The sequence below is a fragment of the Hymenobacter sp. DG01 genome (assembly GCF_006352025.1).
GTDB lineage: Bacteria > Bacteroidota > Bacteroidia > Cytophagales > Hymenobacteraceae > Hymenobacter.
Genome location: NZ_CP040937.1, coordinates 57,672 through 115,342, shown reverse-complemented (window position 1 = coordinate 115,342; position 57,671 = coordinate 57,672). Strand labels below are relative to the sequence as shown.

Annotated in this window: 47 protein-coding genes and 1 pseudogene (2 of these 48 cut by a window edge); 31 read left to right on the top strand and 17 right to left on the bottom strand. The window is 60.2% G+C overall.

What is annotated here, in order from left to right:
- From FGZ14_RS20715 to FGZ14_RS20685, 7 genes and pseudogenes are all read left to right on the top strand, one after another.
- Nucleotides 1-65: the final stretch of a hypothetical protein gene (locus FGZ14_RS20715; protein WP_044019282.1), read on the top strand. 358 nt of this gene lie to the left of the window's left edge; only the last 65 of its 423 coding nucleotides appear in the window; its start codon lies beyond the left edge, outside the window; it ends in the stop codon at nucleotides 63-65.
- A 121-nt stretch (nucleotides 66-186) separates the two neighbouring features.
- A pseudogene (locus FGZ14_RS20710) lies at nucleotides 187-909 on the top strand (VIT1/CCC1 transporter family protein).
- A 124-nt stretch (nucleotides 910-1,033) separates the two neighbouring features.
- Complete coding sequence (locus FGZ14_RS20705; protein ID WP_044019281.1) at nucleotides 1,034-1,711, top strand: response regulator transcription factor; 678 nt, start codon at nucleotides 1,034-1,036, stop codon at nucleotides 1,709-1,711.
- Nucleotides 1,708-3,006, top strand: a complete 1,299-nt coding sequence (locus tag FGZ14_RS20700) for a HAMP domain-containing sensor histidine kinase (protein ID WP_139926223.1) — start codon at nucleotides 1,708-1,710, stop codon at nucleotides 3,004-3,006. The genes FGZ14_RS20705 and FGZ14_RS20700 overlap by 4 nt, the downstream gene beginning before the upstream one ends.
- Nucleotides 3,007-3,102: 96 nt before the next feature.
- Nucleotides 3,103-3,588, top strand: coding sequence for a hypothetical protein (locus tag FGZ14_RS20695; RefSeq protein WP_044019279.1), 486 nt, complete (start codon nucleotides 3,103-3,105; stop codon nucleotides 3,586-3,588).
- Between the two features lie 39 nt (nucleotides 3,589-3,627).
- A complete protein-coding gene (locus FGZ14_RS20690) occupies nucleotides 3,628-4,419 on the top strand; it encodes a phosphatase PAP2 family protein (RefSeq protein WP_180754657.1) in 792 nt (263 codons plus the stop codon).
- A gap of 80 nt (nucleotides 4,420-4,499) precedes the next feature.
- Nucleotides 4,500-4,937 carry a PepSY-like domain-containing protein gene (locus tag FGZ14_RS20685; protein WP_044019278.1) on the top strand — a complete coding sequence of 146 codons (438 nt, stop codon included), beginning with the start codon at nucleotides 4,500-4,502 and terminating at the stop codon, nucleotides 4,935-4,937.
- 1,069 nt (nucleotides 4,938-6,006) lie between these two features.
- On the opposite strand, the gene FGZ14_RS22375 is transcribed toward FGZ14_RS20685, so the two are convergent.
- Nucleotides 6,007-6,339 (bottom strand): DUF4158 domain-containing protein, encoded by a 333-nt coding sequence (locus tag FGZ14_RS22375; RefSeq protein WP_044019274.1) that lies wholly within the window; start codon nucleotides 6,337-6,339, stop codon nucleotides 6,007-6,009.
- 307 nt (nucleotides 6,340-6,646) lie between these two features.
- On the opposite strand from FGZ14_RS22375, the gene FGZ14_RS20675 reads away from it, so the two are divergent.
- From FGZ14_RS20675 to FGZ14_RS20590, 18 genes are all read left to right on the top strand, one after another.
- On the top strand, nucleotides 6,647-7,417 hold the full coding sequence (locus FGZ14_RS20675) for a transporter (RefSeq protein WP_167855720.1): 771 nt from the start codon (nucleotides 6,647-6,649) through the stop codon (nucleotides 7,415-7,417).
- Nucleotides 7,418-7,772: 355 nt separating this feature from the next.
- Nucleotides 7,773-8,093: a DUF6660 family protein gene (locus FGZ14_RS20670; RefSeq protein ID WP_139926221.1), complete on the top strand. Its 321-nt coding sequence runs from the start codon at nucleotides 7,773-7,775 to the stop codon at nucleotides 8,091-8,093.
- Nucleotides 8,094-8,257: 164 nt separating this feature from the next.
- Nucleotides 8,258-12,736, top strand: a complete 4,479-nt coding sequence (locus FGZ14_RS20665; protein ID WP_044019272.1) for a CusA/CzcA family heavy metal efflux RND transporter — start codon at nucleotides 8,258-8,260, stop codon at nucleotides 12,734-12,736.
- A 31-nt stretch (nucleotides 12,737-12,767) separates the two neighbouring features.
- The gene (locus FGZ14_RS20660) at nucleotides 12,768-13,958 is read left to right on the top strand and encodes an efflux RND transporter periplasmic adaptor subunit (protein ID WP_044019271.1); all 1,191 of its coding nucleotides are present in this window, start codon (nucleotides 12,768-12,770) and stop codon (nucleotides 13,956-13,958) included.
- Nucleotides 13,959-14,015: 57 nt separating this feature from the next.
- Entirely contained in the window at nucleotides 14,016-14,621 is a 606-nt protein-coding gene (locus FGZ14_RS20655; RefSeq protein WP_044019269.1) for a hypothetical protein, read from the top strand.
- A 47-nt stretch (nucleotides 14,622-14,668) separates the two neighbouring features.
- A complete protein-coding gene (locus FGZ14_RS20650; protein ID WP_081910975.1) occupies nucleotides 14,669-16,933 on the top strand; it encodes a heavy metal translocating P-type ATPase in 2,265 nt (754 codons plus the stop codon).
- On the top strand, nucleotides 16,930-17,826 hold the full coding sequence (locus FGZ14_RS20645) for a cation diffusion facilitator family transporter (protein WP_044019267.1): 897 nt from the start codon (nucleotides 16,930-16,932) through the stop codon (nucleotides 17,824-17,826). Before FGZ14_RS20650 ends, FGZ14_RS20645 begins: the two co-directional genes overlap by 4 nt.
- A gap of 25 nt (nucleotides 17,827-17,851) precedes the next feature.
- Nucleotides 17,852-19,264 (top strand): dihydrolipoyl dehydrogenase, encoded by a 1,413-nt coding sequence (gene lpdA / locus FGZ14_RS20640; protein WP_044019265.1) that lies wholly within the window; start codon nucleotides 17,852-17,854, stop codon nucleotides 19,262-19,264.
- A gap of 96 nt (nucleotides 19,265-19,360) precedes the next feature.
- Nucleotides 19,361-20,101, top strand: a complete 741-nt coding sequence (locus FGZ14_RS20635) for a ZIP family metal transporter (RefSeq protein ID WP_135533000.1) — start codon at nucleotides 19,361-19,363, stop codon at nucleotides 20,099-20,101.
- Between the two features lie 23 nt (nucleotides 20,102-20,124).
- A complete protein-coding gene (locus FGZ14_RS20630; protein WP_044019263.1) occupies nucleotides 20,125-20,397 on the top strand; it encodes a hypothetical protein in 273 nt (90 codons plus the stop codon).
- 32 nt (nucleotides 20,398-20,429) lie between these two features.
- Nucleotides 20,430-21,158, top strand: a complete 729-nt coding sequence (locus FGZ14_RS20625; protein WP_044019261.1) for an SDR family NAD(P)-dependent oxidoreductase — start codon at nucleotides 20,430-20,432, stop codon at nucleotides 21,156-21,158.
- Nucleotides 21,159-21,210: 52 nt separating this feature from the next.
- The gene (locus tag FGZ14_RS20620) at nucleotides 21,211-22,410 is read left to right on the top strand and encodes a family 1 glycosylhydrolase (RefSeq protein ID WP_044019260.1); all 1,200 of its coding nucleotides are present in this window, start codon (nucleotides 21,211-21,213) and stop codon (nucleotides 22,408-22,410) included.
- Nucleotides 22,411-22,422: 12 nt separating this feature from the next.
- Complete coding sequence (locus FGZ14_RS20615; RefSeq protein ID WP_135436990.1) at nucleotides 22,423-23,100, top strand: hypothetical protein; 678 nt, start codon at nucleotides 22,423-22,425, stop codon at nucleotides 23,098-23,100.
- Nucleotides 23,101-23,131: 31 nt separating this feature from the next.
- A complete protein-coding gene (locus FGZ14_RS20610; RefSeq protein WP_052381929.1) occupies nucleotides 23,132-23,833 on the top strand; it encodes a DUF1345 domain-containing protein in 702 nt (233 codons plus the stop codon).
- A gap of 81 nt (nucleotides 23,834-23,914) precedes the next feature.
- Nucleotides 23,915-24,850, top strand: a complete 936-nt coding sequence (locus FGZ14_RS20605) for a bestrophin family protein (protein WP_044019258.1) — start codon at nucleotides 23,915-23,917, stop codon at nucleotides 24,848-24,850.
- A 115-nt stretch (nucleotides 24,851-24,965) separates the two neighbouring features.
- Nucleotides 24,966-25,820 carry a DUF2279 domain-containing protein gene (locus tag FGZ14_RS20600; protein WP_044019319.1) on the top strand — a complete coding sequence of 285 codons (855 nt, stop codon included), beginning with the start codon at nucleotides 24,966-24,968 and terminating at the stop codon, nucleotides 25,818-25,820.
- Nucleotides 25,821-25,921: 101 nt separating this feature from the next.
- Entirely contained in the window at nucleotides 25,922-26,305 is a 384-nt protein-coding gene (locus tag FGZ14_RS20595) for a hypothetical protein (protein WP_044019257.1), read from the top strand.
- A gap of 545 nt (nucleotides 26,306-26,850) precedes the next feature.
- Nucleotides 26,851-27,639, top strand: a complete 789-nt coding sequence (locus FGZ14_RS20590) for a phosphatase PAP2 family protein (RefSeq protein WP_139926219.1) — start codon at nucleotides 26,851-26,853, stop codon at nucleotides 27,637-27,639.
- A 105-nt stretch (nucleotides 27,640-27,744) separates the two neighbouring features.
- On the opposite strand, the gene FGZ14_RS20585 is transcribed toward FGZ14_RS20590, so the two are convergent.
- The 3 genes from FGZ14_RS20585 to FGZ14_RS20575 form a co-directional block, all read right to left on the bottom strand.
- On the bottom strand, nucleotides 27,745-28,758 hold the full coding sequence (locus FGZ14_RS20585; protein ID WP_052381927.1) for a ComEC/Rec2 family competence protein: 1,014 nt from the start codon (nucleotides 28,756-28,758) through the stop codon (nucleotides 27,745-27,747).
- Between the two features lie 107 nt (nucleotides 28,759-28,865).
- Nucleotides 28,866-30,371: a hypothetical protein gene (locus FGZ14_RS20580; RefSeq protein ID WP_044019256.1), complete on the bottom strand. Its 1,506-nt coding sequence runs from the start codon at nucleotides 30,369-30,371 to the stop codon at nucleotides 28,866-28,868.
- Nucleotides 30,372-30,421: 50 nt separating this feature from the next.
- A complete protein-coding gene (locus FGZ14_RS20575) occupies nucleotides 30,422-32,293 on the bottom strand; it encodes a hypothetical protein (protein ID WP_125433358.1) in 1,872 nt (623 codons plus the stop codon).
- 399 nt (nucleotides 32,294-32,692) lie between these two features.
- On the opposite strand from FGZ14_RS20575, the gene FGZ14_RS20570 reads away from it, so the two are divergent.
- Nucleotides 32,693-33,736 (top strand): DUF2235 domain-containing protein, encoded by a 1,044-nt coding sequence (locus tag FGZ14_RS20570; protein WP_044019255.1) that lies wholly within the window; start codon nucleotides 32,693-32,695, stop codon nucleotides 33,734-33,736.
- Between the two features lie 89 nt (nucleotides 33,737-33,825).
- Nucleotides 33,826-34,359, top strand: coding sequence for a hypothetical protein (locus FGZ14_RS20565; RefSeq protein WP_044019254.1), 534 nt, complete (start codon nucleotides 33,826-33,828; stop codon nucleotides 34,357-34,359).
- 61 nt (nucleotides 34,360-34,420) lie between these two features.
- Here the strand turns inward: FGZ14_RS20565 and FGZ14_RS20560 are convergent, their stop codons facing one another.
- The 4 genes from FGZ14_RS20560 to FGZ14_RS20545 all read right to left on the bottom strand — a co-directional run bounded on the left by FGZ14_RS20560 (nucleotide 34,421) and on the right by FGZ14_RS20545 (nucleotide 41,479).
- Nucleotides 34,421-36,733 carry a ThiF family adenylyltransferase gene (locus FGZ14_RS20560; protein ID WP_044019253.1) on the bottom strand — a complete coding sequence of 771 codons (2,313 nt, stop codon included), beginning with the start codon at nucleotides 36,731-36,733 and terminating at the stop codon, nucleotides 34,421-34,423.
- Entirely contained in the window at nucleotides 36,714-37,898 is a 1,185-nt protein-coding gene (locus FGZ14_RS20555) for a hypothetical protein (protein ID WP_052381925.1), read from the bottom strand. The genes FGZ14_RS20560 and FGZ14_RS20555 overlap by 20 nt, the downstream gene beginning before the upstream one ends.
- A gap of 96 nt (nucleotides 37,899-37,994) precedes the next feature.
- Nucleotides 37,995-40,379 (bottom strand): S8 family peptidase, encoded by a 2,385-nt coding sequence (locus FGZ14_RS20550; protein WP_044019252.1) that lies wholly within the window; start codon nucleotides 40,377-40,379, stop codon nucleotides 37,995-37,997.
- A gap of 2 nt (nucleotides 40,380-40,381) precedes the next feature.
- Complete coding sequence (locus FGZ14_RS20545; protein ID WP_044019251.1) at nucleotides 40,382-41,479, bottom strand: AAA family ATPase; 1,098 nt, start codon at nucleotides 41,477-41,479, stop codon at nucleotides 40,382-40,384.
- 725 nt (nucleotides 41,480-42,204) lie between these two features.
- On the opposite strand from FGZ14_RS20545, the gene FGZ14_RS22280 reads away from it, so the two are divergent.
- From FGZ14_RS22280 to FGZ14_RS20525, 4 genes are all read left to right on the top strand, one after another.
- Nucleotides 42,205-42,933 (top strand): DUF6122 family protein, encoded by a 729-nt coding sequence (locus FGZ14_RS22280; protein ID WP_219601202.1) that lies wholly within the window; start codon nucleotides 42,205-42,207, stop codon nucleotides 42,931-42,933.
- A 472-nt stretch (nucleotides 42,934-43,405) separates the two neighbouring features.
- Nucleotides 43,406-45,655 carry a TonB-dependent receptor domain-containing protein gene (locus FGZ14_RS20535; protein ID WP_180754656.1) on the top strand — a complete coding sequence of 750 codons (2,250 nt, stop codon included), beginning with the start codon at nucleotides 43,406-43,408 and terminating at the stop codon, nucleotides 45,653-45,655.
- 172 nt (nucleotides 45,656-45,827) lie between these two features.
- The gene (locus tag FGZ14_RS20530) at nucleotides 45,828-47,441 is read left to right on the top strand and encodes a PAS domain-containing protein (RefSeq protein WP_139926213.1); all 1,614 of its coding nucleotides are present in this window, start codon (nucleotides 45,828-45,830) and stop codon (nucleotides 47,439-47,441) included.
- A gap of 239 nt (nucleotides 47,442-47,680) precedes the next feature.
- Nucleotides 47,681-48,607: a toxin-antitoxin system YwqK family antitoxin gene (locus FGZ14_RS20525; RefSeq protein ID WP_139926211.1), complete on the top strand. Its 927-nt coding sequence runs from the start codon at nucleotides 47,681-47,683 to the stop codon at nucleotides 48,605-48,607.
- Nucleotides 48,608-49,220: 613 nt separating this feature from the next.
- On the opposite strand, the gene FGZ14_RS20520 is transcribed toward FGZ14_RS20525, so the two are convergent.
- From FGZ14_RS20520 to FGZ14_RS20485, 9 genes are all read right to left on the bottom strand, one after another.
- Nucleotides 49,221-49,856 (bottom strand): bestrophin family protein, encoded by a 636-nt coding sequence (locus FGZ14_RS20520; protein ID WP_257883440.1) that lies wholly within the window; start codon nucleotides 49,854-49,856, stop codon nucleotides 49,221-49,223.
- The gene (locus FGZ14_RS22175; RefSeq protein WP_257883439.1) at nucleotides 49,853-50,149 is read right to left on the bottom strand and encodes a bestrophin family protein; all 297 of its coding nucleotides are present in this window, start codon (nucleotides 50,147-50,149) and stop codon (nucleotides 49,853-49,855) included. Before FGZ14_RS22175 ends, FGZ14_RS20520 begins: the two co-directional genes overlap by 4 nt.
- 89 nt (nucleotides 50,150-50,238) lie before the next feature.
- Complete coding sequence (locus FGZ14_RS20515) at nucleotides 50,239-52,698, bottom strand: multicopper oxidase domain-containing protein (protein WP_139926208.1); 2,460 nt, start codon at nucleotides 52,696-52,698, stop codon at nucleotides 50,239-50,241.
- A gap of 7 nt (nucleotides 52,699-52,705) precedes the next feature.
- A complete protein-coding gene (locus FGZ14_RS20510; protein ID WP_139926207.1) occupies nucleotides 52,706-53,848 on the bottom strand; it encodes a DUF2231 domain-containing protein in 1,143 nt (380 codons plus the stop codon).
- A 320-nt stretch (nucleotides 53,849-54,168) separates the two neighbouring features.
- Nucleotides 54,169-54,378, bottom strand: a complete 210-nt coding sequence (locus FGZ14_RS20505; protein WP_044019248.1) for a heavy-metal-associated domain-containing protein — start codon at nucleotides 54,376-54,378, stop codon at nucleotides 54,169-54,171.
- A 372-nt stretch (nucleotides 54,379-54,750) separates the two neighbouring features.
- The gene (locus FGZ14_RS20500; protein WP_139926205.1) at nucleotides 54,751-55,092 is read right to left on the bottom strand and encodes a four-helix bundle copper-binding protein; all 342 of its coding nucleotides are present in this window, start codon (nucleotides 55,090-55,092) and stop codon (nucleotides 54,751-54,753) included.
- Between the two features lie 187 nt (nucleotides 55,093-55,279).
- Nucleotides 55,280-56,263, bottom strand: a complete 984-nt coding sequence (locus FGZ14_RS20495) for a hypothetical protein (RefSeq protein ID WP_139926203.1) — start codon at nucleotides 56,261-56,263, stop codon at nucleotides 55,280-55,282.
- Between the two features lie 96 nt (nucleotides 56,264-56,359).
- Nucleotides 56,360-56,944, bottom strand: coding sequence for a helix-turn-helix domain-containing protein (locus FGZ14_RS20490; RefSeq protein ID WP_180754655.1), 585 nt, complete (start codon nucleotides 56,942-56,944; stop codon nucleotides 56,360-56,362).
- A gap of 10 nt (nucleotides 56,945-56,954) precedes the next feature.
- Nucleotides 56,955-57,671 carry the end of an efflux RND transporter permease subunit gene (locus FGZ14_RS20485; protein WP_139926200.1) on the bottom strand. Its footprint extends 2,505 nt past the window's final position, so only the last 717 of its 3,222 coding nucleotides appear in the window; its start codon lies beyond the right edge, outside the window; it ends in the stop codon at nucleotides 56,955-56,957.

Below are 57,671 nucleotides of genomic sequence, written 5' to 3'. Positions count from 1 at the left end.
CAAAGAACAATTCTGCCGAATACACCGGAGTTAAAGTGTTTGTAAAAGACGCCGGGAGCCGGTAATGCGGCAGCAGCATACTAGGGGGAAATAGCCGACTACTTCGGGGACAGCGCAATTGATTTGGCAAACGCCTGGGGTAGCGGCACTTTATTTCATAGTCTTTAACTGACTATTTCTTTGCTCATGCAGCCCGACTCCCGCGCCTTTCTTGAAATACGTGCCCACACCGAAACGCACCTGACCAGCTCGGCCATGCTGCAGGACATCGTCATCGGTCTGTCGGATGGCCTGACGGTGCCCTTCGCCCTGGCGGCGGGCCTAAGCGGGGCCGTGGCCTCGTCCAGCCTCGTCATCACGGCGGGCCTGGCCGAAGTGGTGGCCGGCTCCATTGCCATGGGCCTGGGCGGCTACCTGGCCGGCCGCACCGAGGTGGAGCACTAAGCCGCCGAACTGCGGCGCGAGCACCAGGAAGTACGGGAAGTGCCCGAGGTGGAGCGCTGCGAAGTTAAGGAGCTGCTGGCTGAAATGGGCCTGAGCCCCTCCACCCAGGAAGTGGCCATGCAGGAGTTGACAGCTGACCCTGAACAGTGGGTGAAGTTCATGATGAAGTACGAACTGGGCTTGGAAGCGCCCAATCCCCGCCAGGCTCCCAAAAGCGCCGTGACCATCGCCGGGGCCTACGCCGTGGGCGGCCTCATTCCGCTCAGTGCCTATTTCCTCACCAGCACGCCCTGGCAGGGCCTGCTTTGGTCGGCCCTTATTACGCTGGTTTGCCTGCTCATCTTCGGCTACTTCAAGAGCCGCATCACCGGCCAGCCGCCGGTGTGGGGGGCCCTCAAGATGGCCAGCACCGGGGCCGCCGCGGCCGGGGCCGCATTTTACGTTGCCCGTCTCTTTGGGAGGTAAGGCGATCCAATACTACCCCCGCCTGAACGCGCCGGCAGCCCGGCGCTTCAGCTTTCCTTCAGATTTACGGACTTATTTCGCCTTCACTATCCCATCAGGGAAGACCTGCTTTTGCCCATTTACCATGAAACTGCTGCTGATTGAAGACGAGGTCTACCTGCGCAATACGCTCGTAGACTACCTGCGGCAGGCGGGATACGTCTGCGAGGTCGCCGGGGACTACCAGCAGGCGCTGGAGAAAATCAAGCTATATCAGTACGATTGTGTGGTGCTAGACTTAACCCTGCCCGACGGCAACGGCTTGAATATTCTTCGCGAACTGAAGGCCGACAGCTCCCGGGCCGGCGTGCTGATTATTTCGGCCCGTGATGCCCTTGATGACCGGCTGACGGGCCTGGACCTGGGCGCCGATGACTACCTGACCAAGCCCTTTCACCTGGCTGAGCTGAACGCGCGGCTCCGGGCCATTATCCGGCGGCGCCAGTTCCAGGGCAGCCACCACATTGCTTTCCGCGACCTGCTGGTGTGGCCCGAGCAAGCCGAGGTGTTTGTGCGGGACCAGCCGCTGGTACTCACCCGTAAGGAATACGATCTGTTGCTGTTTCTGCTCGCCAACCCTAACCGGGTGCTGACCAAAGAATCCATTGCCGAGCACCTATGCGGCGATGCCGTGGACAGTGCTGACTCGTTTGACTTTATTTATACCCACCTGAAAAACCTGCGCAAGAAGCTCCAGGAAAAAGGGGCCGACAACTACATCCGTACCATGTACGGCGTGGGCTATAAACTCAGCACCGAGTGAAGCTGCTCACCAAAACCAACCGCTACTACCTGCTGCTGACCACGGTGCTGTTCATTGTGGCCAGTGCGGTACTCTACTACGGGCTATTCGGCGCCTTGCAGCACGAGGTGGAAGAGCAGTTGTTCAATCGCCGCGTATATTTGGAGCAGCGGGTGCAGAATGGTGTGGGCCTGCCCACCTCCCCCTTTGAGTACCAGATGGCAGTCAGCCACCGACCCCAGCGCATCGGCTACAGCGACACGCTGCTGCTCGACCCACAGGAGCAGGAAATGGTGCCGCACCGCCAGCTTACGTTTCCGTTACGGGTGCGGCAAGAGCTGGTTTGGGTAACGTTGCGCAAGTCACTGGTGGAAACCGAGGACGTACTGGCCGTGGTACTGGGCGTGATGGTGGGCGTGCTGGGGCTACTGCTGCTGGGCGTTATTCTGATTAACCGCTGGCTGGGGCAGTGGCTGTGGAGCCCGTTCCGCAATACGCTACGGGTGCTGCGCGGCTACGGCGTGCAGCAGGACCAGGTGCTGACGTTTCCGCCGACCAACACCGAAGAGTTTGCCGAGCTAAACCAGGCCCTGACCCTGATGAGCCAGCGGCTGGTAGCCGACTACGAGGCCGTGCGGGAGTTTACGGCTAATGCCGCCCACGAGACCCAGACCCCCCTGGCCATTATGCAAGCCAAGCTGGAGCAGATGCTGCAGCTGCCGGAACTGGTAAACCCGGAGCTGGCTACGCTGGTGTCGGAGCTGTACGGGGCCACGCTGCGGCTCTCGCGCTTGCACCAGGCCCTCACGCTACTCAGTAAAATCGAGAACCGTCAGTTCGCAGACACCTCTGCGCAACGCCTGGACCGGCTGCTGGAAGAAAAAGTGCTTCAGTTTGAGTCGCTGGCCGATGTACGGCACGTGACGCTACGCACCCACCTCAGCGGCGTGCCAGCCTTGCAGATGCACGCCGGCCTGACCGATTCGCTGGTACACAATCTGCTGCAGAACGCCATTAAGCACAATCACCGCGGGGGCACTATTGATGTGACGCTGACTCCAGCGTACCTGGAAGTGAGCAACACGGGCCCAACGGTGACCGGCGACCCAGCCCGCTTTTTCGAGCGGTTCCGCAAGCACCAAGCTGCTTCCGATTCGCCGGGCCTGGGCTTGTCGATTGTGCAGCAAATCTGCCAGTACTATGGCTTTACCGTGCGCTACCGCTTCGAGCCGACTACCAGCCTGCATACCTTGCGGGTGGACTTCGCACCCAAAAAGGCAGCTTCCACTCCGGATACTCAAGTGTCAGCGGGCTAAGCCAGCGTCAGTTCTGAGGCCGCACGTCAGAATTACTTCAGATTCGATTTATAGACTGCGGGCCAAACCACTCCAGGCTTGGCTTTTCCTCCCTGTATGCTCTCACGGCTCCGCCCACACATTTTACTCTTCCTGTTTGGCCTTGGAGCATTAGCCGCTCTGACCGGATGCGAGTCGGGCAGTGGCCAGCCTATCACGGTGCCAGCAGCAGCGCAAAACGCTTTGCGCCAGAAATTCGGCACGCACCTGGAGCAGCTGCGCTGGCACCCGGACTCAAACCGGCTACACGCCTCTTTTATCTGGAAGACCATCCCCGTAGACGTATGGTTGACCGCGGCCGGCCAGGTGCAGGAAACTCAGCTGGCGATGCTTGGGGAAGACATACCGCCCGGGTTGCAGGATTCGCTGCAGCGCTACTACCGCTCCTACCAGCGCCGGGCGATGCACTTGGTTGAAACGCCGGCCGGCTTCCACTACAACTTGCTGCTCGCCGCGCCCGGTGGCCCCGCGATGCGCTTCCGCTTCCTGGCCGATGGGCACCGGCTCAGCCAACCTGTTAAGGTTTCCAGCTCCCCCCGTTAGGTTATGAGAAAAACAGCTTTTCCCCTTATAAGTGGAGGTGTGCTGGCTTGGTCAGTGGGGGCGGCGCAGGCTCAGCAAACGGCATTAACGCCGGGCTTGCTGGTGCCCGATAGTGCCCACGCTACCTCTTCCGTAATGGTGCAGCGGGTCCGGCCCGCTACCTGGGTCGTACTGCGGGGGCTGGTAGTGCCGGCGGCTTTAATAGCAGCCGGGGCCCTCACGACAGAGCATGTCGAGGTAATCAATTCCGATGAAGCGGTGCGGGAGGAAAGCCGGGAACACCTGCGCTGGGTGCGTACCAACCTCGACGACCAGCTTCGCCACGCGCCCGCCTACACCACGCTGGGCCTGAGTTTGCTGGGGGTGAAGGGCGAGCATAACTCGCTCAACCAGGCCGTGTTATTTGCTCTCACCTACACGCTTAATAACACGATTACCAGCAACCTTAAGCGCATCACCCGCGTGGAGCGCCCCCAGGGCAACAGCTTCGAGTCGTTTCCGAGCCAGCACACCAGCGCGGCGTTTTCGGCGGCCCGGTTTCTGGACAAAGAGTACGGTGCCCAGAGCATCTGGTACCGGGTGGGCGGCTACACTGTGGCCACGGGCGTGGCCGGGCTGCGCGTGGCCAAGGATAACCACTGGCTCTCCGACGTGGTGGCCGGGGCCGGGGTAGGCATGCTGTCCACGGAAATAGTGTACCGGGTGTACCCGCTGCTGCAGCGCGCCACTCGCCGCGTCATCGGCCCAACCAGCCGGTTTGGCCACCACGCCGTGCTGCTGCCCAGCTACGCCAATGGGGCCACGGGGGCGACCTTGGTGATGGTGTTATAATTTTTACGGACAGCGTCGGATTCCAGAATATCGACAGAATCAGGGGGTAGTTTTGGCCATAGATCTTTCAAAACCTCCCCATGAAACACTATCTTGTGTTGGCCGCCTTCGCTCTGGCGCTGGCCGCCCCCGCCCAGGCGCAGCAGCTGAAGGCGACCCAGGTTCCCGCGGCAGTCGTTGCGGCGTTTAAGCAGAAGTTCCCCCAGGTCAAAGAAGTGAAATGGGAAAAGGAAGGTGACAAGTACGAAGCCGGCTTTGAGCAGGGCAACGTGGAAATGTCGGCCTTGCTGAGTGCCAGCGGTGAGCTGCTGGAAACTGAATCGGAAATGGCGCCGTCGCAGCTGCCAGCTGCCGTGCGGGCCAAGCTAGCCAGCTCTTACAAAAGCTATAAAGTCACGGAAGCCGCCAAAATCGTGTCGGCCAGTACGGGGGCTACCACCTACGAGGCCGAGGTGCTGAAAAGCGGCAAGAAGATGGACCTCCTCTTCGACGCCAACGGCCAGGAAGTAAAAAAATAACGTGATTGAAGCCCAAAAATAGTTGGCTTCCATGATAACTTGAGGCCCAGTTCGTCCCTGAAGCAAACGCCTGCTCCGACATCTGATCCCACACGTATTGCAGCACCCATACCAGGAATGCCTGGTTCTAATTCAAGCTGTCAGCATCTGCTGACAGCTTGTTTTTGTTATCTACCTGTCGTTTTTCGCCTTGTTCCCTTTAGCCCGGTCTTATAAATTAGTCTGCTACGCTGTATTTTAGCCTACTAACTGCTTTAACCGTGAAAAAAATCTGTTGCGCTATTACCCTTTCGGCTACGGGGAGTTTTATTGATAACTGGGAAGCTATTGGGCAGGCTGCTGCTGACCAAAGCGAGCGCCCACCAAGCCACCATCAGTTCATTCACGACCATTCGCACTAGTGGTGTAACATGAAAGCTGCTTTGTCCAGACCTCCCAGGCAGCGGAGCAGTTCACTTCGGAGCTTGTTTTCAGCGCGTAGCGCCAGCGTGCTCACAAGTCCATCTAGTAAGTCGAGAATATCGTCCGTTGCCGTCCGTTCCAAGGCGTGCATAAACACAAGCAATGTCGCCAAACACCGGTCCTCGAGCATCCGGCTTACTCTCTGAGCCCATGATACCTGCGCGTGGCGCACCATGCGTGTCACTCGATCTTCCGGTAAGTCACGTACCAAAATGTCTCCCACGCCTACGGCCCGCAATTGTTCCAGCCGCCAAAAGGCTCCTGCCAGGGCTGGAGCCGACACGCGGGTAGGAGGCGTACGGAGGACTTGCATCGGCGTAAATCGCTCTCCAGGCAACAGAATCAATACATCTTCCAGTGCGGCGCACTGCAGCGTTAAAAGCCGGGCAGCAAGTTGCCGATACACCGTGCGGCTAGTACACTCCCGTACCAGGACAGTCAAGCGGGCCAGCATCGTAGCGCCCGGCTGTACCACGCGGGGCGTTACTAGGTGAGCAGTAGCCAAATTAAATAAAATGCTGTGACGTACCGGGCTGGTTGTCACCTGCGCATACAGCCAGTGGGTAGGGCGAAATGCCTGCTTCGCTTCAATGAGTATGTAACCGAGTTACACCAGCAGTTTGGCCTGCTGATCGTCCCTAGTACTTATACGTTTGCGATGTTCTTCTATTTCGGGCGGTGCAGCACCCAACTGCGCGGGTAGGGTGTCCACGACAACCGTTGGCAAATCGAGTGGGTCGGGTGGAAAGGTAACCAGAAACCGAAGAGTACAGAGTTGCACCACGCAGCCCAGCCGATTACATGGCCGGCGCCGCTGGGCCACGAACGCCAAATCAGCGAACCTCAGGTAAAAGAAGCGGGCTATTTGCTCAGGGCCAGGAGCCACGTAGTAGCATCTGTAGCGGGCGGCTTGCTCGTCACTGAGAAATTCTACGGGCATGCAACAGCTTGTTAAGCAGAGAAAGTACTGATATCATGCTGAATGGGCCATTGCACGTCAGTGAAGAGCAATAGAACTGAATAAAACGCACCGAGTTGCTCCAAGATAAGCCTCCCTTAACTAGGTGGCAATCGGCTATCACAAACTGATATAAAAAACCAGTTCGTAGATAAGCGAGTATGTAAGCTTGCCTAAAAAAATATTTAGGTTTGTCTAAAATACACGTATGCTCTCCTTCTACTGCCTGGTATTCTGTTCACTGCCTGTAGCCTTGTCAGCGCAGAGCCAAGGGGTCGCGCCGGATTCCTTGAATCGTCGCCCCCCCCAGTACTCGCTCTTGCGGCCGGTGCCCCGGGCCCGGCTGCGGCCAATGAGTACGGACCGGCCCGACGCGACGGAAAGCGCCTACTTGGTGGACGCGGGGCATTTTCAGGTGGAAACCGACGTGCTGCGGCTGGGGCGGCAGCGGTTTGGCAAGCAGGACACGCACCAGGAGCTGGGGCTGAACCATGCCAATCTGAAACTAGGTTTGACGCGCACGATGGATGTGCAGCTGGTGGTGGAATCGTACACGGCGCAGACGGAGCGGGGCGAGCATCCGGGGGCACGGGCCGGCTTTGGGGACCTGACGCTGCGGGTGAAGCGCAACCTGTGGGGTAACGACGGGGGCCGCACGGCGCTGGCGCTGATGCCCTTCGTAAAGCTGCCGACGGGTCGGCGCACTGGCAACCACAATTGGGAAGGCGGCGTGGTGGCACCGTTTGCCTGCCAATTACCCCACGATTGGAGCCTGGGCAGCCAGTTGCAAGCTACCTGGGTGCGCGACGAAGCCACGGCGCGTCACTGCCTGGAACTGGCCCCGACCCTGACCGTGGGCCACGACCTGTACAAAACGCTGGGTGGGTTTGTAGAAGTGGCCGGGGCCTGGGACTGGCGGGAAAGAGGCTGGGCCGCGACGCTCAACGGCGGGCCCATCTGGCGGGTGACGGATAACGTGCAGTTGGATGTGGGCCTGAACTACCCGCTGACGAAAGACACAGAAACAACGTACTTTCTGGGGGTAAGTTTTCGGCGTTAGGACGCGGGAATAATGCGTGATTTTGCGTGGACAGCTGCTGGGGTCAGAGAAATTAACACTGAATGCATTCTGTTTGCTGCCGCTGCCCCTGACGTCAGTTCGCTCAGCGAACTCAACACCTGTATACTGCCGGTTACGAAGATTTTAGCCTAGTGGTGTGCCCGGCGAAAAACTGGTTGCTTCAGCTTATTTTATAACCAGCGATTAGGGTCGAAGCCAGCCTCATGCCGTGTTTTTCAGGTCTATTTCCCCAACCTAAACCCATCATGCTGATCTGCTACGCCTGTTAATTACCTGGTAGAGGAATCTATTTGGCGACGAGTACGTATGTTTGCAGCGTTTGCCCCTTTCTGCTATGCGTTTTTTCGCGGTCTTTTTTGCGCTCTACCTGCTGTTGCTGGCCTGTCTGCCCTGTGCTGACGGGGCGGTGAACCCGCCGGAGCCGGCGCGTGCCCGCATTACGGCGCAGACCAATGCCGCCGCGCATCACCAGCAGGATTGGTGTACTCCCCTGTGCCAGTGCCACTGCTGCGCTGGTACCTCCTTGCCTGCCGCTACGGCCGTGGTTCTTCCGGCCACCCACCCGGTAGGCGATGCTGCCCGGCCGTTTGCAACGTTGACGAGCCCGGCCCCGCAGCCGCGGGCCTTTGCCGTCTGGCAGCCTCCGCAAGCCTAGTTTCCTGTTTTTTCGGTTCCGTCCGCGGGACCGGGCACGCTGCCGTGCCCGGTCCCGTCGGCGCATACGCACCTTGCTGTGCGCTGTCGAACCCTGCCGTCGTCGAGCCCCGCGGGCTCCGACCGCCCTTTTCTCAGGATTTCTAGTCTTACCCCTCAGCCAGTATGTTCGACCGGCTCATTCACTTTTCCATTCACAACAAGCTCATCATCGGGCTGCTGACCCTGGCTTTGATTGCCTGGGGCAGCTACTCGCTAAGTCGGCTGCCCATTGACGCGGTGCCCGACATTACCAACAACCAGGTTGTGGTCTACACGGTGGCACCCTCGCTATCGGCCGGCGACATCGAGCGGCTGGTGTCCTTTCCCATCGAGCAGAGCGTGGCCACGATTCCGGGGCGCGAAGAAGTACGCTCCTTTTCCCGCTTCGGCCTCTCGGTCGTGACCATCGTCCTGGAAGACGGCATCGACATCTACTGGGCCCGCCAGCAGGTGGCCGAGCGCCTGCGCGAGGCCGAAAGCCAGATTCCGGCCGGCGTGGGCCGGCCGGAACTAGCCCCGGTCAGCACCGGCCTGGGCGAAATCTACCAGTACCTGGTACGGGCCAAGCCCGGCTACGAGAAAAAATACACGGCGCGGGAGCTGCGCACGATTCAGGACTGGATTGTGCGCCGCCAGCTGCTGGGCACGCCCGGCGTGGCCGACGTCAGCTCTTTCGGGGGCCAGCTCAAGCAGTACGAGGTGGCCCTGGACCCGGAGCGGCTCCGTTCCCTGAACGTGACCGTGGACCAGGTGTACCAGGCCGTCAGCCGCAACAACCAGAACACGGGCGGAGCCTACCTGGATCAAAACCCGACGGCCTACTTCATCCGCACCGAGGGCCTGGCCCAAAACGCCCAGGACATCGGCAACATCGTGGTGCGCTCTACCAGCACCGGCTTGCCGGTGCTGGTGCGCGACGTGGCCGAGGTGCGCCTGGGCTCGGCCGTGCGCTACGGGGCCATGACCCGTAACGCGGAGGGCGAGGTCACCGGCGGCATCGTGCTCATGCTCAAAGGCGCCAACGCCAACGAGGTTATCAAGGCCGTCAAGGAGCGCATGGAAACCGTGCGCAAGTCCCTGCCGGAAGGCGTGACCGTGGACGTGTACCTGGACCGCTCGGAACTGGTGGGCCGGGCCATTCATACGGTAACCAAAAACCTGATTGAGGGAGCGCTCATCGTGATTTTTGTGCTGGTGCTGTTCCTAGGCAACCTGCGCGCGGGGCTGGTGGTGGCCTCGGTGATTCCGCTGGCCATGCTCTTTGCCATCAGCCTGATGCGCGTGTTCGGCGTGTCGGGTAACCTGCTCTCGCTCGGGGCTATTGATTTCGGACTGGTAGTGGATGGGGCGGTGATTATCGTGGAGGCCATCGTGCACCGCCTGCACACCCACTCGGGAATTGCCGCCCACCCCGACGGGGCCCACGGCAAGCTAACCCAGGACCAGATGAACGAGGCCACCTACGAGGCAGCCTCCAAAATCCGCGCCTCAGCCGCGTTCGGGGAAATCATCATCCTCATCGTGTACCTGCCCCTGCTGGCCCTGGCCGGCATTGAGGGCAAGATGTTTAAGCCCATGGCCGAGACGGTGGCCTTCGCCATTATCGGCGCTTTCATTCTCTCGCTCACCTACGTGCCCATGATGGCGGCACTGGGGTTGAGCCGCAACACGGAGCACAAGCGCAACTTCTCGGACCGCATGATGAGCTGGCTGGAGGCCCGCTACCGGCCCCTGCTGGAATGGGGTCTGCGCCGCAAAGCCCTGGTGCTGGCTTCGGCCGTGGGGCTGTTCGTCGGGGCCTTGCTCGTGTTCCGCACTCTGGGCGGGGAGTTTATCCCCCAGCTTTCGGAAGGCGACTTCGCCATTGAGATGCGCGTGCTCACGGGCTCGTCGCTAAGCTACACCATCGAAAAAAGCCAGCAGGCCGGGGCCATCCTGAAACAGCAGTTTCCGGAGGTCAAGGAAGTGGTGGCCAAAATTGGCGCGGCCGAAATTCCCACCGACCCCATGCCGGTGGAAGCTGGGGACGTGATGGTAATTCTGGAAAAGGACCAGAGCAAGTGGACTTCGGCCAAGTCCCGCGAGGAGCTGGCCGAGAAAATGGCCCACGCCCTGAGCGTAATTCCGGGCGTCACCTTCGGGTTCCAGCAGCCCATTCAGATGCGCTTCAACGAGCTCATCAGCGGGGCCAAGCAGGACGTGGTGATGAAAATCTACGGCGAAGACCTGCAGCAGCTGGCCGACTACGCCCAGCGGGCCGCGGCCCAGGTGCGGCAGGTGCAGGGAGCCGAAGATGTGTACGTGGAGCAGGTGACGGGCCTGCCCCAGATTGTGGTCCAGCTGGACCGCAACAAGCTGGCCCAGTTCGGTCTGAACGTCGAGGACGTGAACCGCACGGTGCAGACTGCCTTTGCCGGCCAGGCCGCCGGGCAGATATTTGAGCAGGAGCGCCGCTTTGATTTGGTGCTGCGCCTGCGCCCGGACCTGCGCCAGGACATCAACGCCGTGCGCCAGCTCTTCATTGCCACCCCGCGGGGCGAGCAGGTGCCGCTGGAGCAGGTGGCCACCGTGGCCCTGCAGGAGGGTCCGAACCAGGTGCAGCGCGACGACGCCAAGCGCCGCATTACGGTGGCCTTCAACGTGCGCGGGCGCGACGTGGAAAGTGTGGTGGAAGAGCTGCAGGGCAAAGTGGACCAGCGCCTGAAGTTCGCCCCCGGCTACTACGCCACCTACGGCGGGCAGTTCGAGAACCTGCGCGAGGCCTCGCAGCGCCTGAGCGTGGCCGTGCCGGTGGCCCTGACCCTGATTTTTGTGCTGCTCTTCTTCACCTTCGGCTCCCTGAAGCAGTCCGTGCTGATTTTCACGGCCATCCCCTTATCGGCCATTGGCGGGGTGGCGGCTCTGTGGCTGCGGGGCATGCCGTTCAGCATCTCAGCGGGCGTGGGCTTTATTGCCCTGTTCGGCGTGGCCGTGCTCAACGGCATCGTGCTCATCGGCTATTTCAACCAGCTCAAGGACGAGGGCTGGGCCAACCTGCACGAGCGAATTCTGGAAGGCACACAGGTACGCCTGCGGCCGGTGCTGATGACGGCTACGGTGGCCTCGCTGGGCTTTTTGCCGATGGCCCTGAGCACCTCGGCCGGGGCCGAGGTGCAGCGCCCCCTGGCCACGGTCGTCATCGGCGGGCTGGTCACGGCCACGCTGCTGACGCTGCTGGTGCTGCCGGTGCTCTACGCCCTGTCGGAACGCACCCCGGCAGCCGGGCCGGACCAGCAGCCCGAGGATCCAACCCACCACGGCACCCGGTCGGCACCCCTGCTGGCCGGCGGCGCAGCCGTGCTGTTGCTGACACTGCTGGTGCCCGGCACCGGCCGGGCCCAGCAAGTGCAGCTGACGGCCGGTGGCACGCCCTTCACGGCCCAGCAGGCCGTGACCCAGGCCTTGCAGGCCAACACCACGGTAACGGCTGCCCAGCGCAGTTTGGAGGCCCAGCAGGCCCTGCGGCGCACCGCTACCGACGTGGGCCGCACCACCGTGGGCGTTACCTACGGGCAGTACAATTCCTACCGCAAGGACAACCAATTCAACGTCAGCCAGAGCTTTTCGCTGCCGCGGGTGTACCGCAGCCAGCGCCAATTGCTGGAGGCGCAGGTCGGCGGGCAGCAGCTCACGCTGGCCCAGGTGCAGGCCGAGCTGCGGCGGCAGGTGCGCCTGAATTATGAGCAGGCCGTGTACGCCCGCCACCGGGTGCAGGTGCTGCGCGGGCAGGACAGCCTCTACAGCGAGTTTTTGCGGGCCGCCCAGCTGCGCTTTAAAACCGGGGAAGTAGCCCGCCTGGAGCCGGCCACCGCCCTGGTGCAGCAAGGCGAAACCCGCGCCCTGATTGCCCAGGCCCGCACCGGCTACCAGGTGGCCCAGCGCCAGCTGCAAGCCCTGCTGCAACAAAGCCAGGCGGTGGGCGTGGCCGACAGCCTGCTTCGCCCGCTGGAACCCGTGGTGCTGCCCGCCACCGGTGACACGGCGCGCCTGACCCAGAACCCGGAGCTGCAAGTGCAGCGCCAACTCATCGCCCAGCGCCAGGCGGCCACCCGCACCGAGCAGGCCCTGGGACTACCCAACGTGACGCTGGGCTACTTCAACCAGTCGCTGATTGGCCCCCAGACCATGGGCGGCGTGGGCGGCGCGGAGCGGTACTACGCCGGGTCGGACCGCTTCCAGGGCGTGCAGGCTTCGGTGGGCATTCCCCTCCTGCGCGGGCCGCAGAAGGGTCGGGTGCAGGCCGCCCGCCTGCAGGAGCAGGTGGCCGACGCCGGCTACCAGCGCCTGCGGGCCGAGCTCTCGGGCCGGCTGGACGAGCTAGTGGCCCGGCACGCCGAGCAGCAGCAGCGCCTGGCTTTCTACCAGCAGACGGCCCTGCCCCAGGCCGACGTCATCGTGCGCCTGAGCACGCGGGCCTTCAAGGCCGGTGAAACCGGCTACGCCGAATACCTGCTCAACCTGGAGCGGGCCCTGACCCTGCGCACCACCTACCTGGACGTGCTGCTGGAACACAACCAGACCGTCATCGAGCTGGACTACCTGCTGGGCAGCACCCCCCAGTAATCATCCCTGACTTTTCTTGCCTCCCCCTTTCATGACAAAATACGCATTGCTGGCCCTGCTGGGCCTGACGCTGGCCGGTTGCGGTCAGGAGAAAACGGATACGGCGGCACCGGAAGCGGCCGGGGCCACCACGGAAACATCGGCCGCGGGCGGCGAAGCCGCCGCCGAAGAAAACGCTACCGAAACCACCCTGTCGGCTGCCGAGCAGCGGGCGGCCGGCATCCGGCTGGGCCGGGTGGAAGACCGGGTGCTCAGCGGCACGCTCAAAGTCAACGGCACGCTCGACGCGCCCCCGGAAAACGCGGTGGCCGTCAGCGCCCTGCTCGGGGGCATCGTGGAGCGGACGACCCTGCTACAGGGCAGCCGCGTGCAGGCCGGGCAGGTGCTGGCGACGGTGCGCAACCCCGAGTTTGTGCAGCTCCAGCAGGATTACCTGGAAACCAGCAGCCAGCTGGAGTTTGCCCGCGCCGAGTACGAGCGCCAGCAGGAGCTCTACCGCCAGGAAGTAGCCCCGCAGAAAAATTTCCAAAGGGCCCGTGCCGAATACCGAGCCATGCAGACCCAGGTGGCGGCGCAAGCCGCCCGCCTGCGCCTGGCGGGCCTGCCGGTGGGCGGCAAGATTACCACGACGGCCCCGGTGCGGGCCCCGCGCGGCGGCTTCCTGAAAACCGTGAATGCCAGCGCCGGGCAAAGCGTGACCTCGACCGACGTGCTGTTTGAAATCGTGGACCCGGCCCACCTGGACGTGGTGCTCACTGTGTTCGAGAAGGACGTGCCGCAGGTGCGCGTGGGCCAGACCGTGCGCTACACCCTGGCCAATGATTCGGCCGGGGCCGAGCACCGGGCGAAGGTGTATGTGATTGGCCGCGCCGTGAGCGAGGACCGCACGGTGCGCGTGTACGCCCACCTGAGCCGGGAAGACGCCAGCCGCCTGCCCGGCACCTACGTGCGGGCCACTATCGAAACCAACTCGGCCACGTTGCCCTCCCTGCCCGACAAGGCCCTGGTGCAGTTTGGGGGAAAGAGCTACGTGTTCGTGGCCGAAGGTCCGGCAGGAAAAAACCAGGAAACGCACTACCGCATGGTGCCCGTGACGGCGGGGGTAAGCGAAAACGGCTACACCGAAGTCCGTCTGCCGCAAGGCACTGCGGCGGCGCAGGTCGTGGTGGAGGGCGCGTACTCGCTGCTGGCCAAGCTCAAAAACGCGGAAGAAGAAGAATAGCCGCGCATTTTCTCCCCTAATCCGGCCGCGTTCCTGTCGCGGCTCTTCGCCCTGCCCATGTTCCATCTGCTCACCGGTTGCCTGCTGTTAAGCCTGCTGCACGCCGCGATTCCCAACCACTGGGCGCCGGTGCTGGCCGTGGCGCGCGCCGAGCGCTGGCCCCTGCGCCGGGCCGTGGGCGTGACGCTGGTAGCCGGCCTGGCCCACGTGCTGAGCACGGTGCTGCTGGGCCTGGGGCTGGGGCTGCTGGGCTGGCGCTTGTCGGCGCAGTTCTCCCACCTGGCCCGCGGGGCGGCCCCGGCCCTGCTCGTGCTCATTGGCGTGCTGTACGCCTTGTCGGGGCCGGGACACGCCCACCCGGACCCGGCCCCGACCCGGCCCCGCGGCCGGGTGGTACTGGGGCTGGCGGCGACCATGTTTCTGGCGCCCTGCCTGGAAATTCAAACGTTTTTTCTGGCCGCCGGCACCCACGGCCCGGCGGCGCTGGCCCTGCTCATGGGGGTGTACCTGCTGGCTTCGGTCTCGGCCATGTGCGCGCTGGTCGCGCTGGCTCACCGGGGGCTGGGTCGCCTGAACCTGGACGGGCTGGCGCACCACGAGCGTCGCCTGACCGGGGCCGTGCTCGTGCTGGTAGGCCTGGCCGGCTTTTTCGTGGACTGGTAGCGGCCGGCTGGCTGCTGTCTTCATTTTTCACCGGATGCATCTTTCCTATGCCTGATCCAACCCCTTCCAATACCGACGAAGAGCTCAACACCGCCAAGCAGGTGCAGCTCGACAACGTGGGCGCCCTGAGCCGGGACCAGCTCACGCCTGAGGCCGCCGCCGCGCCCGAGGGCCACGACGTGCCCGGCCACGACCACGCCACCCACGACCACACGGGCCACCACCATCCCCCCGGCAAACAGGTCGTGGACCTGGCCGGCCAACCGGCCGACGAGCACGCCGGCCACTCCCACGGGGACGGCGACGACCACGACCACGGTCCGGCCGGGGACAACCCCTACCTCTGGCCCGGGGTGAGCCTGGCCCTGCTGCTGGCCGGCATTGCGCTCGACTACTATACGGTGGGCTTTTTTACCGGCTACGTGCGCCTGCTCTGGTACGGGGTGGCCTTCCTGCTGGTGGGCTGGAAAGTCATCCGCTCCGCCGTGCAAAGCATTCCGTCGGGCAACGTGTTCAACGAGTTTCTGCTCATGAGCATCGCCACGCTGGGGGCGTTTGCCATCGGCGAGTACCCGGAAGGGGTGGCCGTGATGCTGTTCTACACAGTCGGCGAATTATTCCAGGACGCGGCCGTGAACCGGGCCAAGCGCAGCATCAAGGCCCTGCTGGAAATCCAGGCCACGGAAGTCACGGTGCTGCGAGGCGGGCAGTCCCTGGTGCTGGATCCCAAACAGGTACAGGTAGGCGATACCATTGAAGTGAAGCCCGGCGAGAAGGTAGCCCTGGATGGGACGCTGACCAAGGGACCGGCTTCCTTCAATACGGCGGCCCTGACGGGGGAATCCGTGCCCCAGACCAAACAAACGGGGGAGCCGGTGCTGGCCGGCATGGTCAACCTGGAAAGCCTGATTCAGGTAGCCGTCACGGCAGGCTACCAGGACACGAAGCTGGCCAAGATCCTGGCCATGGTGCAGGACGCGGTGGGCCGCAAGGCTAAAACCCAGCAGTTCATCACCAAGTTCGCCAAAATCTACACCCCCATCGTAGTGGCGCTGGCCGTGCTGCTGGTGCTGGTGCCCTCCTTCGTGGTAGAGGACTATGTCTTCCGGGACTGGTTGTACCGGGCCCTGGTGTTCCTGGTCATTTCCTGCCCCTGCGCGCTGGTCATCAGCATTCCGCTGGGTTACTTCGGCGGCATCGGCGCGGCCTCCAAAGCGGGCATCCTGTTCAAAGGCTCCAACTTCCTGGATGCCATGCGCGAATTGGATACGGTGGTGATGGACAAAACCGGCACCCTCACGGAGGGGGTGTTTGCCGTGCAGCAGGTGCAGGCGGTGGGACTGGAGAAAGCCCAGCTGCTGCGGCTGCTCGGGGCGCTGGAAACCAAATCGACGCACCCGATTGCCAAAGCCGTCGTGGCCCACGTCGGCGCGGCTACCGCCGGCGTGGCAGTAGAGAACGTGGAGGAAATAGCCGGCCACGGCCTACGGGGCCGGGTGGACGGGCGCGACGTGCTGGCCGGCAACACCAAGTTGCTGCGCAAGTTTAACGTGGCCTACCCGGCCGAAGTAGACCAGGTGGTGGACAGCATCGTGGTGGGGGCCGTGGACGGGCAGTACGCGGGCTACCTGACTGTGGCCGACGCCCCGAAAGAGGACGCGGCCCGCGCCGTGCAGGAGCTGCGCGCCGACGGCATCAGCAAGCTGGTCATGCTCTCGGGCGACAAGGACAGCATCGTGCAGCGCGTCGCCCGGGAGCTGGGCATCGACGAGGCCCACGGCGGCCTGCTGCCCGAGGACAAGGCCCGCTACGTGCAGCAGTACAAAACCGAAGGGCGGAAGCTGGCCTTCGTGGGCGACGGGGTAAACGATGCTCCGGTGGTGGCCCTGGCCGACGTGGGCATTGCCATGGGCGGGCTGGGCTCGGATGCGACCATTGAAACCGCCGACGTGGTTATCCAAACCGACCACCCCAGCAAGATTGCCACCGCCCGGCGCATTGCCCGCGCCACTCACCGCGTGGTGTGGCAGAATATCTGGCTGGCTTTCGTGGTGAAAGGCATCGTGCTGGTGCTGGGCGCGGGCGGCTTGGCGACCATGTGGGAGGCCGTGTTTGCCGACGTGGGCGTGGCCCTGCTGGCTATTTTAAATGCCGTGCGCATTCAGCGCATGGACTATTCCACGCCGGGTACCGGTAACCCGTCGCCTGCTTCTCTCGCTGCCCCACAAGCGCAGCATACCCTGTCAGTGGTTGAGCCCATGCCCCGGGCGCTGCGCCAGGGCCCGCACCACCCTAACGACCAAACGACATGAGCGGGTCCCACGGTATGAGCGGCAGCGCCGCCAGCCGCAACAAGCGGCAACTGACCATTGTCTTCTTTCTAACGCTGACCTACCTGCTGGCGGAAGTAGTGGGCGGGTTCTGGACCGGCAGTCTGGCCCTGCTGGCCGACGCGGGCCACATGCTCACCGACGTGGCCGGCGTGGGGCTGGCCCTGCTGGCCATCCGCTTCGGGGAGAAACCGGCGACGCCGCAGCGCACCTACGGCTACTACCGCTTTGAGATCCTGGCGGCGCTGACCAACGCGGTGGTGCTGATTCTGATTTCGATTTATATTCTCTATGAGGCCTATCTGCGCTTTCGGAACCCGCCCCAGGTGGAAAGTGGGCAGATGCTATGGATCGCAGGTCTCGGACTGGCGGTTAACCTGGCCGGCATGTACTTGCTGCGGCAGGGCAAAGACGAGAGTCTGAACATGAAGGGAGCGTACTTCGAAGTGCTCAGCGACATGCTGACGTCTATCGGGGTAATTGCCGCCGGTATCATTATGCTCACCACCGGCTGGTACTACGCCGACCCGCTGCTCTCGGCCGGCATTGGCCTGTTCATCCTGCCCCGCACCTGGGCCCTGCTCAAGGAGTCGGTGAACGTGCTGCTGGAAGGTACCCCGGCCGATATCAACCTGGAGGAGCTGCGCCAGGGCCTGCTGCAAGTGCCGGGCGTGGCGGCCGTACACGACCTGCACGCCTGGGTGCTGACCTCCGGCGTCAATGCCCTGAGTGCCCACGTCGTGCTGGCCGAGGCCGCCGGGCACGAGGAAGTACTGACCCGCGCCCAGGCGTACGTCACGGGCAAGCATTCCATCCAGCACGCGACCATTCAAGTGGAGCGCGGCGACGTTGCCCGGCACGAAACCCACCTCTAACCTGACTAGCTTCTTCGTTTCTCTCATGACCTCCTACGACGTTCTCATTATCGGCTCCGGCCCCGGCGGCTATATCGCGGCCGTACGCTGCGGGCAGCTGGGCCTGAAAACGGCCATCATCGAAAAGTACCCCACCCTGGGCGGCACCTGCCTCAACGTGGGCTGCATCCCCAGCAAGGCGGTACTCGAATCCACCGAGCTCTACCAGAAAGCCACTCACCAGTTCACGGAGCACGGCATTGATGCCGATAACCTGCGTGCCGACCTGCCCCGCATGATGGAGCGCAAGGACCAGGTGGTGAAGAAAGTGTGCGACGGGGTGGTCTTCCTCATGAAGAAAAACAAGGTGGACGTACTCCACGGCGTAGCCTCGTTCGTGGATGCCACCACCGTGCTGGTAGAGCCCAGCGACGGGGGCAGTGGGGAAAAGCAGCTGCTCACGGCCAAAAACATCATCATTGCCACCGGCTCCAAGCCCAGCACCCTGCCCTTCATCACCCTGGATAAGGAGCGTGTCATCACCAGCACCGAGGCGCTGGCCCTGCGCGAGCTGCCCCAGCACCTGATTATTGTGGGCGGCGGGGTTATCGGCCTGGAGCTGGGCTCAGTGTATGCGCGGCTGGGTAGCAAGGTGTCCGTCGTGGAATACACTGACGCCATCATCCCTACCATGGACCGCACCCTGGGCAAGGAGCTGCTACGCTCCCTCAAGAAGCAGGGTCTGGAGTTCTACCTCTCGCACAAGGTGACGGCCGTGGAGCGGACCGGCGACACGGTGAAGCTCACGGCCCAGGGCGGGCCATCGGCCGAGCTGCAGCTGGAAGGCGACTACTGCCTGGTATCAGTGGGCCGCCGGCCCTACACCGACGGGCTGAACCTGGCCGCGGCCGGCGTGGAGCTGGATGAGAAGGGCCGCGTGAAAGTCAACGAGGACCTGCAGACGACGGTGCCGGGCATCTGGGCCATCGGCGACGTGGTGCGCGGGGCCATGCTGGCCCATAAGGCTTCCGATGAAGGCGTGTACGTGGCTGAGCTCATTGCCGGCCAGGCCCCGGAGGTGAACTACCTGCTTATCCCGGGTGTGGTCTATACCTGGCCCGAAGTAGCTGGTGTGGGCTACACCGAGGAGCAGCTCAAGGAGCAGGGCAAAGCCTATAAGGTGGGTTCCTTTCCGTATTCCGCCTCCGGCCGGGCGCTGGCCGGGGCTGACACCGAAGGGTTGGTGAAGGTGCTCACCGACGCGCAGACCGACGAGATTCTGGGCGTGCACATGATCGGGGCCCGCATTGCCGACATCATTGCCGAGGCCGTGGGCATCATGCACTTCCGGGGCGCGGCCGAAGACGTGGGCCTGATGTCGCATGCCCACCCCACCTACGCCGAAGCCTTCAAGGAAGCCTGCCTGAACGCGGCCGGCATCGGGGCCCTCAATATGTAACCCCGTATGCTACTCGCCTTTCTGCTGGCTGTTACGCCGGACGCGCCCCCTTCCTGGAGTCAGGTGCTGCTGTATTCCCTGGTGCCCGCCGCCATCATGGTCGTGGGGGCCGTTGTGGCCGTGCTGCGCCCGCCGGGCGCGGCCATTCGCAGCGCCATTTTGCACTTCGCCGCCGGGGTGGTGTTTTCCGTGGTGGCCGTCGAGCTGCTGCCCGACATCGTGGCCCGTCACCGTCCGCTGGAGGTTGGCCTGGGCTTCGGGGCGGGGGTAGGGCTGATGCTGGCCTTGCGCTCCTGGACCCGCAAAGCGGCGGAAAAGGAGAAAGCCACGCCACTTCCCTACTTCGCCCCAGGCACCATGTGGGCCTCGCAAACCGAAAAAGCCGCGGACCAGCGCCGGGCGCCGCTGCCCATGGGCCTGCTCACGGGCGTGGCCATCGACATCCTCATCGACGGGCTGCTCTTGGGCATCGGCTTTGCGGCCGGGGCCGAGGAAGGCCTATTGCTGGCCATTGCCCTGACCATTGAGGTGCTGTCGCTGGGGCTGGCTACGGCCGTGGAGTTGCAGCAGGAAGGGCAGCCCAAAGCCCGGACCGTGGGCGTCGTGGCTGCTTTGTCGGGGCTGCTGGTCGTCGGGGCCGGGGTCGGTATCACTGTGCTGCAGGGCGCCTCCGACAACGTCATGGAACTGGTGCTCTCCTTCGGCCTGGCCGCGCTGCTGTTCCTGGTAACGGAAGAGCTGCTGACCGAGGCCCACGAGGAGCCGGAGTCGCCCTGGCTAACCTCCGCATTTTTCCTGGGTTTTCTGGTCTTTCTACTTCTGGGCATGCTCGTGTAGCCGGCCACATTTTCTGACCTACTATGGATTCGCACAAGCTTCTCATCGAACTCACCCTGGTGCCGGCCGGCCGGCACATTGCCTTTTCCAAAGAAATGCTGGAAAAGGTGCACGTCTACCGCCGGGTAGGAACAGAGGGAGACGCCTGGCAGCAAGTGGCTACGAATGCCCGCTCTCCCTTTATCGATACGGAATCCTTTCCGGCCGGCACCACCCTGGAGTACCACGTGCAGCACTTCAATCAGCAGGATGTTTACGAGGGGCACAGCAACATCGTGCGCACCACCCTCAGGTAGCTTCAACCCAAACAACCCGACCCAACAACGCGATGCGCTTCACCGACAAAATATGCCTCGTCACCGGCGGCGGCTCCGGCATCGGCCGGGCGGCCTGCCAGCAGCTGGCCGCTGAAGGCGGCACCGTCGTCGTCCTGGACCGCGACGAAACCACGGCCCAGCAGACCGTGGACCTGATTGAAAAAGGCGGCGGTCAGGCCCGGGCCATCCGGGTTGATTTGGGCCTGGTGGCCGAGATAGAAGCGGCCATGGGCACCGTAGTAGCCGCCTACGGCCGGGTGGATGTGCTGGTCAACAACGCGGCCATGATGACATTTAAGCCGATTACCGAGTTGGCGGTCGAAGAGTGGGACCTGGTCATGGCTGTCAATCTGCGGGCAGTTTTTCTGCTCAGCAAACTGTGCCTGCCCCACATGCGGGGCGGAGCCATCGTCAACATCAGCTCCGTGCATGCGCAGGAAACCACGGCCAACGTGATTCCCTACGCGGCCAGCAAAGGCGCGCTGGAGGCCTTCACCCGGGGCATGAGCCAGGAGTATCCGGCTGCCCGCGTGCGCACCAACTGCGTGGCCCCCGGAGCCGTGGACACGCCCATGCTGTGGAACAACCCGAACGTGAAAAGCGGCAAGGAGAAGGTAGAGGGCGAGGTTGGCCACCCCGCAGACATTGCCGGCGCCATCTGCTACCTGGCCTCGGCCGATGCCCACTACATCAACGGCACCACCCTGGTCGTGGACGGCGGCCGGCTCAGCATCTTGTAACCGCCTCCCCGCACACACTTTTCCATTTCCGCTTAAACTTATCCCCAAGCCCATGAGCGCCTTCATGTTTGCCACCGGCATCGAAAACAGCTACCCCACTATCAAACTGCCGGACGGCACGAGGCAGCGGGTGGACGAGCTGGAGAAAACCGGCCATTACGAGCGCTGGCGCGAAGACTTCGCCCTGGTCAAGGAAATGGGCATTGAGTTCCTGCGCTACGGCCCGCCCTACTACCGGGTGCATACCGGCCCCAGCCAGTATGACTGGGCCTTTACCGACGAGACCTTCGGCGCCCTGCGCGAGTTGGGCATCACGCCCCTGGTGGACTTGCTGCATTTCGGGCTGCCCGACTGGCTGGGCAACTTCCAGAACCCGGCCTTCCCGGAGCACTTCGCCGCCTACGCCGGGGCCTTTGCCGCCCGGTTCCCGGACCTGCAGTTCTACACGCCCATCAACGAAATCTTCGTCACCACCATGTTTTCGGCCCAGTACGGCTGGTGGAACGAGTGCCTGGCCAGCGACCAGGCCTTTGTGACGGCCCTCAAGCACGTGTGCCGGGCCAATGTGCTGGCCATGCAGGCCATCCTGGCCGTGCAGCCGGGAGCCACCTTCATTCAAAGCGAGTCGGCCGAGTACTTCCACCCCGAAACGCCCGCCGCGCGGCCCCTGGCCAACTTTCTCAATCAGAAGCGCTTCCTGAGCCTCGATTTAACCTACGGCTACCCCGTGAGCGTGGCCATGTACGAGTTCCTGCTCAAAAACGGCATGACGGATGCCGAGTACCACTGGTTTGACGACCAGAACATCAAGGCCAAGTGCATCATGGGTACGGACTACTACCGCACCAACGAGCGTATGGTGCGCGAGGACGGCAGCACCTACCCGGCCGGGGACGTGTTCGGCTACTACGTCATTGCCAAGCAGTACTACGACCGCTACCGCATGCCGCTGATGCACACCGAAACCAATTTGTGGGAACCCGACGCCGTGAACTGGCTCTGGCGGCAGTGGGCCAACGCCTACCGCCTCAAGCAGGACGGCATTCCCCTGGTGGGCTTCACCTGGTACTCGCTGCTCGACCAAGTGGACTGGGACACGGCCCTGCGCGAAAACAACGGCCGCGTTAACCCGCTGGGCCTCTACGACCTGGACCGCAAGATACGGCCCGTGGGCCGGGCCTACCAGCGCCTGATTGCTCAGTGGAAAGACGTACTCCGGGACGAGAGCTACGGCGTGCACATCAACTATTAGCCCCCTCTTGCCATGCCTGCTTTCTTAGCACCTTTGCGCCGGGTACGCATCCTGTTGCTGGGGGCCGGGGCCCTGCTGCTGGGCTTTTGCGGTCACCCCCGCAACGAGCAGCACGCGGAACCCGCGCGCCCGGCCGTGGCCCCGGCCGACTCGGGCCACGTAGACGCGCCCGTGGAGCACGCCACCGCCACCGGCATTCTGCAGCGGTTGCAGGAGAGCCTGGACGGCCTCTCGCTGAACGGCCGGGCCGACCATGACTTTGCCCACCTGGCGCTGGAATACACCCACGCCGGCCTGGATCTGGCCAACCTGACGGTAGAGCGGAGCGCTTCCGATTCCCTGCGGGCCCTGGCCCGGCGGGTGCGCCCCGGCCAGGAGCATCTGCTCCCCGAATTGGAAGCCATTGTTTCCCGCCAGCATCATCTTCACACCAATCACCGCCTGGATCCGGCCACGCCGTTTGCCCGCGCCACCGCATTGCTACGCCGCGATTTGGCGCACGCTTGCGCGGCACTTCCTGCTTCCAAGGCAGATTCTGCCGCTCAACTGGCGGCCGCATGGCGCGTGTACCAAACGAGCCTCACCCGTTTGGCACAGCTGCAATTGCGTTACGGGCAGGATTTCCGTCTACGAGAAATAGCCCGCTTGCTAAGCCCGCTGGCTGCCAGCCCTGGGCGGAGGCATCCCTAACATACCAAGTGGCCATTGTTTACTCGGACCTATGCCTGTTTTACGCCTGCTTTCCCCCCGGCACCTGCTGGCCCATCTGCGTCACCTCTCGGCCCGGCAGCGCCTGCTCGTAGCCGCCGGCCTGGGCGGCCTGAGCTGGCTGCTGCTGCTGCCGTTTTCCTTGCAGGCGGCCACGCGCCTGGTGGCCGCCTGGGACGTGTTTTGCTCCGGCATTCTGAGTTTGCTGTGGGCCGCCATGTACCGGGCCGACGCGGCCCATATCCGGCGCGTCGCCACCCGGCAGGATCCCGGCCGGACCTGGACCTTCGTGGCCGTGCTGGCCGGCAGCAGTGCCGCGCTGCTGGCCGTGGTGGTGCTGCTTTCGGGGCTGGCTTCCATGCGCGGGCCCGAAGTGAGCTACCATGTGGGGTTGTCCGCCGGGGCAGTGGTCGGGGCCTGGCTGCTGGTGCACACCGTGTTTGCTCTGCGCTACGCCCACGCCTACTTCAGCGAAAACCTCGCGACCGACCCACCGGATACGCTGGGGGGACTGGAGTTTCCCGGGGAGCCCCCCACCTCGTACTGGGACTTTGCCTACTTCGCCTGCATCGTGGGCATGACCGCCCAGACCGCCGACGTGGCCGTGTCCTCGGCCCGTCTGCGGCGGCTGGTGATGCTGCACGGCCTGTTGGCCTTTGCTTTCAATACCAGCATCGTGGCGCTGGCCATCAACCTGCTGGCCGGACTGCTCTGAGGCGGCGGGCCGTCCAGTTCTCCGGCCAGTGGCTTGCTCACGGCCTGATGATCCTTCGTTGTTTTACCCCGCTGTTACCGCATGTATATCCGTAAGCACATTCACTGGCGTGTTATCTGGGCCTATTCCTGGAAAGACGTGCTGATTTTTCTTGGCTACGATACCCTGCTGGCCGTATTGCACGGGCCGCTGCAGGTACGCTGGCTGGACATTCCCTGGCAGCTCATCAGCATCCTCGGCGTGGCCGTCTCCTTTTACGTGGGCTTCAAGAACAGCAGCTCCTATAATCGGTTTTCCGAGGCCCGCCAGCTGTGGGGCGGTATCGTGAACCGCAGCCGCAGCTGGGCGATGCTGGTACTGGGCAATACCGACCCATTGGGGCCGGCCCTGACGCCGGCGCAAGTGGCCGCACAGCAGCGGCTGATCTACCGGCACCTGGCCTGGGTGAATGCCCTGCGCCTGCACCTGCGCCGCCAGCCTGAGCGGTGGGAGGCGGAGGTGGCCCCTTTCCTGGGCCCGGACGAGTCCGTGTACTTGCGGGCAGTAGCCAATCGGCCGGCCCAGTTGTTACTGCGGCAGACCCATGACTTGCGCCAGGCAGCCGGTCTCTACACCGAGTTGCAGCAGCGCACCCTTACCGAAGACCTGCGGGAGCTCACCAATCTGCAGGGTGGCTGCGAGCGCATCAAAAACACACCGTTTCCCCGGCAGTATGCCTTTTCCAGCGCTGCGTTCGTCTGGCTCTTTATTGCCCTGCTGCCCCTAGGCTTGCTGGCCGAGTTCGAGAAGCTGGGCCACGGGCAGTACTGGATGACGATTCCGTTCTCGGTGCTGGTGTCCTGGGTGTTTGTGACCATGGAATTGGTGGGCCACATCAGTGAGGACCCGTTTGAGAATCGCATGAACGACGTGCCCATGACGGCGCTCTGCCGCACCATCGAGATTGACCTGCGCCAGATGCTGGGCGAGCAGCAGGTGCCCGCGCCCGTACAGCCCGTGGAGGATGTACTGCTGTAACCTGACTGGCCGCCTACCCTGCGGGGCGGGGTGGCGGCGGGCCGCAGGTGGACCCTTGTTGAGCGCGGCCTGGCTAAGCGCGGCTCTGCTGCAGCCCTCCCCCGCCGCCGCCCAAGTGCCCCGATCAAAGAACGAGGACGTCCCCAGTCTGGCCGACTCCAGTCGTCACGCCGCTCGGTTGCCGGTGCTGGCCGGCAGCGTGGCGGTGGTCTATCCCGCGGGGCTGTACCTGCTGGGGCGTAGCTGGTACACCGGGGAGCGGGTTCCGCTGCATTGGTTTAACGACTGGCCCGAATGGAAGCAGCTAGACAAAGCCGGCCACTTCTGGACCGCGTTTCACGAAAGCCGCGCCGCGGTTGACCTGCTGGGCTGGGCCGGGGTGGCCGAGCGCCGCTCCCGCTGGTACGGGAGCTTTGTAGGATTTCTGCTGCAAAGCCCGATTGAGCTGCTGGACGGCCGCTCTCCCGCCTACGGCGCCTCGCCCGGCGACCTGGCGGCCAACCTGGCCGGATCGGTGGGCCTGCTGACCCAGCAGCTGGCCTGGGGCCAGGTGCGGCTGATGCCCAAGGTATCGTTTCACCGCAGCCCCTACGCCGCGCAGCGCCCCGACGTGCTGGGGCGTACCCTGCCCGAGCGCTTGCTCAAGGACTACAACGGCCAAACCTACTGGGTGTGTGCCGACGTGGGCGCGTGGCTGCCGGCCGGCAGCCGCTGGCCACGCTGGCTCCAGCCGGCAGTCGGCTATGGGGCCGACCAATTGCTCTACAACGACCCGGCCCGCAACCAGGCGGCCGGACTGCGCGCCTACCGCCAGTACTACCTGTCGGTGGACGTGGACCTGCGTCGGGTGCCCACACGCTCCCAGGTGCTACGGCGCGTGTTCTACGTAGCCAGCCTCGTGCACCTGCCCGCCCCGGCGTTAGAATGGAACGCCCGGCGGGGCTGGCATGGCCATGGCCTCTATTACTAACGCTGTCCGGGCGGCTTCGCGCCCTTTCCGGGTGTTCTCCTACCTCCGGTTTCCCTCCTTATTTACTGGCCGGGGCGCTGCTCATTTTTAGCTCGTATGGCATGAAGACGTATCTGCCCTTTAATCGGTTCATCGGCCTGGCCGGTCTGGCAGCCGCACTGTTGCTGCCCGGCTGTGGCAATCTGGGCTCGCATAGCCTGACCCTCCGCTTGCAGGTTGCCTTCGACAGCACGGCCATCCGGATCCATAACCCCACCCGCGCAACGTACTACCACGCGCAAGTGGAAGTAAATGATGCCTTTGCGGCCGCATTAGGCACCCTTGCCCCGGGCGCCCACCGGCGGCTTTCCTTGGACAGCCTGCGCACCGACCAGGGCCAAGGGTTGTCAAGGGAAGTGCAGCTGGAGCGGCTTACGCTCTACGCCCAGGACAGCGTCGGCAACTATGATGCGCTTATCCTGGATCCCGTTCCTGCCGGCCGATGAAGTCCGGCGTAGGAGTCAGCGTTTTATACCGGGGCAGAACGCCAGAAACTCGTAGCGGTCCAGCAGCACCGCGCGGCAGGGCAGCTACGAGTAAGCGGCCCGCCACGGCCAAACGACCTGTGGCTTTGCGGGGTTCGTGCTCAGCCCCAGCGACGGCAGCTCGTTGCAGACGGCGTCTTTGCTGCTGTGCGCCAGGGGAACTACGCCCGCTCTCATTATGGTTAGGCGGGTATGTGTGCGCATCATACCCCGACTCGAAAACTGCTCCGACTAGGCCTCTACGCGGCGGTCGGCGCCTGGATCCTCTACTCCCAAGCCGGCGGTTTCTAGCCCGGCGCATGGGGCCGTTTTTGGGAATGCGCTACGCAGGAACCGGGTGCACAACGCACCTAGCATAGGCCAACGGTGCCGCTACCTTGTGTATCTTCCGGGGTTGTCCCCTGCACTGTATGCTCCCTGTTCGTCTTTGCTGGCCCGCTGTCGGCGTGGCCGTCTGCCTGCTGACGCCAGCGCCCGTCGCGGGGCAGGTGCTGCATTCCCCTGTTGTGCCTGATTCCGTGGGCCGGCGCCTGGAGGTAGAGCCCCGGCCGTCGCCGCTCCGGCGCGCGGCGCAGTGGGCCGGGCGGCCGGCCACCTGGCGCGTGCTGGTACCAGGGCTGTTGGTGGGGGTCGGCCGCCCGGCCCACCACACGCTGGAGCTCAAGACCGATTGGGCGGTGCGCGAGGAACTCGGTGAGCACGTGCCGGCCGTGCGCACCACCCTGGACGACCAGTTGCGCCACGTGCCGGCCGCCGCGGCCCTGGGGCTCAGCCTGGCCGGCGTGCGGGGCGAGCACAGCACGGTGAACCAGGCGTTGCTGTTTGCCCTGACCTACACCATCAACAATACGCTCACCAGCAACCTCAAGCGCCTGACGCGGGTAGAGCGTCCCTACGGCGGCGGCGATTACAGCTCGTTCCCGAGTCAGCACGCCAGCGCGGCGTATTCGGCCGCCTGGCTGTTGGACCGCGAGTACGGGACGCGCAGCGGCTGGTACCGCGTAGGCGGCTACACCGTGGCCACCAGCGTCGCGGCCCTGCGCCTAATCAACGGCAAGCACTGGCTGTCGGACGTCGTCGCGGGGGCGGGGGTAGGCCTGGCGTCTACAGAGCTGGCGTACTGGGTGTATCCAACGGTCCAACGCCTGCTGCTGCGGGGCTTGCAGGACCGGGCGGGGTGGTGCCTTTCTACCAGGGTGGGGTCACCGGGCTGCTTGCCGTGGTGCGGCTGTAGAATGAAAGGCAGGTACTGTACGCTTAGCGGGAATTTTTGTTCTTGTGCTAGTGCTTCCTAATACACCTTCGGATTAAGTAAACGTAGACTTCGTCCTGTCCGTTTTAGCTAGACCATCTCGCTTTTACTGACATTCTCATTGCCTTATTGTTAAATGGCGGCCTGTCTACCTGAAAGTTATCAGGTGCCAAGCGTTCAAAGTATTGTAGAATACAGGAACACTCCAGCCGCGTTTGTGGCGAAAGTCTCGAGCAAAGTCATAGTGTTTAACATATACCTCAATGCCTGAGTCAGTCACTTTCAGCACTACGAAGCCTGCTTGATTGTTCGTGATTCTAACTTTAGGATAGCTCGTATACGCTAGGTGCTTGCTGCTGGCATTACCCAAAAGCGTAAGTCTGGGCTTTAATGTTTTTAGAAAATCATAGTTCCGCCCAGAATCTCGGCCGTGATGCGGGGCAAAGAGGACATCCACGTTGCTTACTTCAGTCTGATAAGTGGTAAGAATGTAGTCCCAAGCTGCATCGTGCGTGTCGCCAGCGAACAGAATTTTCCAATGCCCTCCCCCTGCTTTAGGAGGGGTGAATAGCAGCACGTAAGAAGACTCATTATAATCCTTCTTGTCGTTCGCTTCTTTAACCAACGCTGCGGTTGGACACAGTATTTTAACGTTATCCTGGTTCCAAAAATCGGCTTGGTGATTGGCTAGCAGGGATAAGCGACGTGTGGCCGAATATCGGCCATGACGTACTTCTTGATAAAATTTCCAGTCTTCCTTGTTGTAGCCTCCGCCAAAGCCGTTCTCGTCACAATATTTATCATTGTCTGTGTCCCACGTATTAGGAATTGAGAACTCCTGGTACAAATCCCGGATACCATCCAAATGGTCCATATCTGGGTGAGTCACGATGAAGCGCCAAATCTGCTTAACACCTAACCCTTTTATATAATCAACGGGGTTATCGGGGCTCAGCTTCTGATAGTAGTTGGTTTTTCCGGATGGGACAGAAGTTCGAGTACGCCGTTCCTCTCTTTCTTTCGAGGCTTTTACTGCTTTTTCTTCTGGTGTATCCACCAGATTATAAGCATTGCTGACATCAATTACTGTAGTTCGACCTGAGTTGTGCTGTATTATATTACAATCGCCCTCAAGCACGTTAAGAAAATGGATAATCTCCATGAAAGGAAAGGGAAGTGAGCTTTGTTTTAAGAAAAAGGTTATTTCAAGTTTTACTAAAGTAGTCTTTTGCTTAGGATGGTAACATTGCACGCTAAGCCCCCCATTCTCTATACAAATACAGTGTATTGCTTGGCTAGCGTTTGACCATCCTTGGTGATGACTCTATACCGGGCTTCGCCAAGGGTTGTCAAATCATATTGCGCGGAGGGGCGCGGAATGATTTCAATTTCGTCCATAATAATACATTTACCCTGGCTGCGTTCCATCAAGTCTCGAAGCAAGCGGTAATTAGGCATCGTAGTTCGCCAACGGGATGAGATACGTCGTAGATCCAGGGGGACCATGACCGCCAAATCCGGGTTGTTCAGTAACTGAATGCCTTTGTCCAATGGAGTGCCGTTGAAGCTTAGATGGTGTGAGACCTTGTAAAAAACGGTACGGCTCAGTAAGTCCGTCACGAAATGTTTAGGATTGGGGCCTGTGCCATTCCATTTCTCAATCAGGTGCCAGCTCTCCCAGTTGGCGTACTCAGCATCACCGGGCAACAGCAGTACGGGGCCACCTGTTCCGATCTCAATGGCCAAGGCCAAACTGGTGTTGTTGATGTGAGAGTCCAGTCGAATGGCCAATGAACCAGCCGTGTATAGCCATTCCTGCTCAATATCCCGCCACTTATTGTCGAAGGCCGCGTAACGGTCAAACAAGTCTCGGGCCTGGCTCAAGTACACTGCGCTCTCGGCGGGTGAGTGATCGAGTTCCGATTGGACGAGTCCCTGAGCCCCCACAGCATACTTATCCGAGAATGGTAGGTCGCCTGGAGAGATATCTCCATCAATAGTAAGAAAGCTGTTCATCGCCAGAATACCTTCCCCTGGAGTGGTGTGGCGAGGGTGCGTATCGCGGCCCTCTTTGCCATCGGCAAAAATATGCGCCTTGTCTAGTGGCGGGCCCAATACATGAAACCGGACGCCAGGCACCTGGGGCATGGGAAGCGAAGCTCCGGGCAGTAGGTAGCGGGTACGCACTTGCTTGTTTTTCAGCAGTTGCTTGATTTTTCGCATCCCGGCCAGGCCCCCCGCAGCAGGCAGCGCTTCGTCTAAATTCACGGCTCCGAGCGTGTCCATCCCATCAAGAAAAGCATCTAGAGCCAACAGTGCCTGCTCATTGGCTTTCAGATTGGTTTGCTCGGCGTGAATGGCACCTCTGTTCGTATGCAGCTGGGTGATGGCATTTCGGAGACCCAGGCGCATTTTTTGTCTTTTCTGGAGCAGGTCTTGGGCCCGTCCTTGTGGGTCATCAGGATCCTCAGTCCACGCAAACCAAGCCTCCCCAATTTCAAGTTGCTCAAACTCCTCTAGGCACTTGTCAAACCCATTGACATGGTCTTGGTGTTCGTGAGTAATGACCAGCAAGTCCAGCTTGCCTTCGACGTAGTCAACTAGGTTTTCGATGTAGGGTAAAAAGTCGGCCCGCGTGCCCATACAACTTCCGCAGTCAATCAGCATGGTGAATTGCAATTCCTCCTGCGCAAAGAATTTGAGCACGAAGCAATCGCCTGTACCCAGACAGTACATGCGCACGTCAACCCGGGTAGTGGGCACGGCTGGCGACATGGATGCCCCTTCTAGAGCAGTAGTGTTTCTATTATGTTCCATGCCGACGGCTAGTGTTGGTGCAAGAAGGCAAACGGCTCGCTCAGGTGCTGCACTTGCTGGCCGAAGTACTGGGTATAGGCATTGTGGTGGTGGTGCTGCCCTTGGCGCGTATAGCGGTACTGCCGCTCAGCCCGGGTTGTGTCGAGCACGGCTATTTCACCTCCCGATTGCTCCCACACCTGCATGTTGAGCAAAGGCCGGTTCACCACGTACTTTAGACTGAGCGTGTCCAGATCCAGAATAAGCGTGCAGCCCCCGCGGAACTCCATCCGCTGCTCCGTGTCGCCCGGATTGGTGCGGATGCCTTCTTTCAAATTGTAATGTCCTACCACTTTACCCTCTCTAAATACAACGCCGCTACGCTGCACCAGGCAAAAAACAACATGGTTAATTTGTAAACCATCTGGTCCGGATCGGCTGACTAGCCGCAGGTTTTGAACTTGAAAAGAGGGGCGTGACGAATAGGTAGTTTGGTGGACGACAGCTGCGTGAAGCGAGTCAGCCAACACAAAGGCTATTCCGGTAAAGCTGGTAAACTCCTTAGAAGTGGCAAATTGCTCACTGATATACTGGTGAATCCCCTCCGTTTCTCCCGTCTCTTCCTTCCGCAGCTTACCAATAAAATTTCGGGTGAAGGCATCTATCTTAGCCCGGTCGTTTTCGTACTTGATTCCTATCGCGTATTCCCGCAGTCGTCCGATGAGTTTCGTCAACACCTTCTGAGAAGCTGAATCTGAATTGTACTCCGCAATAGTTCCTATTCCGGGTAAACGCAGGCTTTCCACGCTCAGCGTCTTGATGCCCTGCGGATAAATGCCCCGTCGACGGAAAGCATCAATAAAAGCCAGCCTGTATTCATACCGGTCGTCCCGTACGGAGTCAACGTCAGCCGTGATGATGGCTCGCAGGTAATCACCGAAAGTGATGTCTACGGGCGGACAATAATCAAGTGCCCGGATGCACATGCCCAGCACATGATTCGCAGCCTTAGCCGCTTCATCCGCTAGGCGGTTGACCAAATCCGGATGCAGTTCGCCCTGGGCTAAGATGCCGCTGCCGCCCGAGGCGATGCGCAACAGGTCCGCGATCCGCACCTTATAAATCGAGGTAAAGGCTTCAAAAACTGCTGCTACCAGGATGCTGCCGCGGGCATGCGGCTCGGTTTGCTGCCGATATTCGTCACTGTTAGGCTCCAAAGGCCGCCACTGCTGGGTATTGGGGTCCTGGCGTCCAATGGCGTCGCGCAAGCTGCCGTAGCCGCCGATAGCCGTACCAAACTGTTGTGCCAATTCACCCAGTAAGTTCTGCGCGGATAAATCACCCCTCGTGCGAGCAATCTGGTGTTTGAGCACCTCCGGAAAAGTAAAGTGCTGAAACAGGGCTACGATGTCCGCGAAAGCTTCGTGAAAAGCTAGCACATCGGGGTTGGTTGGCTCGTTGTAATGCGTGTAGATGCCGTCGAGAATGGCGTGCGTCACCTCGTGGGCGATGATGTCATGGCTCAGACAGGTAAAAACCAGTGAATCGGGCATTTGCTGGGTATCATCCGCAGGGGTGGAGGAAAAGTACCCGAAAAGAATAGCCTTCTTTAAAGGACTGTAGTACGCATTGGCATCTCGCATCGCGTGCGGGTAAATGCGCAGTTGCGCCACATACTCTTCGTACCCGGGGCCATCAAGCGTGCGCCGCGGGGACCACTGAATTTTACGGCCAAGAGCCTTTTCAAAATTTTTAATTGTTGTCATGGCCACCGCGTACACCATTTGCTGGTGAAACTGCGGATTGCTTTCGCTGGGCTCTAACCCGTGTTGAGCGAGCAAGTTCCGGTCGTTTAGATCGACCGGTAAATAGAACCGTCGCACGGTAGGATCGTAGTCCAATACCTCCAGGTACTCACCCACCGGTCCCGGTGTCACAGATTCCCAATCCACCTGATAGGTAAGTCGGTTTATGGCCACTGTGTCCAAGCGCAGAGACAACGAAGGATCGAAGCTGTACGCCCGTAAACTTCGGTGCCCAGGTTCCGCGATGCGCGGGCGATGTTGGATTGGTAAAGACATTGATTAAAAGCTGTTTATATGGCCATTGCCAAGCGCTATTCGAAGTGATTGGAGTGTGCTGGCAGTAATATTCTCAGGGCGCCAAGCGCCAAAGTGGCCAACTGGCACCCAGCTGCAATGAAAAGGTAATATGCAGCTTTGCACAATAATTTTAACTAATCTTCACTTGCAGCTTGCTACACGCCTTTTCCAAGTTTGCTGGCTCCAATCTTACATCTCATGTCAAAACGCCTAATTGTCCTTTGTGACGGCACCTGGAATCGGGCCGAAAACATGGATAACCGCAAGCGCAAACCTACCAACGTGATGAAGATGGTGCGGTCAATCAAACCGCTAACCGCTGATAACACCGTGCAAGTAACCTATTACGACGAGGGCGTGGGCAATCATTGGGGACTGGACCGGTTTCTTGGGGGCGGCTTAGGGCTGGGATTATCTAAAAACGTCGTTGAAGCGTACCGGTTTTTGCTCTACAACTATGAGCCCGGGGATGCGATATTTCTGTTCGGCTTTAGCCGGGGGGCTTACACGGTCCGTAGCTTGGCCGGATTGATTCAGCACATTGGTTTGCTACCCAAGCAGGAGGACTTCTATGTGCCGGAAGCGTACGGTCTGTATCGGCAGCGGCCCACCAAAGGGGACCCACAGGAAGCGTGGCAACACCAAATTGCTGCGTTTAGAACAAGGCACCATGCCCAACCCATTCCTATCCATTTTGTTGGCGTGTGGGATACTGTAGGAGCCCTGGGCCTGCCGTTGAACCTGTTCAATCTTTTCAATCGTCGGCGTTATATGTTCCACGATTCCAGCCTCAGCCCCTGCATCCAGCACGCCTACCAAGCGTTGGCAGTGGATGAGCAGCGAAAAACGTTTCGACCAACGCTGTGGGAACATGTAACAACCTCACAGGTATTGGAGCAACGCTGGTTCGCTGGCGTACATACCAACGTAGGAGGTGGCTATGAGAAAGATGGGTTAGCTAATATTCCTTTGCATTGGCTTAAAGAAAAAGCTACCGCTTTGGGCCTAGAGGTCGACGAAGCTTTTTTGGCGTATTACAAGCCGTGGTATGGTGACCAACTGCGCAATTCCATGACGTGGCTCTACCGGCTGCTGGGCACGCACGTGCGTGAAATCGGTGTCGGTCAGGGCAGCAATGAAACAATTGATGAGAGTGTACTGCAGCGAATAAGAGCCCTACCCGATTACAAGCCCGTCAACGTAGCAGCTGCCTTGGAAAGGCTAACGGTTAGTGCTTCATAACCTGCGCCAGTGTAGGGAATACCTCTCAATCCAGCATTCCATTTTGCTCACAACATCCGGCTAGTGGGCCCACGCTTTTTAGGAACGATATGTTTCAGTTCGATAATCTAGACCAGAAAACCAGAGACTACATGCTGCTCGAAGTAGAGGCTGCCATCAAAACCAGCCAACTCTACATTAGCATGCGGTTCACCGAAGAGGGAAAGGCTCTTTACCCAAAACTTCTGCGCCAAGCAGTGATAGATGGGAATGAAGAAACACTGGCCACAGCACTGCAACAGCATAATTGCTTTCAGACGCACGAGAAGCATGGAATCGTATTACGGAAAGTACCGGCGAATGCACCGCTGATTTTTGCGGAAGGAGAATTCAACGCCTTTTATATGCGTGGCATTTGCCACCGGGCCATTGGGGAAGGAAACGCAGTAGAAGTATATCGAGCCAAATCCTCTATGGTACCACGAAGGTCCTCCAAGTTGATCGAAGGAAATCTGGAAGATCCTCGAAGACTGCTCCTCTACCTGAAAAATAGCATAGATGGCAGCCAAAGGGGCAGCCAACTGCCGGCGGGCTCTAATTCTGGCCTAACGCTTCGCCTAACAAACAAGCCACTAATGAAGTAATCGTGCCTTGACCGGGTCAAGCGGGTAGTCCATAACCTGTGAGGAGTTTCCGCTACGCGTTTCAGTAGACAAAAGGCAGGATGGCAGAGGGCGTGGCAATAAGCAAGAAAACTGGTAAGGGGCTTGTAAGGTCAGCAAACTCTTGCTGGAAGCGTTGCACCGTGGCCGCATCGGTTGGGCTCATGCACTCAGGCCCAACTGGATGAGTATGCCACTCGCCAATGTAGCCGAGTTGCCCGCCACTGGCCTGGTTGATCTTGTTTACCGTTTCCGGCAGATTCTGTACGCCGCGAAAGAAGCACACGGAGTTGGCTCGGCTGTCGGGTGGCGCTGGCACCACCCCTACTACGTGGATGGTTTTGGTTTTAAAATTAGCCCTTCCAATAAATACGCCGCCCGTTTCGTGAGGGGCTGCAAGCGCCAACTCTTGTTTAATAGTTTGCAGCACCGCTGCCGTCATGCGCACCTGCCAACTCGCGTCGTTCACCGCGTTGAACACATGCATGGGCTCTACTACCAAGCGCTCGGTGGAAATACTGGGGTAGCCGTCTTCGATGGCGACGCGGCTAAGAAACACTTGGCCGTGAACGGGCCGCTCCCTAACTACCGCGTCTTGCTTGAGCACTTCGGCGAAATAGGCTGCGTGGGTCGAGATGGTTTCATCGGCTAGGACTGTGGTTTCGGAGTTACAGCCTATCCCTACGCTTAACAGCGGACCGTCGGTTTGAGCTAAAGCCACTTCCCGCGCCAGCCATGCGGCCACTGCGGGACGGTGGGCATATTCGGCGTAAAGCATAGTTTGCAAGTCATCCAATCGCGGATTGCGGTTGGCCCCCTCCAAGGATAGAATGCCGAGCTGCCCCTGGTCCGAAATAAGCCCTCGGCTTATTACTGTCTGAGCAAGTATTGGACTAGCCAAAAGGGTATGGAAAAAGGCTTCCGATGCAGTGAAGTCAAATACTCGTTGGATAGTAACAGGCACATTCCCCACGACGGGCGCTAACACGAAATCAGCTGAACGGGCAAGGGCAATCAGACCCAAACCGGTTTCATATCTATACATTTCCCGAATGACTTGCTCTAAAGCAAGTGCTTTGTTCAGGCCCTCATGCTGGGCAAATAAAGTGTGGCGAACTAGGTTATGAGGGGAGAGCTTGTCGGGATCCAGTAGCACAAAATCGGTAATGCCACCACGAGCAAAATGCATCACCACTTTCGAACCTAAGGCCCCGCAACCTGCCACCCAGATCGAGCCAACAGGTACGACCGCCGCCCCAGAGACCACCTGGGCCTTCTGCAGGGTTAAGGGCTCATTGTGCACCTGAAAGCTTACAGGCAGATCGTTTATAATGCGACCTGTAGTTGGATCCTTGTCGGTGTCTTGCAGCGTGAGGTAAAAGTTGACAAACTCCAGATTTGCTGTAAATCCAATGAGTGGTTTGGGCCTTTTCAGGGCACATAGCACGGGTACTTCTGGGAAGAAATTGATGTCGTGCACGGCTAAGTGCCGTTCCAAGGGACCAAAGTCAATGCCAAATGATTGACCAAAGGCCAGTAATTTTTGCCAACTGCGGGGCAAATCCACGCAGTAATCGGAATAGGTGGTGTCTGCAGGTGACCACACCACGTAACCGGCGTGGTAGCGGCGGGCCTGTAAGGAATTGGCGGCCACTGCCCGCATGCCGCGCAGAAACTCTTCTACGATTTCCTCTATATTTTCAGGCGTGACCAACCTGTCAAGCCTAAAAGCGGGAGAAGTCCCGACTGGGGCTGTATTCTCAAACAGAGCTACGGAAAAATTGGCCACTCCAGACGCTGGCCTAGTTAACACAACCTGGGCCAGATGGTCGTAGGGATAAATAACGGAGCCCTGGTACCCTTCCAACCGAAGCGGATCAAACTGCTGCCCGTCAACAGCCAGCTCGCCAGTAACCGCGTCGCGTAGCCAGTTTTGGGTGCGGGTTACGACGTCGGGGAGCCGGCGGTTAGCATACCATTCCGTGAAGTCGCCACGCACCAGACAAAATGCTGGCGGTTTACCCGGCACTGCCACGTACAAATGAGCAAGTTGGTCTTTAGGGAAATCAAGTCGGTCAGCATATACCACCGGCGTCGCAGTGGGGTAACCGGTGCGGCTAAGCACTAGCAGCACCGGTTCCTGGGCCCGAATGTCAATCCCTGCGTAGTTGCCCCGGGGAGGTAATTCAACCGCTACGGTTAAGGCCAGGCCAATATGGTCGTTATCCCAAGCCAGCGGTTTCAGTACAGCCACGCCTAAGTGACTTGCCAACTCACGCAACGAGGCTTCCAGCCGGGGATTCGTGATGGGACGCTTGTCACGGCGCAAGAAATGGCTAAATAGCTTCCGCGCCATAGCCTGATGGTTTATGCAACGCCCCCAGCGCCCCCGTACCTGCTACCGTAGCGGTGCTTTCTACCAGTTTAGCGGGCACCGGCCCTTGGGAAGTTACCTCAAACACAATGGGCTGGGGAGTATTGCCCTTTTTCTTGTGTGTATCCGTGTTGAGGAAATTGGCTTTGCCCACTTTCTTGATGTATTCCAGCTTGGCCTCGTAGTGCGGTGGGTTGCTAGAATCATCCAGCACTTCTTTGCTGGACGCGATTACGCGTGCCCCAGTTCGGGCATAATCTAGTACGGCTAAAGGTTCGGCCTTTGGGGTAGGATTGTCGGCTTGAGGCCGGTCATTGAAGTAAGACCACGAGCAATGGTGAGGCGCAAGAAATAGATCCCAATCCAGGGCCTTATGCGTTACATCATTTTTGTGTCGGGTAGTTTTGTCCAGGATAACGCACCAAGCCCAGTGGTCGGAATCGCCGCCGAATAGTGCTAAGCAAGCAAAATCAGTGTCCGTTGCGCGCTGTTTAAACCGAGCCTGGAACACAATGCTGGCAAAGTTTTTATCCTTTTCTTCGTCGTATAACTGCTCTTTAAAGGGTGCATGCAAAAATACTGAGAATAGAGTTTGTTCCTTCTGGTTAAACCGGGTAACTATATTACCTGGCGTTTGGCGCAAGTGGTTCAGGTCCTTGAAGCTGCCGCGCCCATCGTAGCCTATGATGACCACTCGATTGCCGGGCTCGTCCCGGTTCGCAGCTTTGTCGCGGTGGAGCTTGACGCGCCGCATGGCCTCGGCTTCGAATACGTCCTCGTCTGGGTTGGTGCTTACTTCCTCAACCATTGGCGAAAACCAAATTTCATCGATAAGAATGCGACCAGCTTCACGATCGTCGGCGCTATAGGTAGCTGGGTCACCTTGGAAGAAGTTCTTTGCGAAACCCCGGCAGTGATCTTGGTCACCGTGGGTGAGCACGAACACATCGACAAAAGGATTGTTCGCTGTATTACGCTTGAGCGAGGCCAGCAAGTCCTGTTTTACATCAAACTTGGTATCGTCCGTGTCACCCGAAGCTGATTCACGGATGTTGCAGTCGACGAGCATCGTGGTACCGTCAACAAGAGTAACCAGCGAACAATCGCCGTTGCCGACGGGGTAGTATTTTATGGTAGCGTTTGCCATAACTAGAAAAAATATGAACAGTGAAAAAAATCCTATGCCTCCACATGAGTTGGTGGATTAGCCAGGGCATTTAAGTAATGCAGGTATTGACTTGGCTTATTCGGGGGCTGGCTCGGGAGCCGAACCGCCACTGGTGTTGCGTAAGTTCAAACTGACCTCGTTGCGCAGCTGTATGTTGTTATGCTGGAAGTTGTTAAGCGTTAGGCTGCGGGTGACGGAACTATACACGTCGTGGCGCTGCAGGGGATCGCGGATGGTCACAATGAGGCAGAACTCCTGGGAGAGCACCTCGCCGTCGGCCGCGGCCGCCGCTTCCGCCGCGTGCGAAAACAGGCCCTTGAGCTCGAGGTACCACTTCTTGGGCGCCGTCAGCCCGCGTACCCGGTGCGCCTCGGTCATTTCCTGCAGGTTGATGGCGTATTTCTTAATCGGGTGGTACTTGCCCAAGTCGTCGCGCAGTTGCCGCTCGGCCGTGAACGGGTGGTCGATGTAGCGCTGGAACTTGGCGGCGTAGTTGCTGGAGAGCAGCAGATTGTAGGGATTAAGCTTGCCGATGGGGTTGGAGACGGTACGCTTGGTCGTGTCGCGCAGGCGAATCCGGTCGTAGGTGCCGAAAGACACGTCAATGTTGGACTGGCAGTACTCGGCGCCCTGGTTGCCGTCCAGGCGCGGGTCGGTGACCAAGGTGACCGTAACCTCCCCGTAGAACTGGCCCTCGTCGTTGAGTAAGACGTCGGGAAATGGAAAGTCGAGGATCTCAATGTAGCCCCCGCGCACGATGTTGTCCTGCAGGATCAGCGTGCTTTCGTGGGGCGAATTGAAGATGATGTCGTCCACGGAGCCCGGCAAGCCGAAGCCCAATTCGCGCAACCGGTCGCTCGGACTCAGGCTCAGGCCCGGGTGGTATTTAGCCGAGTGAATGGCCAGGGCTTTCAGCAGCAGGGGGTTGAAGTCGCCGGCCACGCGGTGCGAGAGGCCGGCCATCAGCGCTGACACCCGGGGGGTGGAAAAACTCGTGCCGGCTTGCTGCACCACGCCCCCGGTGAGGGAAAAGGAGTTGACGCCGGTCAGTTTCATGCGCCCGCCGGCCGTGACGCCACCATTCCCCCCGTAGTGCACCAGCTCGGGCTTGATGAGCTTGTTAGGACCAAATCCCGAGCGCGAGAAGGGCGAGGCGTGGCCTTCGGCCGCCAGGTCGTCCGGCCCCTGGCTGTGCGCTACACTGCCCACCACTAAGGAGCGCACGGAATCGGCCGAAACAGGAATGCGTCGCTTGGGGGCAGCTGAAACGAAGTTGGTGCAGTTGCCCGCCGATTTGCAGATCAGGGCCCCCGTGCGCTGCTGCAGCTCGTCGAGCGACTTGCCGAAGTCCGAGAAGTCCCGGGCGCTGCATTCCATCGTGCCCCCGCCGGACAGGCTCCACAGCAGCACGTCGGGGTGGGCCAGCACCGCGTTCTGAATGTTTTCCAGCAACTCATCCTCATCAATTTCCAGCCCCGGCCGCGGAAACACGGTGGCATCGAGCAGCTTGAATTCCCCCACCCCCACCCAGCTGCGCTGCTCCAGCTCGTCGCCGTAGAGCAGCACACCGGCTACGAAGGTGCCGTGGGAACGGTCCACTTCCGGTTCGTTGTAGGCCGAGTAACGCCGCGAATCCAGCCACGGGGCCAAGTGGGGAATGGGGGCGATGCCAGAATCCAGTACGCCTACGGTCAGGTAATCCTGTCCCGGCACCGGGGTTTTTACCGGCAGTTCCAGGCCACTGCTCAGCTCGTCGAGCGTGATGCGGTAAGCCGGCATGGGGTCGATCGAATACAGCGCCTCAAACTCTTGCACCGTCACGAGGGTATCGGGCCGGACATGCTCCAGCTTGAAAACGGTCAACCCGGAAGTGTAGCGGGTTTTACGGTAGGCAACCTGGCCCTCGCGCAGGGTTTGCTCAAAGGCACTTTCCACCTGGGCATTCATTTGCCGATCCTGATAATTCACCAGCTTGACTTTTAACGGCGTGGAGGTATCCTGGGGTAAATCAATGCGCGGCTGAAATGGTCGAATCTCGTCAATGGCGGATAAACCGATGGAGAAAGCCAGCGGGCGCTCCAGGTTATGGTCGATGAAGGCCACGTGCTCCGGCGAGTCCACTTTTACCAGGAAGTCCAGGTCTTCGGACAGCCCGATGAAGTTGTATTCTTCCTTGCGGTTGAAGAGTTTACCTACCTCGCCCCGGTGTGACTTGGCCATGGCATCTTCCCGCACTGTTACCTGTACCACGGCCGGAATAAAGCTGCGCTCCGGCCGCCGCGCAGCAATAGATTGGGCCGTAGCGCCCAATGATTGCCGAAACTCGGTGGCCCGGGCTTCCAGTATGTCTTCGGGCAATAGCCAGCTGGGTTGGGGGCCGCCGCCCCCAGCTTCGGTTTTGCGCTCGTCCTGGGTGCCGCGCTTGCTGAACAGCTTAATGGGAAGATTCTTGGGTTCCATACCTAGCCTTTCGGATTAAAGTAGTTGCGCACCTGGCGTAGAGAAATGTCGAGTAACTCCGCAATAGCGGCCTGTGATACCCCATGGGCACTCAAAAAGCCGAGCAGGGCTTCCTGAGAGGCTGCTTCATGGTGCTTGTAGTAGTAGAATTGCAGCAGCAGGTGTTCGTACTCCAGCTTTGGCTTTTTGGCCAGCACGTTCTGAGCAATGGCATTCTGACAGATGGACTTGATGTCGGCCGGGCTGTTGCCCTGTAGCAGTTCGGCCAGGGCCTCCCCTTTTTTGCTGTCCAGGTCAAATCCCAACTCCACGGACTTCAGAAATAGCTGTAGCAGACGCTGAATGTCGGTCGGCTGGGGCAGGGACACGTCGATGATGCTGTTAAACCGGCGCCAAATGGCCTTATCCAGCAATTCCTGATGGTTGGTGGCCGCGATCAGGATGTTGGATTCCACAAACTCATCAATGTTTTGCAGCAAGCTGTTGACCACCCGCTTCAGTTCCCCGAGCTCGTGCTGGTCGTCCCGGGCCTTGGCGATGGCATCAAACTCATCCAAAAACAGGATGCAGGGCTGGCGACTGGCGAATTCGAAAATTTTGCGGATGTTCTTGGCCGTGTTACCCAGCAGCGAGGAAACCAGCGAGTCGAGCCGAGCCACCACCAGCGGGAGGTGCATTTGCTGAGCGATGTAATGGGCAATGGTGGTCTTGCCGCCGCCGGGGGGGCCGTAGAGTAAGAGAGAAGCCTGCGGAGCTACGCCCGCGGCCTGGAGTTCAGAACGATGCTGCAATCGATTCACAAAGCCGTCGAGCTTATGGCGCAGGTTATCAGAAAGAATAACTGGCAGCTCCAACCCTGGCTGGGGCATCACCAGGTCAGCAATATTCATGCGGGTCTCCTGATCAACCGGAGCAGTCAAAAGCTGGTCGAGGTACACGGGCTGGGCCTGCTTGCTGTGCAATGCGCGCAAGATGCGGTCAGCCGCTTTCGTGTCACCGGCTTTGCGGAGGTTTTCGGCTAGCAGCGTGGCGTAACTAAGCACCTTCTGCGAATCCTTGTTGAGGCCGCCTTCAATGATTTTTATGATTTCTGTGAACATGAGTGCTTTATACGTACTCAAATATACGAAAATCGTTTCTGAAATATTGAAAATCGTTTCTAAAAATATAAAATATGTTTCTGGCAACACCCCATGCTATGAACGGAGGCCCATGGTAGCCTGCTCCTAGTGTTGCCCGTATTGCTCGGGGCATTGCCACCTTCGACAACCCGTTGCCTGACCGGCTGGCAAACGAAGAGCACTGTTTGCAGGCCTATCTATCGAGCAACGGTGAATTATACCCCATCCGTGAGAGGAGTGCAGTGCTTAATCACCGCCTTTCCTGTTCGTGTATACTTCTCAGTTTGGCCGAATGATTTTTTTAAACCGCCACGCTGCCTCGAGGCAGTTCAGGACCTGGAAATTATGCAAGTAAATCGGCCACACGATGCACGGGCGAAGTGCGTAAGCTCACCTAGTCATTCCCACCGAATAGCCGACTCTGTGTTGCCGTTCTTGCCTGGAGGGGATAGCAGCAATCTGTTCACGACCTGGGTATTTTAAGCCCGGTAAGGACATAGGCATCGTAGCAAGCAGGGTAACGACATTGGATGCCCCGCTCAAAACGGATGATTCCAACTTCAACTATGCTGCTTCGATGGTGCCGAGCCACGAGGCCGCCCGCAGGATGGTTGCTCGGGATAAGCCTGTTTACTCGTCCCCAACACGTTTCCTAGCTTCTCTTGCCTGTTTTCAGCTTCATTCGCTATAGCGCCGCCGGCCTGATGTTGGCGCTTGCTGGTTGCCGGTCATCCGCTCTGCCCCCCAAGTTTGCGGCTACTGCCGGGTACCACTCCCCGCGGCCGGTACAGCACTGCGACACGGCGAACTCCCTCCTAGCTCCTGAGCTCCCCTCTGCGCCGCAGAAGCGGGTACAGCCTGAAGTCCAGCCTGCGACCACAAACACTTCGGCCCACCCTTCTTCGAAAAAAAGGGGGCAGCCGAATCGGCTGGGTAGCTTTCAGCCCAAGCCAACGATTAGGGACACGGTAAGTGGCACCACTCAGCCCTTGGTTTCGCGCAGGCCCCGGCAGTACGCCTCCCCCAAGTTCTTCAGCGTCCAAACGTTGGTGCATTATGGGCTGCACTTTCTTTTTCCGGCTGTGTTGGCGCTTGTTTTCTTTCCCGCGGTGTGGCAAACCGCCTACCTGATCATGCTTGCCACCATGATCATGGACCTGGACCACCTGCTGGCCAAGCCTATCTTCGACCCCTTGCGCTGCAGCATCGGGTATCACCCGCTCCACTCTTTTTATGCCATCCCGGTGTATACGCTGCTGCTCCTGCTACCAGTCACGCGGATTGCCGCCGTAGGCCTGCTGTTCCACCTGTTCACGGATACGGTGGATTGCTTGTGGATCTTCAGCCACTGCCGCGCGTGCTACCTCAACTCCCGTATCTATGCCTTGCGCAGCTGGGTAAAGCGGCTCCTAGCCCGTGAGAAGGGTAAGTGAATAGGCAGAAAGGAGCCTGTTGCATTCCCAAAAGTCTTCTGAAGGCTTGATCCGCGCCCTGCCCTTCTTTGTGGCAACGACCATGATGATAGCTTGGGGCCTCATGCCGGCCGCTTTCGTAGCGTTAGGCGTCGGCTTTGGCTTTCGTTAATGAGAAGTACCGGGCGGGCGGCTGCGTCCCCACTACTGTACTGGCGAGGCTTGTAGGCAGAGGATGCGACGCAGTCGCGCTTTCCCCCGGCCATACGCACGGATCTGGTGCTGCCGTTTGCCTAAGCTACCCATTCATCCGGGCCATGTAGCGCGCCCCGCAGTGCCCGAGGCCTTCCCGGGCGAAAGATTACCCCTCATGGCTGGAAATTATGTAAGTAACCAGGGTGATTAGTGTTATTTATAATCTTTCTAAACAAATATACCTTTGTGCCACTATTCCACCTGAAGTCTCCTAATGAGCTGTTCTTTTTACCCGACCATGGCTGGCCTACTGACCAGCTTTGCTTTTTCTATTATTTCCCAGCCCGGGTTGGCCCAGCGGCTGCCGGCGCCCGACACTACGCATCACCAGAAGCTGAGCGAGGTCACCGTTACCGGCACGGCTCCCCATTTCGCCGCTCCCGTTGAGGGCACCACGCTCACGGCCGGCCGCCGCAACGAGCTTATCAGGCCGCGCGACGTGAATGCCAACCTGGCTCAGAACAATGTGCGGCAGGTGCTGGCCCGCGTTCCCGGCCTGATGGTGTGGGAAAACGACGGATCCGGTCAGCAAATCAACATTGCTACCCGGGGCCTGAGCCCTAATCGTAGCTGGGAGTTCAACACCCGGCAGAACGGCTACGACATGAGCGCCGACGCCTTTGGCTACCCCGAGGCCTATTACAATCCGCCGATGGAAGCGGTAGAGCGCATTCAGCTGCTGCGCGGCGGGGCCGGCCTGCAGTTTGGACCCCAGTTTGGTGGTCTGCTCAACTACGAGCTCAAACGTGGTCCCCAGGATAAAAAGGTGGAGGTGGAAACCAGCAATACAGCTGGCTCCAACGGCCTGTTCAACTCCTACAACGCCGTAGGCGGCACGGTAGGCAAAGTGAACTACTATGCGTATTACCGCCACCGACAGGGTGACGGCTGGCGTCCCTCCAATCAGTTCACCGTCGACGATGTGCATGCCAACGTACACGTAGCCTTGACCAAGCGTTTGACGCTGGGGGCGGAAGTCAGCTATTTGACCGATAAGCTCCAGCAGCCGGGCGGCCTGACCGATGCGCAGTTTGCTCAGGATAGCCGCCAAAGTACCCGCGCCCGCAACTGGCTGAGCACTCCCTGGCTGATTCCGGCGCTGACGCTGGACTACCAGGCCGGCGAGCGGACCCGCCTGAGCGTGAAAACCTTTGGCCTGGTGGCCTCCCGCAACAGCGTAGGCTTCGTGGCTGGTCTACCCGCGCCCGACACGGTAAACCGCCGCACCCGGCAGTTCGCCGCCCGCCAGGTGGACCGCGACGACTACCGCAACCTTGGCGCCGAGCTGCGGCTGACGCAGGAGGTCCGTTTCCTGGGCCGCACCCACACGCTGGCCTCGGGCCTGCGGGCCTACCGCGCCACCACCTCCCGTCGCCAGCGTGGTACGGGCACCACCGGGTCGGATTTTGACCTGACATTAACCGGTAACGGGCGCTTCACCAACGAATTTGATTTCACGACTACTAATGCCGCAGCGTTTGCCGAGTTACTGCTCCGCGCCGGTGCGCGGCTGAGCGTTACCCCTGGGCTGCGCTATGATTACCTGCGCAATACCGGCAGCGGCTACTTGGGCCGGGCGGCCGATGGGACGGAAAACCGCCTTGCGGACCAGGCCAGCCGCCGCAACGTGCTGCTCTACGGTCTGGGCACCGAATTCCAGCTGTCGCCCACGACCAATCTGTACGCCAACTATTCCCGCGCCTTCCGTCCCGTGCTGTTCGGTGATTTGGTGCCACCGGCTACCTCGGATGTCATCGACCCCGACCTGCAGGATGCCCGCGGCTATACGGCGGAGGTGGGCTACCGCGGCAGCTTCCGGACCTGGCTGCGTTTCGACGTAGGCTACTTCTTTCTCAACTACGAGGACCGTATCGGTATCATCCGTCGCCCCGTACCCGGTGGCACGACTGGCCAGACCCAGCAGTTTCGAACCAACCTGGGCCGTACCCAGACTCACGGCCTGGAAGCCTATGCCGAGTTGGACCTACTTCACTCGCTGACCAGCAACGTCAACCTGCCCCACCTGGATCTGTTCGCCGCGCTCAGCCTGCTGGACGCCCGCTACGGGAACCTGCCCGTGACCACGCTCACGGGCACCGGCACCAGCACCCAAATCGTGGAAACCAACCTGAAGGGCAACTACGTGGAGAATGCCCCGCGTCAGACCCTGCGCACGGGCCTGACTTTCGCCCACAAGGGCTTGTCCGTTACCGGGCAGTTCAGCCACGTCGCCAAAGTGTATGCGGATGCCAGCAACACGGAAACTGCCCCGGCTACTGCCCAGACCGGCGTCATCCCGGCTTATCAGGTCACCGACCTTTCCGCCACCTGGAAGCTGGGCCGCGACAGCCGCTACCGGCTGAGTGGGGGCGTGAATAACGTGTTCGACGCGCGCTACTTTACCCGGCGCTCGGGTGGCTACCCTGGCCCCGGCATCCTGCCCGCCGACGGCCGCACCTGGTTTGCGGGGCTGAGCCTCACGCTTTAAACAGCGTTCTACCAATTCCCGCAAAAGGGGGTGCTCTGTTGAGCACCCCCTTTTCTGCATAGGTCGGAGCCGTGGATAGTCGGCAGCCCGATATAATTGACCTTGGTTAAAAGTTTGGTCCACAAGTCGCATGTAAACACCGACCTTTGACCCCGCCCCCACTGCTGCCTTGATGCGTCCTCTCGACTTGCTGTCTGTCTTTAACGCCCAGCCCGGCGCGACCCTGTTGCTATCCTCGGGCTGGGTGATACTGGGTGCCAGCGACGACTACTTGGCCGCTACCCTGACCCAGCGGGATGTGATTGTGGGGCAATATATTTTCGAGGCTTTTCCTGACAACCCCAACACACCCGAGGCCAACGCCGTGGCGAACGTGCGCGCCTCCCTGCAGCAGGTGCTGACCACCAAACGGCCGCACGAAATGGCGCCGCAGCACTACGATGTGCCTGACCGCACGCAGTCGGGCCGATTTGTTGAGCGCCACTGGCAGCCGCGCCATACGCCCGTGCTCGATGCGCAGGGGGAAGTGCAGTTCATCCTGCAATCCGTGCAAGACATCACTGCCAGCCATCAGGCCGAACGGCAGCTGCGGGAGAGCGTGGCCGCCGAGCAAGTGGCCCATGCCGTGGCCGAGCAGCAGCGCCAACGCTTTCGCGAGGTGCTCACGCAGATGCCCGCCTACATTGCCGTCTACCAGGGGCCGGACCACATCTACCAGTTCGTCAACCCCGCCTACCAGAGCCTGTTTCCGCACCGCTCCTTCCTAGGAAAGCCGTTTCGCGAGGGAATCCCAGAGTCCATTGAAATGGGAGTAGTCGCCTTGTTTGACCAAGTGTATAGGACCGGGAAGCCCGTTTACCTGCACGAAATGGAAGGCTGGTTTGACTTTCACGGCAACGGGCAACCAGTGCAGGTCTTTCTTAACATCTCCCTGCACCCGCTGCGCGACGTGCAAGGCCACATTGATGGCGTACTGGACTTCACGTACGACGTGAGCCAGCAGGTGCGCGCCCGCCAGCAAGTCGAACAGTTCAACCAGGAGTTGGAAACCCGCGTGCAGGAACGCACCCTGGAATTACGCGCCAGCAACGACGAGCTGCGGCGCACCAACGCGGACCTGGACACTTTTGTCTACACGGCCTCGCACGACCTTAAAGCGCCGATTATCAACATTGAGGGCCTGTTGCTGGCCCTGCACGAGGCGTTGCCGGACGAGGTGCAACATACGGAAGCGGTGGCGGAGCTGCTGCGTATGCTGCAGGACACGGTCGGCCGCTTCCGCTTCACCATTACCCAGCTCACCGATCTGGTGCGCTTGCAGCAGAGCCAGGATGGCCCGACCGAATCGGTGGCGTTGGAGCCCCTGCTGACGTCGGTCTGCCACGACCTGGCCACCGAGATCCAGGCGGCCGGGGCCACTGTGCACGTGCACGTACCGGCCGACCTACGGGTCACTTTCATCCCGGCCAACCTGCGCTCCATTGCCTACAACTTGCTTAGCAACGCCGTGAAATACCACGCGCCGGAGCGGCCGGCCCAGGTCCGGGTGCGGGCCGAGCAGCAAGCCGGCGCGGTAACGCTGGCCGTGCAAGATAATGGCCTTGGGTTGGACCAGACGCAGCAAGGGCGCTTATTCCAGGTATTTCAACGCCTGCACACCCACGTCGAAGGGGCAGGCGTCGGCCTCTACATGATTAAGCGCTTGATTGAGAATGGGGGTGCCGCCATTAACGTAAGCAGCGAGCCCGGCGTGGGTACCACGTTCACCGTGACGTTCCGTGCCTAGCGTGCGCCTATCTTGTATCTCTGCGCGCTAGGTGAGTCACTTAAATTATGGCCTCAAGATTGGTCTCGATTTAAGTGACTCACCGTTTCTAAGCTGGATTATCCATCTGAGAGAAAGGCGTATCTAAGGGGGCGTAAGCAGGGATGCGAACAATTGCCAAGGGCGAATTTCGGACCGAACTTTTAATTATAACCATATTTACCCATCGCATTCCGGCTTGTTCTACCTCCAATTCCTGTATGGCAAAACGTTACTTTCTACACGCCTTCTTCTGTTTCATTTGCCTGCCCGGGCTGGCCCAGCGGCCCAAGCCGGCAGCTGTCAGCTTACCGCCGGCCGACACCGTGTATTTTGACCGTGATTGGGAGCGCACCGAGACCCTGGAAGAGGTTTCCTATGCTCGGATTGCCCGCCATGATGCTGCCGGCAAAACGGTGGGCACCGTGCGCGACTACTTCTATCCTTCCTGGAAAAAGCAGTGGGAAGGAAAAATGGCCAGTGAAGCCCCGGACAAGCCCACCGGGCTGTGCTGCGGCTGGCACGAAAACGGCCAGATGAGTTTCCGCGGAACGTACGTGAATGGCCTACAACAAGCTGATTTTCGCAGTTGGCATGAGGACGGCCGCGAAATCAAGTGTACATCCGTGCTGCAGGACGCGCTGCCCCTGAGCACAGCTTCCATCCACTGCAGCAACTGCATGCACACCAGCCGGAAAGTATTCACGGTAGATCTGCCGGTCGGCACGGTCGGCATTATCTATAAGCTGGACGTGCGCGACGAAGGCCAGCCTCCTATTTCCTGGTCAACGGCACTGGCGGTGGCAGCCGTAGCCGGCAGTGGAGGAACCGCGGCCCCCGCCCTGTTGAGCACCGCGGCCACGGCCCTGACCAAGCAAGGCAACAATGCTCCACCCACGGTTAGCACCAAGTGCCACTGGTACATTACCCCCGACGAGCGCGCGGCTCAGCAGTTTCTCGCTACCAAGGGCACCATTACCCGGGACAAAGTGTGCTTTCGGGCAGCAGAAAATACCCCCCAGGAAACCCGCCCCCTTGCGTTGCCGGCCGGTACCCGTCGCCTCTACGTGTGCGTGAACAATGACAACTATACCACCGATGCTACTGCTACGCTCAGCGTAACGGCACTGCTACAGTCCTGTCAATAAAGGTTTCCACCCCTTGCCTGCATTCAGTGGGTAAGGGGGTACCAGCACCGGTTTTTTCCTTACTCGACAGACTGCCGTGCGGCCCCGGGCGGTCCACGTAGTGTTGAGTTACCTGCTCACCATTCTGAGTAGATAGTTGCAGTGCATCGAGGCGGGGCTCCAACTGCTGCCAACCATTGGTTATCTCTGCCCTTGATACGTTGGCCTCCCGTGCAGCCAGCCTACACAATACATTTTCAAGCTGTTTGATCTTCATATAGGGAAGGGTCAATAGTAAGGAGAGTACGCGGAAAAGGAAGCCTGCTATAGAGCTACTCGCGTTACGCTCCCTTCCCGGTTGCCTAACGATAAACTATGCAACAAATTCCGGGGATGGTGTATCCGATACCAGACCTGCCTGCGCTAATTGCCACCGCAGGTAGACCGGCTTACAAGCCCTGGCCTCAACAGCCGACGCACCCGAAGCCGGACCGGTGAACTGGTTTGCTTTGGCAAGCGTCCCTCTGTGGTTAATCTTCTAACTTTATACAGCTTATAGCAGGTGGAGTAGCTACAGTCCGTAGGGATATGGACCTTTCAAGCGCAGGGAGAATGCAGGGTGTAGTATGAGCGGCTAGTAGAGTATGCCATGTTCGGGTTGCACGGGCGCGGGCACCTGCTGTTCGCCCAGCATCTGGCGCAGGTCAATCTCGATGGTGCGGCAGAGCGCCGTCATGGGCACGTCGTTCATGCGATTCTCAAACGGATCCTCACTGATGTGGCCCACCAGCTCAATGGTGATGAACACCCAGGATACCAGCACGGAGAACGGCACGGTCAGCCAGTAGTGGCCATGGCCCAGCTTCTCGAATTCGCCCAGCAAGCCCAGGGGCAGCAGGGCAATAAAGAGCCAGACGAACACCAGGCTGGAAAAAGCATACTGCCGGGGAAACGGTGTGTTTTTGATGCGCTCACAGCCGCCCTGCAGGTTGGTCATCTCGCGTAACTCTTCACACAAAGTTCTCAGCTGCAACTCACTGAACAGCCCTTCGGCCTCGCGCAGGGCCTGCGTTTGCCGCAGCAGCAGCTGAGCGGGTGGATTGGCCAGCCGCTGCAGCTGGGTGGCCTCGGCCGGGTCGAGCAGCGGCGCCACCTCCGCCTGCCAGCGCTCAGGCTGACGGCGCAGGTGCAGATGCAAGGCATTGACCCAGGCCAGCTGCCGGTACACCAACTGCCGCTGAAACGCCAGCTGCGCCAGCGTAGTCGTCACCAGGTTGGCTGGCCCAGCACCAGCATCGTCCAGCTGCGACTGCGGTTGACAATGCCGCCCCACAGCTGGCGGGCTTCGGAAAAGCGGCTGTAGGAACTGCTGTTCTTGAAGCCCACGTAGAACGACACGGCCACGCCCACGATGCTGACCAGCTGCCAGGGCACGTCCAGCCAATGCCAGTGCAGCGGGCCGTAGAGCACGGCCAAGAGCAGATCGTAAGTCAGGAAAAGGAGCACGTCCTTCCAGGAATGGCGCCAGATAACGCGCCAATGAATGTGCTTGCGAATGTACATAATGGGGTAAATCAGCCGCGCCAGGATAGACCACTCGAGTAGCGGCTCAGGAGGCAGCGGGCAAAGCAACGCTCTTGAGGGGCCCTTTGCTAGTAATGAAAGGTCAGGCCGGCGCCCCAGCCATACTGGTTATCGTAGTTGGTGCTCAGCGAGGCGTACTTGCTGACCATATAGCGGAAGCCGAGCGTAAACTCCCGGTCCGTGTTGCCCCGGATGTCCATGAACACATTATTACTCAGGGGCAAATCCCGGCGCTCGAGTTGCAGACGCACCTGACCAGTCAGATCAGAGCGTAACTCTGCGCGTACAAGTAGAGGGAGCAGATAGTACACGCCGAGTTCGGTTTGCCGGCGGAAATTGATGTTGTTGTCTCGAGGACGGCCTTTTTCCAGGGCCGACCCACGTAACGTCTTGTTGTCCCGAAAATCATAGCCCACGAAGGCCGCCCAGAATTGCCGCTTATCGAGGTAGCGCAGCAAGTGGGTTTCGGTTTCGTAGTTCCCCAGGTAGTTGACCCGGCCCTCGAATTCCAGCGCGTTGCGGTTATTGGAAAGATTGCCTTCCAGGAAGGCCCCCTGAGAGTGGATCGATAAATCGAGCCAGGGGTAGACCGCATTGTCCTCGCGCTTAAGCATCTTGTAGTTCCCCTTCGCGTACTCGTTCTGGGGGCTGGCGTCGTAGCTAATGATGCGGGCCATGCCGGCCATCATGTGGTAGAGGATGTGGCAGTGGAAAAACCAGTCCTGGTACTCGTTGGCCTCAAATTCGATAGTCACCGTGCCCATGGCCGGGATGTCGAAGGTGTGCTTCATGGGCGAGTAAGCGCCCTGGGCATTGACTAAACGAAAGAAGTGCCCGTGCAGGTGCAGCGGGTGGCGCATCATGGTCAGGTTGGTGAAGGTCATGCGCACGTTCTCACCCCGGCGAATGGGAATTTTGTCGGCTTCCGACAAGGTTTTGTTGTCAAACGACCAGATGTAGCGCAGCATGTTGCCGGTGAGCGTAAGCTTGATGTCGCGCCACTGCCGGGTAGAATCCAGGGTGGTCGGATTCAGGGCCCGCAGCTGGTTGTAGTTAAAGTCGCCGCCCGCGCCCCCCATGCTCATGCCGGCCATTCCACCGCCCATGTCCATGCCGGCCATACTACCCATGTCCTGCATATTGCCCATGCTCTTACCGCTCTTTTCCTGCATGTTCATGGGCCGGTTTTGGGGAGAGGGGGCCGTGCTGGCAGGCATGGTGCCGTTTTTCATATCCATCCCTTTCATAGAGGGGTCCGCGGGCTGCGTAGACTGCCGGCCAGCCGGCATGTTCATGTCTTTCATCTCCCCACTGCCCCCTTTCATATCCATGCCCTTCATGCCGCCATTAGGGTCCATCTGGCCGTTGCCGCCCGTGTCCATACCGGTCATATTACCCATGCTGCCCATTTCCCGCATCATCTGGAAGTAGTTAATGCGCGGCAAATCGGGCGCTTTCATCGGCTCGCCGGTCCCAAAGAAGCTGGACGAGTAGCCCGTGATGTCGTTGGCGGTGGCCCGCAGTTCGGCCGCGCCCGCGGGTGGAATGGTCACCAGTAGGTCGTAGGTTTCGGCCGTGGCAATTTCAAGCTTGCTGACGGGGAAAGGCTCCACGTTGATGCCATCGGCGGCGATGACCTGCATGGGGCCGCCGGCATACTGCAGGTAGAAGTAGGAGGAGGCGCTGCCGTTAATGACGCGCAGGCGCACCACTTCCCCGGGCTTGGCGTCAGGGTAGTAGCTCTGCTCGCGGCCATTGGTGAGGAACTTGTTATAGTAGATGTCGGTGAGGTCCATGGCCGGCATGCGGCCCCACTCCTGCCGGACTTTGTCCTTGAAATAGCCGGCCGCAACAGCCTCGCCGTAGCTTTGCGTGGCGCCTTTCTGCACGGCAAACCACTCGCCGGCCCGCTTGAGGTAGCGCAGCACTTCCTTGGGTGGGTGGTCGGTCCAGTCGGAGAGCAGGAGCACGTACTCCTTGAGCTCGTACTTCACCTGCTTGGGCTGAATGACGATGGAGCCGTACAGCCCGTTCTGCTCCTGCAGCATGGTATGGGAGTGGTACCAATAGGTGCCGCTCTGGATCAGCGGAAACGTGAAGGTGTGCATGCCGCCCGGCTCAATAGGGGCCGTGTTAAGGTAGGGCACCCCGTCCTGGTCGTTAGGCAGCAGCAGCCCATGCCAGTGAATGCTGGTTTCCACGCTCATCTGGTTGTGTACCCGGATGATAGCCGTGTCGCCCTCAGTGAAGCGCAGCGTGGGGGCCGGAATCTGCCCGTTGATGGCAATAGCCAGGCGGGTTTTGCCGGTGTAGCTTACCTCCCGCTCATCCACGTACAGGTCATATTCGACCCGGTGGCCGGCGTGGCCCGTGCGGGGCGCCACCACGTGGCCCCGCAGGTCCTGATCCGGGGGTGGGGTGGCCGGGCCATTGGCGGCCTTGCTTTTGGGCATGGCCTGGTGCTGGGGCGTTTGGGCGGCCAGGGAAAGCGAACCAAGCAGAAAGAGTAGAAGGGCAAATAATCTCATCGGGTCGCTACTGGTTAGCATGCTTGGGTTTGTTCCGGGCGGGGTTGTTGTCCTCGAAGCGGAACTTGTCCAGGGGGTTGGTGGGCATGCGCATGCCCGGCATCGGGCCCATGGCGGGCATGGGCTGGCCTTTTTCCATACCGGGCATATCGCTCATGTTGTCCATTGGCGGCGTGGCTTGCTTGGGCTGCTTTGAACCCGGCGCCTTCATGCCCGGCATATCGGCCATGGTGCCCATGCCCGCCATGCCGGATGGGGCTTTGGCTGGCTTTTTGGCACCTGATTTCGGCGGGCTCATGCCGGGCATATTCTCCATCCCGGGCATATCGTTCATGGGTTTCTGCCGGGCCGGGCGGCTCCTATCCATGCCCGCGGGCATGGGCTGAGTCATCTTTTCAGCGGGCATGCGCATGCCCGGCATGTCCGGCATGGTGCTGTTAGCGGGGGCTGGCGGACCAGCCGGCTGGCGGCCGGGCATAGCCCTGTTGTCCATCGCGCCCGGGGCCGTGCGGCTGTCCTTGCTGGTGGAGGCGGGCCCGTTCATATCCATGCCGGGCATATCAGCAGAACCCGGGGCCGCGAGTGGGTTGGGTGAAGCGGGAGCCTGGTTCGCGTTGTGGTCGTTGCCCCCTGCCGCCTCGTTGTGCGTATCGGCCTCCATCTCCATAGCGGGCATGGCTTCCCCGCCCCCATGGCCGTGGCTTTTATCGAGCAGGCGGCCCTGCGGCCCCACGCCCTCGACGTACACCAGCTGCGCCCCACGGTGCCCAGCCACCGACAATACCCCGGCCGTGGCGACGGCCGACACCAGCACCAGGATTTCGTAGGCCCGCCGCTGAATCTTGAAAAACGTGCCGACACCGGTCAGCAGCAAGGTAATGCCGGAAAGCCACAGGGTGTAGCCCGCGAACTTTTCGTGGGCTTCAAAAACGGCGGCGGCCCGGGGTGCCAGACCCATGGGCATGGCATGAAACACGGTGCTGGCGGCCAGAGCTCCCAGAAAGCCGCCGGCCATCACGGCCATGGTAATCCACTTCACCGGTGGCCAGTCCTTGTACACGTTCAGCGCCTGCAGGCCCGCGCTGAGCAGCAGCAGGACAATAGGTAGATGCACCACCAGGGGGTGCAGGTTGGGAAAATCTGAGAACATAGAGGCAGGCAAAGAATTGAACAGCAGAAAACCGCCGAAAGAGCGGAGCTCTTTCCGGATTCCCGGCGCCGCAACATTTTCCTGTAGTGCAGCGCCGCTCTTTCCCGGCCACGACGAAGCAAATCAGGGAAGTCGTGTTGCTGTGCCAGCAGGCTAGCAGGATGAGGCCGGCAATTCGCTTTACGCAGAGTGGCCGGGGGCATGTTTGCTGCTATTGCGCGCGCAGCCTACATAATTTCCATGCTTTCCGGTGCTAGGAACCCCGGAAACCAAAAACGCCCGGCAGAACCGGGCGTTTTACGTGCAGACAACGAAGGCGCTTAAGCAGCAGCGATGTTAAAGCCGGCTTTCTCAACGGCCTGAACCACTTGCTCCGCCGTGAGCTGGTCGGAGGTGACGGTGAGAATCTTGTCGGGGCTAGTCGTGTCCACTTGCCAGTTACCCACGCCAGCTTCTTGGTTCAGGGTCGGCGTAACGGCTTTAATGCAGCCGCCGCAGTTGATGTTGGTCTTGAATTGCAGAGTTTTCATGGGAAGAAGAAGTAAGGTCGCCGAGCTAGTCGGTACTGGGTGTACAACGCACAAAAATAGACCCCAGTGCGGCGCCAGGGGTACAGAATTGCGCTTCGGGCTTATATGATTTGTTTGCCCGTTCCCTGCATGTTGCCCCGCAAGCAGCACTGAAAATGCTACTACGGCCTCCTCCCAGCCTACCGAAAAGTAATCGGGGCTGTGAGCGCCCTAGCAGCAGAACAAAGCCAGGGCTATATAGGTCTACAGCTGACCGCTAGCAAGGCAGGTGGCATACACGATTACTATGCATTGCTTACATAATTTCAAGAGAGTAGGCGTCAAAAAAGCCAGCCTGTACGAAACAAGCTGGCCCTAATGATATAGCCCCTATTACGCCGTAACGCTCAGGCCCTGGCGACAAGCCTGCTCGCAGCGACGGCAGGCTTCCGCGCACTCGCGGCAGTGCTGCATATGCGCGGCGTGCTTTTCGCATTCGTCACCGCAGGCCTTGCAGATGTCGGCGCATTCGCGCAGCAAATGCTGGGCGTGCTCGGAGCCGCGGGCTACGAAGCGGGCCGTAAGGGCGCAGATGTCGGCGCAGTCACGGTCCAACTGAATACAGCGGGCCATCATTTTGACGTCCTGCTCGCTCAGGCAAGCGGTAGCACAGTGCTCGCAGGAGTTGACACAAGCGTAGAGGGCAGCAAGGAGGCTTTGATTTTGAGAATGCATGGGGTCTGAAAGTAAGGTGGATGATAGTACTCACCGGTTTACTCCCCACCGCGGCGTGTGTTGTGCACGATTGGCCTGCCTGGGCTGCATAATTTGCACCGTTAGCCATTTTCGGAGCCCATCTTCCACCCTCTGGCACCTTTGATAGCCAAGTTGGTGGCCCTAACAGATGGGTGCCTGGCTGAGCCTAAGTCGCCAACAGGTATTTGCGCGTCAGCTGCTCAATCCGAGCGGTGGAATACTTCACCGTCTCCAGCACCTTGGCCGTGGTTAGTTCGAAGATGAACGCCTCGACCACGACTAGGCGGGGCGCCCGGCGGTGGCGCTGCTGGTAGCGCCGGGCGAAATTGACTTTGAACTCTTCCACCAGGTAACGGGCTGCCAAGGCCCAACAATAGGCTAGCAGCAGGTTTCTTTCCTGGTCGGCAAAGACCTTCATGGTGGTGCCCTCCGCCCCGATTCCCAGCGAAACCCGCAGCTCTGTTTCCAGGGCCGGCACCTGCGGGATTTGGTAACTAAACACCAGCACGTACTGGTTGATGAAGAGCAGGTAAGGGTTTTGCTTTTCCAGGTGCAGGAAAACTGCGTTGCGGCCGCTGTTCTCCCCGGGCTTATAGTAGCCGATAAACAGGTTCTCGGCCACTGGCCGCGCCAGGCAATTGCGCTCGGTGTCCGCCTCTGATTCGGCCAGGATGGCATTCACAATCCCATGCAGGACTGCGCGTTGCCCCATGTCCAGTTGAAAGTGGTTGAAGTTCGTGACGGCGCAGCGGTAAATAACCGACAGCCAGAAATAGTGCGCGATGCACACCTGCTGCGGGCTGAGCGGCTTGCCAGTAGCCAGCCGGCTGGCCACCTTTTGCTTGTGGAGCGACTCGAAGAAGGACAGCTTTTTTTCGCAGGCAACGCAGAAAATGTGGTCGGCAACGTACGGATTGGGCTCTTTTTCAATCTCTTCGTCGGTTAACTGCCGGCCAATGGTTTGCTGCACCGCTTCCGGCAGCACGCGCCGGCCAAAGTACGCGGCCGAGCCTTCGCCCCCCAGCTGGAAGTTCTGTTCCATGTCGCGCCCCTTGGCCCCATCGTTGTACATGGACTCCAGCACGGAATGAGGAATGATGTGGGAGCCGGTGGCGTCGGCTTCCCGCAGGCTACAAATCAGGCAAAGCATAAGCAATGGTAAAGGAGTGAATTAGCAGCAAGGTAAACCGCCTTTCTCTGAGTCGGCGGCTCCTTACCCAGCGTAACAGCCCCTTGACCCGCCTCGTTAATTAGGAGGCGTCGCAGCATCCCGCACGCCCGCTAAGTGCTCTCGCCGGTACTCGCTTGGCGAAGTGCCCGTCTCGCGCTGAAACTGTCGGGACAGGTGCCCCAGATTGCTGTAACCCAACTCCCGCGCCACGCGGCCCACGGGCAGGGTGCCCTCGCGCAGCAGGCGCCGGGCCTCTTCCACGCGTTGCCGGATGACGTACTGTTCCAGGCTCAGTCCTTCGGTGGCCGAAAACACGTCGCTCAGGTAGGCAAAGCGTCGCTGCAACCGGTCGCTCAGCAGTCGGGAGAAGTGTCCGCTACGTAGCGCGGCGGGCTCCTTACGCAGCAGCTCGGCAATTACTTCCTTGATTTGCACTACGAGGCGCTGCTGGGGGGAGAGCCGGTCGAGCAAGGCAAAGCCTTCCGCTTCCAGACGCTGCTGCAGTCGGGCCCAGTCAATGACCTGCTGGGTGCCCAGCAGTTCCACTTCCCCCAGTTCCACGCGCAACGGCACCAGGCCCAACTCCACGAGGAGTTCGCGCACCACCAGGATGCACTTTGAGCAGACCATATGCCGGACGTACAGGAGCGTAGTGGCCATGGGACAAGTGCTACAGGGCCGGGGACAAATCGTTTTGGTCGCCCGGGGGCGTGAGCGGCTGCGCATCCAGTTCTTGGGGGTGCTCGTCGAGACCCACTTCCCGGTGAGCGGCGAAGTACTGGGCCAGGGCTTTCTCCCCTACCAGCCAGAACACCACCGGCGTCACGATGATGTCGAGAAAGGTAGACGAGAGCAGCCCACCGAGAATGACCGTAGCTACCGGATACAGGATTTCCTTGCCCGGCGCGTCCTTGGCCAGGGTAAGCGGCACCAGGGCCAATGCGGCCACCAGGGCCGTCATCAGCACCGGCACCAAACGCTCCAGCGAGCCGCGGACGATCATCTTTGTACCGAAGGTCTCGCCCTCATGCTCCACCAGGTGGATATAGTGCGAAATCATCATGATGCCGTTGCGCGAGGCAATACCGGTAAGGGTGATAAAGCCTACCAAGGAGGCAATACTGAACGTGCCCCCAGTGAGCAGCACCGCCACCACCGAGCCAATCAGGGCCAGGGGGATGTTGAGCATGATCTGCCCTACCATGTAGGTGGACTTGAAGTGCGAGTAGAGTACCAGGAAGATGCCGGCCAAGGAAAATAAGCTCAGCCAGAGAATCTTTTGGGAAGCCGACTGCTGGCTTTCAAACTGTCCCCCGTAGGTTAGATAGTAGCCCGGGGGCAGCTTCACTTGCTGATTGACCTTGGCTTGAATCTCCTTCACCGTGGA

What these genes read in the sequence shown, in the direction of transcription:
- FGZ14_RS20705 (WP_044019281.1), top strand. Translation starts at nt 1,034, where the DNA reads ATGAAACTGCTGCTGATTGAAGACGAGGTCTACCTGCGCAATACGCTC.
- FGZ14_RS20695 (WP_044019279.1), top strand. Translation starts at nt 3,103, where the DNA reads ATGCTCTCACGGCTCCGCCCACACATTTTACTCTTCCTGTTTGGCCTT.
- FGZ14_RS20685 (WP_044019278.1), top strand. Translation starts at nt 4,500, where the DNA reads ATGAAACACTATCTTGTGTTGGCCGCCTTCGCTCTGGCGCTGGCCGCC.
- FGZ14_RS22375 (WP_044019274.1), bottom strand. Translation starts at nt 6,339, where the DNA reads ATGCCCGTAGAATTTCTCAGTGACGAGCAAGCCGCCCGCTACAGATGC.
- FGZ14_RS20670 (WP_139926221.1), top strand. Translation starts at nt 7,773, where the DNA reads ATGCGTTTTTTCGCGGTCTTTTTTGCGCTCTACCTGCTGTTGCTGGCC.
- FGZ14_RS20665 (WP_044019272.1), top strand. Translation starts at nt 8,258, where the DNA reads ATGTTCGACCGGCTCATTCACTTTTCCATTCACAACAAGCTCATCATC.
- FGZ14_RS20660 (WP_044019271.1), top strand. Translation starts at nt 12,768, where the DNA reads ATGACAAAATACGCATTGCTGGCCCTGCTGGGCCTGACGCTGGCCGGT.
- FGZ14_RS20655 (WP_044019269.1), top strand. Translation starts at nt 14,016, where the DNA reads ATGTTCCATCTGCTCACCGGTTGCCTGCTGTTAAGCCTGCTGCACGCC.
- FGZ14_RS20650 (WP_081910975.1), top strand. Translation starts at nt 14,669, where the DNA reads ATGCCTGATCCAACCCCTTCCAATACCGACGAAGAGCTCAACACCGCC.
- FGZ14_RS20645 (WP_044019267.1), top strand. Translation starts at nt 16,930, where the DNA reads ATGAGCGGGTCCCACGGTATGAGCGGCAGCGCCGCCAGCCGCAACAAG.
- lpdA (WP_044019265.1), top strand. Translation starts at nt 17,852, where the DNA reads ATGACCTCCTACGACGTTCTCATTATCGGCTCCGGCCCCGGCGGCTAT.
- FGZ14_RS20635 (WP_135533000.1), top strand. Translation starts at nt 19,361, where the DNA reads ATGGTCGTGGGGGCCGTTGTGGCCGTGCTGCGCCCGCCGGGCGCGGCC.
- FGZ14_RS20630 (WP_044019263.1), top strand. Translation starts at nt 20,125, where the DNA reads ATGGATTCGCACAAGCTTCTCATCGAACTCACCCTGGTGCCGGCCGGC.
- FGZ14_RS20625 (WP_044019261.1), top strand. Translation starts at nt 20,430, where the DNA reads ATGCGCTTCACCGACAAAATATGCCTCGTCACCGGCGGCGGCTCCGGC.
- FGZ14_RS20620 (WP_044019260.1), top strand. Translation starts at nt 21,211, where the DNA reads ATGAGCGCCTTCATGTTTGCCACCGGCATCGAAAACAGCTACCCCACT.
- FGZ14_RS20615 (WP_135436990.1), top strand. Translation starts at nt 22,423, where the DNA reads ATGCCTGCTTTCTTAGCACCTTTGCGCCGGGTACGCATCCTGTTGCTG.
- FGZ14_RS20610 (WP_052381929.1), top strand. Translation starts at nt 23,132, where the DNA reads ATGCCTGTTTTACGCCTGCTTTCCCCCCGGCACCTGCTGGCCCATCTG.
- FGZ14_RS20605 (WP_044019258.1), top strand. Translation starts at nt 23,915, where the DNA reads ATGTATATCCGTAAGCACATTCACTGGCGTGTTATCTGGGCCTATTCC.
- FGZ14_RS20595 (WP_044019257.1), top strand. Translation starts at nt 25,922, where the DNA reads ATGAAGACGTATCTGCCCTTTAATCGGTTCATCGGCCTGGCCGGTCTG.
- FGZ14_RS20585 (WP_052381927.1), bottom strand. Translation starts at nt 28,758, where the DNA reads ATGGAGATTATCCATTTTCTTAACGTGCTTGAGGGCGATTGTAATATA.
- FGZ14_RS20580 (WP_044019256.1), bottom strand. Translation starts at nt 30,371, where the DNA reads ATGTCGCCAGCCGTGCCCACTACCCGGGTTGACGTGCGCATGTACTGT.
- FGZ14_RS20570 (WP_044019255.1), top strand. Translation starts at nt 32,693, where the DNA reads ATGTCAAAACGCCTAATTGTCCTTTGTGACGGCACCTGGAATCGGGCC.
- FGZ14_RS20565 (WP_044019254.1), top strand. Translation starts at nt 33,826, where the DNA reads ATGTTTCAGTTCGATAATCTAGACCAGAAAACCAGAGACTACATGCTG.
- FGZ14_RS20560 (WP_044019253.1), bottom strand. Translation starts at nt 36,733, where the DNA reads ATGGCGCGGAAGCTATTTAGCCATTTCTTGCGCCGTGACAAGCGTCCC.
- FGZ14_RS20555 (WP_052381925.1), bottom strand. Translation starts at nt 37,898, where the DNA reads ATGGCAAACGCTACCATAAAATACTACCCCGTCGGCAACGGCGATTGT.
- FGZ14_RS20550 (WP_044019252.1), bottom strand. Translation starts at nt 40,379, where the DNA reads ATGGAACCCAAGAATCTTCCCATTAAGCTGTTCAGCAAGCGCGGCACC.
- FGZ14_RS20545 (WP_044019251.1), bottom strand. Translation starts at nt 41,479, where the DNA reads ATGTTCACAGAAATCATAAAAATCATTGAAGGCGGCCTCAACAAGGAT.
- FGZ14_RS22280 (WP_219601202.1), top strand. Translation starts at nt 42,205, where the DNA reads ATGTTGGCGCTTGCTGGTTGCCGGTCATCCGCTCTGCCCCCCAAGTTT.
- FGZ14_RS20535 (WP_180754656.1), top strand. Translation starts at nt 43,406, where the DNA reads ATGGCTGGCCTACTGACCAGCTTTGCTTTTTCTATTATTTCCCAGCCC.
- FGZ14_RS20530 (WP_139926213.1), top strand. Translation starts at nt 45,828, where the DNA reads ATGCGTCCTCTCGACTTGCTGTCTGTCTTTAACGCCCAGCCCGGCGCG.
- FGZ14_RS20525 (WP_139926211.1), top strand. Translation starts at nt 47,681, where the DNA reads ATGGCAAAACGTTACTTTCTACACGCCTTCTTCTGTTTCATTTGCCTG.
- FGZ14_RS22175 (WP_257883439.1), bottom strand. Translation starts at nt 50,149, where the DNA reads ATGTACATTCGCAAGCACATTCATTGGCGCGTTATCTGGCGCCATTCC.
- FGZ14_RS20515 (WP_139926208.1), bottom strand. Translation starts at nt 52,698, where the DNA reads ATGAGATTATTTGCCCTTCTACTCTTTCTGCTTGGTTCGCTTTCCCTG.
- FGZ14_RS20510 (WP_139926207.1), bottom strand. Translation starts at nt 53,848, where the DNA reads ATGTTCTCAGATTTTCCCAACCTGCACCCCCTGGTGGTGCATCTACCT.
- FGZ14_RS20505 (WP_044019248.1), bottom strand. Translation starts at nt 54,378, where the DNA reads ATGAAAACTCTGCAATTCAAGACCAACATCAACTGCGGCGGCTGCATT.
- FGZ14_RS20500 (WP_139926205.1), bottom strand. Translation starts at nt 55,092, where the DNA reads ATGCATTCTCAAAATCAAAGCCTCCTTGCTGCCCTCTACGCTTGTGTC.
- FGZ14_RS20495 (WP_139926203.1), bottom strand. Translation starts at nt 56,263, where the DNA reads ATGCTTTGCCTGATTTGTAGCCTGCGGGAAGCCGACGCCACCGGCTCC.
- FGZ14_RS20490 (WP_180754655.1), bottom strand. Translation starts at nt 56,944, where the DNA reads ATGGCCACTACGCTCCTGTACGTCCGGCATATGGTCTGCTCAAAGTGC.